The 56,079-nt window shown below is 63.7% G+C and carries 55 protein-coding genes, 1 tRNA gene and 1 pseudogene (2 of these 57 running past the window's edge); 35 read left to right on the top strand and 22 right to left on the bottom strand.

Annotated features, from left to right (window positions below):
- A protein-coding gene (locus tag IF809_RS17035) for an ABC transporter substrate-binding protein (protein WP_128968645.1) crosses the window boundary here: on the top strand, positions 1-673 show its 3' portion. It extends 485 nt beyond the left edge of the window; 673 of the gene's 1,158 nt are visible here — the last part of the coding sequence; its start codon lies beyond the left edge, outside the window; the stop codon is at positions 671-673.
- Between the two features lie 76 nt (positions 674-749).
- Here the strand turns inward: IF809_RS17035 and IF809_RS17030 are convergent, their stop codons facing one another.
- Both IF809_RS17030 and IF809_RS17025 read right to left on the bottom strand, forming a co-directional pair.
- Positions 750-1,478 carry a glutathione S-transferase family protein gene (locus IF809_RS17030; protein WP_128968646.1) on the bottom strand — a complete coding sequence of 243 codons (729 nt, stop codon included), beginning with the start codon at positions 1,476-1,478 and terminating at the stop codon, positions 750-752.
- A gap of 38 nt (positions 1,479-1,516) precedes the next feature.
- The gene (locus IF809_RS17025; RefSeq protein WP_128968647.1) at positions 1,517-1,792 is read right to left on the bottom strand and encodes a hypothetical protein; all 276 of its coding nucleotides are present in this window, start codon (positions 1,790-1,792) and stop codon (positions 1,517-1,519) included.
- A gap of 112 nt (positions 1,793-1,904) precedes the next feature.
- Between IF809_RS17025 and IF809_RS17020 the strand changes: the two genes are divergently transcribed.
- A complete protein-coding gene (locus tag IF809_RS17020) occupies positions 1,905-2,603 on the top strand; it encodes a helix-turn-helix transcriptional regulator (RefSeq protein WP_128968648.1) in 699 nt (232 codons plus the stop codon).
- A complete protein-coding gene (locus IF809_RS17015; RefSeq protein ID WP_373291736.1) occupies positions 2,603-2,920 on the top strand; it encodes a YkgJ family cysteine cluster protein in 318 nt (105 codons plus the stop codon). The genes IF809_RS17020 and IF809_RS17015 overlap by 1 nt, the downstream gene beginning before the upstream one ends.
- Here the strand turns inward: IF809_RS17015 and IF809_RS17010 are convergent.
- Together IF809_RS17010 and IF809_RS17005 are read right to left on the bottom strand one after the other, a co-directional pair.
- Positions 2,917-3,315, bottom strand: a complete 399-nt coding sequence (locus IF809_RS17010; RefSeq protein ID WP_164938914.1) for a hypothetical protein — start codon at positions 3,313-3,315, stop codon at positions 2,917-2,919. The genes IF809_RS17015 and IF809_RS17010 overlap by 4 nt on opposite strands.
- 185 nt (positions 3,316-3,500) lie before the next feature.
- Positions 3,501-3,848 carry a DUF3307 domain-containing protein gene (locus tag IF809_RS17005; protein ID WP_453983743.1) on the bottom strand — a complete coding sequence of 116 codons (348 nt, stop codon included), beginning with the start codon at positions 3,846-3,848 and terminating at the stop codon, positions 3,501-3,503.
- A gap of 397 nt (positions 3,849-4,245) precedes the next feature.
- Here IF809_RS17005 and IF809_RS17000 point away from each other — a divergent pair, with 397 nt between their 5' ends.
- The 4 genes from IF809_RS17000 (at position 4,246) to IF809_RS16985 (ending at position 8,107) form a co-directional block, all read left to right on the top strand.
- Positions 4,246-5,694, top strand: coding sequence for a TAXI family TRAP transporter solute-binding subunit (locus IF809_RS17000; RefSeq protein WP_128968652.1), 1,449 nt, complete (start codon positions 4,246-4,248; stop codon positions 5,692-5,694).
- Positions 5,695-5,810: 116 nt separating this feature from the next.
- On the top strand, positions 5,811-6,029 hold the full coding sequence (locus IF809_RS16995; RefSeq protein ID WP_128968653.1) for a hypothetical protein: 219 nt from the start codon (positions 5,811-5,813) through the stop codon (positions 6,027-6,029).
- A gap of 170 nt (positions 6,030-6,199) precedes the next feature.
- Complete coding sequence (locus IF809_RS16990; RefSeq protein WP_128968654.1) at positions 6,200-7,309, top strand: cyclic nucleotide-gated ion channel; 1,110 nt, start codon at positions 6,200-6,202, stop codon at positions 7,307-7,309.
- A 12-nt stretch (positions 7,310-7,321) separates the two neighbouring features.
- Complete coding sequence (locus IF809_RS16985; RefSeq protein WP_128968655.1) at positions 7,322-8,107, top strand: enoyl-CoA hydratase/isomerase family protein; 786 nt, start codon at positions 7,322-7,324, stop codon at positions 8,105-8,107.
- A gap of 3 nt (positions 8,108-8,110) precedes the next feature.
- Here IF809_RS16985 and IF809_RS16980 read toward each other — a convergent pair whose 3' ends face one another.
- Complete coding sequence (locus IF809_RS16980; protein ID WP_128968656.1) at positions 8,111-8,545, bottom strand: DUF6157 family protein; 435 nt, start codon at positions 8,543-8,545, stop codon at positions 8,111-8,113.
- A 15-nt stretch (positions 8,546-8,560) separates the two neighbouring features.
- Positions 8,561-9,205 (bottom strand): glutathione S-transferase family protein, encoded by a 645-nt coding sequence (locus tag IF809_RS16975; RefSeq protein WP_128968657.1) that lies wholly within the window; start codon positions 9,203-9,205, stop codon positions 8,561-8,563.
- Between the two features lie 86 nt (positions 9,206-9,291).
- On the opposite strand from IF809_RS16975, the gene IF809_RS16970 reads away from it, so the two are divergent.
- Positions 9,292-10,272, top strand: a complete 981-nt coding sequence (locus tag IF809_RS16970) for a helix-turn-helix transcriptional regulator (RefSeq protein ID WP_128968658.1) — start codon at positions 9,292-9,294, stop codon at positions 10,270-10,272.
- Between the two features lie 137 nt (positions 10,273-10,409).
- Positions 10,410-10,643 carry a hypothetical protein gene (locus tag IF809_RS16965; protein WP_128968659.1) on the top strand — a complete coding sequence of 78 codons (234 nt, stop codon included), beginning with the start codon at positions 10,410-10,412 and terminating at the stop codon, positions 10,641-10,643.
- Between the two features lie 54 nt (positions 10,644-10,697).
- Here IF809_RS16965 and IF809_RS16960 read toward each other — a convergent pair whose 3' ends face one another.
- From IF809_RS16960 to IF809_RS16945, 4 genes are all read right to left on the bottom strand, one after another.
- Positions 10,698-11,930, bottom strand: coding sequence for an EAL domain-containing response regulator (locus IF809_RS16960; protein WP_128968660.1), 1,233 nt, complete (start codon positions 11,928-11,930; stop codon positions 10,698-10,700).
- A gap of 273 nt (positions 11,931-12,203) precedes the next feature.
- Positions 12,204-13,169, bottom strand: a complete 966-nt coding sequence (locus IF809_RS16955; RefSeq protein ID WP_128968661.1) for a fatty acid desaturase — start codon at positions 13,167-13,169, stop codon at positions 12,204-12,206.
- Positions 13,170-13,184: 15 nt separating this feature from the next.
- Positions 13,185-14,204: an alpha/beta fold hydrolase gene (locus tag IF809_RS16950; RefSeq protein ID WP_128968662.1), complete on the bottom strand. Its 1,020-nt coding sequence runs from the start codon at positions 14,202-14,204 to the stop codon at positions 13,185-13,187.
- Between the two features lie 147 nt (positions 14,205-14,351).
- Positions 14,352-15,155 carry an MBL fold metallo-hydrolase gene (locus tag IF809_RS16945; RefSeq protein WP_462838049.1) on the bottom strand — a complete coding sequence of 268 codons (804 nt, stop codon included), beginning with the start codon at positions 15,153-15,155 and terminating at the stop codon, positions 14,352-14,354.
- A 185-nt stretch (positions 15,156-15,340) separates the two neighbouring features.
- Between IF809_RS16945 and IF809_RS16940 the strand changes: the two genes are divergently transcribed.
- Positions 15,341-16,534, top strand: coding sequence for an MFS transporter (locus IF809_RS16940; protein WP_128968664.1), 1,194 nt, complete (start codon positions 15,341-15,343; stop codon positions 16,532-16,534).
- A 19-nt stretch (positions 16,535-16,553) separates the two neighbouring features.
- Here the strand turns inward: IF809_RS16940 and IF809_RS16935 are convergent, their stop codons facing one another.
- Positions 16,554-18,167 (bottom strand): acyl-CoA synthetase, encoded by a 1,614-nt coding sequence (locus tag IF809_RS16935; RefSeq protein ID WP_128968665.1) that lies wholly within the window; start codon positions 18,165-18,167, stop codon positions 16,554-16,556.
- Positions 18,168-18,881: 714 nt separating this feature from the next.
- Between IF809_RS16935 and IF809_RS16930 the strand changes: the two genes are divergently transcribed.
- The 8 genes from IF809_RS16930 to IF809_RS16895 all read left to right on the top strand — a co-directional run bounded on the left by IF809_RS16930 (position 18,882) and on the right by IF809_RS16895 (position 30,848).
- Positions 18,882-19,853: an ABC transporter permease gene (locus IF809_RS16930; RefSeq protein WP_462838048.1), complete on the top strand. Its 972-nt coding sequence runs from the start codon at positions 18,882-18,884 to the stop codon at positions 19,851-19,853.
- Between the two features lie 39 nt (positions 19,854-19,892).
- On the top strand, positions 19,893-20,909 hold the full coding sequence (locus IF809_RS16925; RefSeq protein WP_128968667.1) for a sugar ABC transporter substrate-binding protein: 1,017 nt from the start codon (positions 19,893-19,895) through the stop codon (positions 20,907-20,909).
- A gap of 75 nt (positions 20,910-20,984) precedes the next feature.
- Positions 20,985-23,108, top strand: a complete 2,124-nt coding sequence (locus IF809_RS16920) for an ABC transporter permease (RefSeq protein ID WP_128968668.1) — start codon at positions 20,985-20,987, stop codon at positions 23,106-23,108.
- A complete protein-coding gene (locus tag IF809_RS16915; RefSeq protein ID WP_462838047.1) occupies positions 23,105-24,202 on the top strand; it encodes a hypothetical protein in 1,098 nt (365 codons plus the stop codon). Before IF809_RS16920 ends, IF809_RS16915 begins: the two co-directional genes overlap by 4 nt.
- Entirely contained in the window at positions 24,199-25,695 is a 1,497-nt protein-coding gene (locus IF809_RS16910; RefSeq protein WP_462838046.1) for a sugar ABC transporter ATP-binding protein, read from the top strand. Before IF809_RS16915 ends, IF809_RS16910 begins: the two co-directional genes overlap by 4 nt.
- Positions 25,696-25,894: 199 nt before the next feature.
- Complete coding sequence (locus IF809_RS16905; protein WP_462838045.1) at positions 25,895-26,962, top strand: HlyD family secretion protein; 1,068 nt, start codon at positions 25,895-25,897, stop codon at positions 26,960-26,962.
- Entirely contained in the window at positions 26,959-29,733 is a 2,775-nt protein-coding gene (gene rbbA / locus IF809_RS16900) for a ribosome-associated ATPase/putative transporter RbbA (protein ID WP_462838044.1), read from the top strand. Before IF809_RS16905 ends, rbbA begins: the two co-directional genes overlap by 4 nt.
- Before the next feature lie 2 nt (positions 29,734-29,735).
- A complete protein-coding gene (locus IF809_RS16895; protein ID WP_462838043.1) occupies positions 29,736-30,848 on the top strand; it encodes an ABC transporter permease in 1,113 nt (370 codons plus the stop codon).
- Between the two features lie 204 nt (positions 30,849-31,052).
- Here the strand turns inward: IF809_RS16895 and IF809_RS16890 are convergent.
- Positions 31,053-32,522, bottom strand: a pseudogene (locus IF809_RS16890) (ATPase); the annotation flags it as partial.
- A 29-nt stretch (positions 32,523-32,551) separates the two neighbouring features.
- Here IF809_RS16890 and IF809_RS16885 point away from each other — a divergent pair.
- Complete coding sequence (locus IF809_RS16885; RefSeq protein ID WP_244659462.1) at positions 32,552-32,746, top strand: hypothetical protein; 195 nt, start codon at positions 32,552-32,554, stop codon at positions 32,744-32,746.
- A gap of 136 nt (positions 32,747-32,882) precedes the next feature.
- Here the strand turns inward: IF809_RS16885 and IF809_RS16880 are convergent, their stop codons facing one another.
- The 6 genes from IF809_RS16880 to IF809_RS16855 all read right to left on the bottom strand — a co-directional run bounded on the left by IF809_RS16880 (position 32,883) and on the right by IF809_RS16855 (position 35,364).
- Positions 32,883-33,110, bottom strand: a complete 228-nt coding sequence (locus tag IF809_RS16880; protein WP_128968675.1) for a hypothetical protein — start codon at positions 33,108-33,110, stop codon at positions 32,883-32,885.
- Positions 33,111-33,142: 32 nt separating this feature from the next.
- Complete coding sequence (locus tag IF809_RS16875) at positions 33,143-33,352, bottom strand: hypothetical protein (protein ID WP_128968676.1); 210 nt, start codon at positions 33,350-33,352, stop codon at positions 33,143-33,145.
- A 215-nt stretch (positions 33,353-33,567) separates the two neighbouring features.
- Positions 33,568-34,344 carry a cyclase family protein gene (locus IF809_RS16870; protein WP_128968677.1) on the bottom strand — a complete coding sequence of 259 codons (777 nt, stop codon included), beginning with the start codon at positions 34,342-34,344 and terminating at the stop codon, positions 33,568-33,570.
- Between the two features lie 93 nt (positions 34,345-34,437).
- On the bottom strand, positions 34,438-34,794 hold the full coding sequence (locus IF809_RS16865) for a HepT-like ribonuclease domain-containing protein (protein WP_128968678.1): 357 nt from the start codon (positions 34,792-34,794) through the stop codon (positions 34,438-34,440).
- The gene (locus tag IF809_RS16860; RefSeq protein ID WP_128968679.1) at positions 34,784-35,095 is read right to left on the bottom strand and encodes a nucleotidyltransferase family protein; all 312 of its coding nucleotides are present in this window, start codon (positions 35,093-35,095) and stop codon (positions 34,784-34,786) included. Before IF809_RS16860 ends, IF809_RS16865 begins: the two co-directional genes overlap by 11 nt.
- Before the next feature lie 192 nt (positions 35,096-35,287).
- Positions 35,288-35,364: transfer RNA gene (locus tag IF809_RS16855), tRNA-Met, on the bottom strand.
- A 378-nt stretch (positions 35,365-35,742) separates the two neighbouring features.
- Between IF809_RS16855 and IF809_RS16850 the strand changes: the two genes are divergently transcribed.
- The 5 genes from IF809_RS16850 (at position 35,743) to IF809_RS16830 (ending at position 41,460) form a co-directional block, all read left to right on the top strand.
- Positions 35,743-37,119 carry a coniferyl aldehyde dehydrogenase gene (locus tag IF809_RS16850; RefSeq protein ID WP_244659464.1) on the top strand — a complete coding sequence of 459 codons (1,377 nt, stop codon included), beginning with the start codon at positions 35,743-35,745 and terminating at the stop codon, positions 37,117-37,119.
- A 137-nt stretch (positions 37,120-37,256) separates the two neighbouring features.
- The gene (locus IF809_RS16845; RefSeq protein ID WP_164938917.1) at positions 37,257-38,855 is read left to right on the top strand and encodes a GMC family oxidoreductase; all 1,599 of its coding nucleotides are present in this window, start codon (positions 37,257-37,259) and stop codon (positions 38,853-38,855) included.
- Between the two features lie 205 nt (positions 38,856-39,060).
- Positions 39,061-39,573, top strand: coding sequence for a CvpA family protein (locus IF809_RS16840; protein ID WP_462838042.1), 513 nt, complete (start codon positions 39,061-39,063; stop codon positions 39,571-39,573).
- Between the two features lie 118 nt (positions 39,574-39,691).
- On the top strand, positions 39,692-40,474 hold the full coding sequence (locus IF809_RS16835; protein ID WP_128968682.1) for an SDR family oxidoreductase: 783 nt from the start codon (positions 39,692-39,694) through the stop codon (positions 40,472-40,474).
- Complete coding sequence (locus tag IF809_RS16830) at positions 40,471-41,460, top strand: NADPH:quinone reductase (RefSeq protein WP_462838041.1); 990 nt, start codon at positions 40,471-40,473, stop codon at positions 41,458-41,460. Before IF809_RS16835 ends, IF809_RS16830 begins: the two co-directional genes overlap by 4 nt.
- 19 nt (positions 41,461-41,479) lie before the next feature.
- Here IF809_RS16830 and IF809_RS16825 read toward each other — a convergent pair whose 3' ends face one another.
- A complete protein-coding gene (locus IF809_RS16825; RefSeq protein WP_462838056.1) occupies positions 41,480-41,956 on the bottom strand; it encodes a DUF3775 domain-containing protein in 477 nt (158 codons plus the stop codon).
- Positions 41,957-42,092: 136 nt separating this feature from the next.
- Here IF809_RS16825 and IF809_RS16820 point away from each other — a divergent pair, with 136 nt between their 5' ends.
- The 6 genes from IF809_RS16820 (at position 42,093) to IF809_RS16795 (ending at position 47,373) form a co-directional block, all read left to right on the top strand.
- The gene (locus tag IF809_RS16820; protein ID WP_462838040.1) at positions 42,093-42,944 is read left to right on the top strand and encodes an MBL fold metallo-hydrolase; all 852 of its coding nucleotides are present in this window, start codon (positions 42,093-42,095) and stop codon (positions 42,942-42,944) included.
- A gap of 198 nt (positions 42,945-43,142) precedes the next feature.
- Positions 43,143-43,985 carry a fumarylacetoacetate hydrolase family protein gene (locus IF809_RS16815; protein ID WP_462838039.1) on the top strand — a complete coding sequence of 281 codons (843 nt, stop codon included), beginning with the start codon at positions 43,143-43,145 and terminating at the stop codon, positions 43,983-43,985.
- A 130-nt stretch (positions 43,986-44,115) separates the two neighbouring features.
- A complete protein-coding gene (locus IF809_RS16810) occupies positions 44,116-44,727 on the top strand; it encodes a glutathione S-transferase family protein (RefSeq protein ID WP_128968687.1) in 612 nt (203 codons plus the stop codon).
- A 14-nt stretch (positions 44,728-44,741) separates the two neighbouring features.
- Complete coding sequence (locus IF809_RS16805; RefSeq protein ID WP_462838038.1) at positions 44,742-45,611, top strand: MBL fold metallo-hydrolase; 870 nt, start codon at positions 44,742-44,744, stop codon at positions 45,609-45,611.
- A gap of 121 nt (positions 45,612-45,732) precedes the next feature.
- Entirely contained in the window at positions 45,733-46,881 is a 1,149-nt protein-coding gene (locus IF809_RS16800) for an alpha/beta hydrolase (RefSeq protein ID WP_462838037.1), read from the top strand.
- A gap of 111 nt (positions 46,882-46,992) precedes the next feature.
- Complete coding sequence (locus tag IF809_RS16795) at positions 46,993-47,373, top strand: hypothetical protein (protein ID WP_462838036.1); 381 nt, start codon at positions 46,993-46,995, stop codon at positions 47,371-47,373.
- 146 nt (positions 47,374-47,519) lie between these two features.
- Here the strand turns inward: IF809_RS16795 and IF809_RS16790 are convergent, their stop codons facing one another.
- Positions 47,520-48,242: a hypothetical protein gene (locus tag IF809_RS16790; RefSeq protein WP_128968691.1), complete on the bottom strand. Its 723-nt coding sequence runs from the start codon at positions 48,240-48,242 to the stop codon at positions 47,520-47,522.
- Positions 48,243-48,428: 186 nt separating this feature from the next.
- Between IF809_RS16790 and mbfA the strand changes: the two genes are divergently transcribed.
- The 4 genes from mbfA to IF809_RS16770 all read left to right on the top strand — a co-directional run bounded on the left by mbfA (position 48,429) and on the right by IF809_RS16770 (position 52,390).
- Positions 48,429-49,400, top strand: a complete 972-nt coding sequence (mbfA, locus tag IF809_RS16785; protein ID WP_128968692.1) for an iron exporter MbfA — start codon at positions 48,429-48,431, stop codon at positions 49,398-49,400.
- A gap of 9 nt (positions 49,401-49,409) precedes the next feature.
- On the top strand, positions 49,410-50,267 hold the full coding sequence (locus IF809_RS16780) for a hypothetical protein (protein WP_462838035.1): 858 nt from the start codon (positions 49,410-49,412) through the stop codon (positions 50,265-50,267).
- 31 nt (positions 50,268-50,298) lie between these two features.
- Entirely contained in the window at positions 50,299-50,826 is a 528-nt protein-coding gene (locus IF809_RS16775; protein WP_128968694.1) for a cytochrome b, read from the top strand.
- 91 nt (positions 50,827-50,917) lie between these two features.
- A complete protein-coding gene (locus IF809_RS16770; RefSeq protein WP_462838034.1) occupies positions 50,918-52,390 on the top strand; it encodes an amidase in 1,473 nt (490 codons plus the stop codon).
- Between the two features lie 178 nt (positions 52,391-52,568).
- On the opposite strand, the gene IF809_RS16765 is transcribed toward IF809_RS16770, so the two are convergent.
- On the bottom strand, positions 52,569-53,657 hold the full coding sequence (locus tag IF809_RS16765) for a Zn-dependent alcohol dehydrogenase (protein ID WP_462838033.1): 1,089 nt from the start codon (positions 53,655-53,657) through the stop codon (positions 52,569-52,571).
- A 76-nt stretch (positions 53,658-53,733) separates the two neighbouring features.
- Positions 53,734-55,518 (bottom strand): acyl-CoA dehydrogenase family protein, encoded by a 1,785-nt coding sequence (locus IF809_RS16760; RefSeq protein ID WP_128968698.1) that lies wholly within the window; start codon positions 55,516-55,518, stop codon positions 53,734-53,736.
- 220 nt (positions 55,519-55,738) lie between these two features.
- On the opposite strand from IF809_RS16760, the gene IF809_RS16755 reads away from it, so the two are divergent.
- On the top strand, positions 55,739-56,079 hold the 5' end (the start) of the coding sequence (locus IF809_RS16755; protein ID WP_462838032.1) for an SDR family NAD(P)-dependent oxidoreductase. Its footprint extends 361 nt past the window's final position; 341 of the gene's 702 nt are visible here — the first part of the coding sequence; it begins with the start codon at positions 55,739-55,741; its stop codon lies off the right edge, out of view.

Here is a 56,079-nt window from a genome sequence, read left to right as displayed (position 1 = left end):
CGGCTATTCCGATTCCTATGGCGACCTGTGGTTCAACGACCTGAAGGCGCAGGGCGTGCCGATGGGCCTCACCATCGTCGACGAGGAGCGCTTCGCGCGTCCCGACACCTCGGTCACCGGCCAGGTGCTGAAGCTCGTTGCCGCCAACCCCGACGCCATTCTCGTCGGCGCCTCCGGCACCGCAGCCGCGCTGCCGCAGACCGAACTGCGCGAGCGTGGCTATCAGGGCCTGATTTACCAGACCCACGGCGCAGCCAGCATGGACTTCATCCGCATCGCCGGCAAAGCCGCCGAGGGTGTGCTGATGGCCTCCGGCCCTGTAATGGACCCCGAGGACCAGCCGGACAGCGCGCTGACCAAGAAGCCGGGACTTGCGCTCAATGCGGCCTATGAAGCCAAGTACGGCCCGCACAGCCGCAGCCAGTTCGCGGGCCATTCCTACGATGCCTTCGAGATCCTGAAGCGGGTTGTCCCGGTGGCGCTGAAGACAGCCAAGCCCGGCACTCCGGAATTCCGCGAAGCCATCCGTCAGGCGCTGCTGTCGGAAAAGGACCTCGCGGCGAGCCAGGGCGTCTACAACTTCACCGAAAAGGACCGCTACGGCGTCGACGACCGCGCCCGCATCCTGCTCACCGTCAAGGACGGCAAGTACCAGATGGTGAAGGAGCCCTAAGAGGGCGACAACGCCAAGGACGATTCGAGCCGGCCCTCGTGGCCGGCTCTTTCGTCTTGCGAAACGCGCGAGTGCCTCAAGCCGCCTGTTGCAGCGGCGTCCAGGCGAACTCCGGATAGTACGCGTCCATCATCCGGTCGACATAGGCAGTGAGGTTCGGGAATCCTTCCGCGCGCTCGCGCAACTGAGATTCGAAGAACGGCGTCAATATCCCGGCAAGCGCGCCGAACGCGGTCGCATCGACGCCGCACGGCTTGTTGCCCATCAGGTAGGATTTGTCGCCGAGTTGCACCGACAGTGCAAACAGCGAGCGGACCGCGAGATCGACATCGTCATCGGGGGCGTGGCGGCCAAGGCCGGAGAGCAGGTAGTTTTCGGCAACGCGGAACTGCGCATCCTCACGCAGCTTCTCGCGGCTGTGCTCGGGCGCGCCGTCGAAGAAATGCGCAGGTCCCTTGGCGAAATTGGTGGCATCGACCCACCGCGCGCCGACCAGCGCCCAGTAGACATGGTGCTCGATCATGCGTTCGAACGCCCAGGCTTGCGCGCGCTCCTGCAAGGAGAGGCCGGCGTCGAAGTCGAAACCATAGCGGCGCTCGATATGCGCGCGGATGAAGGTGGAATCGGCCACGGCCTCGCCGCCATCGTCGATGAACGGCAATTGTCCCTTCGGCGAAGCCGGTGGCATCGCGCGCTCCTTCCTGTAGGGCAGCCCCGCCATCTTGAGCTGCACCTCGGTCTTGGTGACGAAAGGGCTGATTTCCGGCAGGCCGAAGCCGGTACCAAAGCCGTAAAGCGTGATCATGAGAGCTCTCCTGGACCTACCAAAAAAGTTGACGGAACCTAGCGCCGGGCTGCTGCCACCATGGTGGCAGCAGCCGTGATATCTTCTGCGAAACGGGCCCCCCGAAAGGCGCGGCTCATGACATGGCGGGCCAGCGCATCCGCAGCCTGGATCAGCGAGCGTGTCAGCATGGTCGCAAGCGCAATGCGGAGATCGACGATCGTGAGATCGAGAAATGCGAGACGGCTGAAGGCCCAGGCATACAGCGAGGCATGCAACGGAGTCTGGATCCGCCACCACGGACCGCCCGGACCGAAATGGGTTGGAATGATCATGGACAAATCCTCTTCAGTCGATGTGTTGTCTCGGTATAGAACTCCCCTGCTGCCAACATCCTGTCAGCAGCCACGCGCCATTTTCTGATCTGCCTACGATGAGAGAATTGTCATGAGACGCGCCGACCGGCTGTTTCAGATCATCCAGGTGCTGAGACGCACCCGTAAGCCGCTGACGGCCGACGCGATCGCGGCCGAGCTCGAGACCTCGAAGCGAACGATCTATCGCGACATCGCGACGTTGATTGGCCAGCGCGTGCCGATCCGCGGCGAGGCCGGCATGGGCTACATCCTGGAGAAGGGTTTCGACCTGCCACCCTTGATGCTGACGCCCGACGAGATCGAGGCGGCGGTGCTGGGCGCACAATGGGTCGCTGGACACGCCGATTCGACGCTGGCACGTGCGGCGGAAGATTTGATGGCCAAGATCGCCGACACCGTACCCGAGCGGCTGCGTCCGTTCGTCCTGGAGCCGGCGAGCCGCGCGCGGCCGAGCTGGAACCGGGAGCCGGACCGCCTCGACATGGCGCGCACGCGCGCCCAGATCCACGAAGGCAAGAAGATCATGCTGCGCTATCGCGACGAGCAGGGCCGCCCCAGCGAGCGCATGATCTGGCCGATCTCGGTCGGCTATCTCGAGGCAGTGCGCCTGCTCGCGGCCTGGTGCGAACTGCGCAGCGACTTCCGCAGCTTCCGCACCGATCGCGTCGTGGATGCGACCTATCTCGACGAACGATATCCTGAAAGGCGCGACGTGCTGCGCGCCAAGTGGCGGCAGAGCCTGGTCTGGGGACCGCCGAAAGACACTTGATGATGCAAGAACTCGATCTCTCGAGCCTTTGCCAGAGCTGCGGCGCCTGCTGCGGCTATTCGCAGAACTGGCCGCGCTTCTCGGTCGAGAGCGACGAGGAGCTGGCGTTGATCCCTTCGGGCTTCGTCAACGCGCGCCAATCCGGCATGCGCTGCGAGGGTGATCGTTGTTCGGCGTTGCAGGGAGAGATCGGCAAGGCAACGGCGTGCGGCGTCTATGCGGTGCGGCCGGAGGTGTGCCGCACCTGCATGCCGGGCGATGCCGAATGCGCAATGGCGCGGCGGAAGTTTGGACTGCCGACGATAGAAACCGCTTAGGCGAGGACGGCTTCGCCGATCTCGTCGTCGATCTCGTCGTCCAGCGGTGCGAGCACCGAGAGCGGCTTGGTCGACAGCGTGATCGGCTTGCGGCCACCCGACAGAGACGGGGACGATTTGGCCGAACCCTCGCGCGAGAGCGCATAGAGCGTCGAGCCGACACGGCCGCCATTCTCGATCAGATCGCGCTCGCTGCAGCTGCCCGCGATCGCGACCGCCAGCGAATGAAGGTGGCTGCGGCGATAGCAGAACAGCGCCAGCCTGGCGCGCGCGTCAGGGGAAACACTCTCAACCAGCCTCGGCAGGCCACTCTCGCTGGCGCGGTACATCTCGCCAAGGAGTTCGTCGCGAACCGGGCAGAAATCGCTTTCATAAGCGTCGCGGCTTGAAAACATTGCAGTTCTCCCTCGTATCGGGAAGATGCCGCGTAATTCTCTAATGAAAGGTTAACCACCCTGGGCGGTAGTCACCCGGTGTCCTTGCCTTATGCCGCGAATCGGAACGGCCCCTAGCCGGGTTGAATACGGGAGCGGTGGCCGCCCTGCGGCCATGTTTCCGGACGCGCGCCTCTGGCAGGGTCTCAGTTCGCCGCCATGAAGATGGAGAGGCCGAAGCCCGTCAGGTGATGCAGCGCCTGGTCGACGCCGATCAGGGTCCAGAACCAGGGGTGCTCCTGGTTGACGCCGAAGTTGGCAGAGACCAGCCCCTTGGCGCGATCGACCGTGATGTGAATGACGAAATCGATCAGTGCCACGAACCAGAATTTCGGCGCAACGATCAGGATCAGCGGCAGCGCAACCGCAAGGTGTATCAGGCAATGCACCAGAAGCGGCAACGCCCAGCCGTGCTTCTGGTCCTTGCCATGCGCCATCCAGGCGGTCTGCAGCACGAAATCTGCAATGATGTGCTTGAAGGTGAGCAGCAACATCCAGCCAATGAGCGCTTCGACCGGAACCGCTGATGACAGGGGTGGAAACGACAAAGCCGACGCCCTCGTTGAATCGAAAAGGAAAAATGGAGCGTTCAGCGCAACTTCTTCTTGGTCCGACAGATCATCGGGACTGCTGATTTATGACATTTCCCGCGACGGAATGCAGCCGGGGGGAACTGGAAAATCGCCAAGTGTGGCTAAACGGTGATAGCATTATCCAACGCCAAGCATCTGAGTAGTTACCTTCAGCGCCGAATTTGCCTTCTCTTGCTGGAGAGCTATCATCCCCAGGTAGAGGATTATCGTTCTTTTTTCAGAAGCTTACGAATTTTAGCGCGCCGCGGGCGATCGCCGTGGCAGCCCGCAATTCCAGGAATAAGGCCGGAGTGCTGCCATGGGTTCTGAAGGCCCAACCTCGTCGACCGAGCTCCCGCCACCCAGGCGTCCCAAGGTGATCAAGACCAACCAGCAGCAGGTCCTGCTCTATGTCGTGCTGACCCTGCTGCTGTCGCTGGCGACCGTCTGGGCCGGCCGCGCTTGGCTGCACAATTCGGAGACGCTGACCTTTGCCGTCGGCGTGCCCAGCAGCGACGAAGCGCTGTTCGCCAACAAGCTCGCCACGCTGCTGAAGAACAATGCCTCACGCTTCCGGATCAAAATCGTCAACAATCCCGACAGCGCCAAGGCGCTCGCACAGTTCGATCGCAGGCAGGCCGACCTTGCCGTCCTGCGCACCGACGCCAAGGTGCCGCTGCGGGCGCGCACATTGGCGATCCTCGAGCACGATCTCGTGCTGCTGCTCGGCCCCGGCAACAGGAAGATCAAATCGCTCGCGGAGCTCAAGAAGAAGAAGGTCGCGGTTCTCGCCGAGAACGATGCCTCGCTCGCCTTCGTCCGCAGCATCCTCGACATCCCCGCCGATAGTCCTGACGCGGCGAAGATCCAGATGGCTCCGCAGGGCGCGACGCTGGACAAGCTATTCGCGCCAACCAACGGCTTCAGCGCAGTGATCGCCATCGTTCACGCCTCCAAAGCCGTGCGCGACAAGGCCTACGAGCAGGTCGCCAAGCGGGGCGGCTTCACGCTGAATGCGATCGACGAAGCCAAGGCGTTGACGCGCAAATTCCCCGGCATATCCGACGAGACCCTGACGGCAGGCACACTGTCCGCATCGCCCGAGATTCCCGACGACGATCTCGACACGATCGGGCTCGAATGGCTGCTGGTTGCGCAATCCAGGATGTCGGCCACCACCGCCGGCGATATCGCGCGTATCGTCTACGAGAACAAGTCCGCGCTCGGGCTCGACAATGGTTTTGCGACCCACATCGAGCCGGCCTCCGTCGAGAAGGACGCTTACGTGATGGCGCATCAGGGCGCAGCCGACTACATCAACGACGACACCAAGTCGTTCATGGATAAGTACAGCGACTTGATGTATCTGGGCGCCGCGGCGCTTAGCGTCATCGGCTCGATCTTCGCTGCGATCTACGCCAAGATCACCCGCATCGCGCCGGAGAAGGCGAGCGAACTCTCCACCGCCATCCTCGACATCGGCGAACGCATCGAGCATGCCCATTCGCTGGATCAGCTCGAATGCCTTCAGGACGAGCTCGAAAGCATTCTGCGGGGCGCTGTGATCGGCTTGCGCGACGGCACGATCAGTAGCGACGGGCTCGATACCTTCAAGCTGGGCTACGAGTTCGTCCGTGACGAAATCGGCATGCGCCGCGACTATCTGAAGCGTCACGCCGGCGAGATCGAGAGGGCGGCGGGCGAGGCCGCCGCGCCCCCGCACGACGACAGCAATGTCGTGGTGGTGAAGACGGTTCAGAGTGCCTGACGTATCGATCGTGCCCGGGCCACCCGAGGCATCTCCCTGGCGCCTCGCCGCTTCCCGGTCATGGAACAGTTTGCCCTCTGCAACCGTTGGTTACGGTCACAACCGGTGAACGCACCATGCGTATGCTCCTTCTCATCATCTTGCTGGGAATGCTGGTTGCGGTCGGCTACTTCGCCTATTCGGCCATGACCGTCGAAGGCGATCCGATCCCGACAGAAGGTTATGTGGCACTGGCGCTCGGGGCGGGGTTCTCCGTGGTCGTCGGCGTCGGTCTGATGACGCTGCTGTTCCTCAGCAGCCGCCGAGGCTATGACGAACCTCCACATTTCAAGTAGCGGCCAGGCCGGCACCAGCCGGCCCCGCCGCAGCGGGCATCTGCGCCCCGTCCCTGGGGCGAATGGTGCGGCTGCAAGCCCCGTCGTTGACGGCTCCGGTGCGGGCGGGCACTTTGGCGCCGAAGTCCCAGCCCGGGACCGCAGGCATCAAGACCGAGCCACCATCCCGCATGTCCAAGCCGATGTTCCCCGCTCTGGCCCAGTTCGTGGCCGCGACCGCCGGCCGCAACATGACCAAGGCGGCCTATGTGGCGGTGACCGTCGGTGTCCTCAGCATGGTGTTGTTGACGGTCGATCAGGCCTACCAGACGGCTCACCGCTGGGTGGATGTCCTGCTTTGGATCTGCCTGGGCTATTTCATATTCGAATGGCTGGTCCGGCTCCGGCACATGACGCGGCAGAGGCGGCTGGCGCTCTACATGTCCTCCTCGGCCGGGCTGGTCGACGCATTGGGGGCGCTGGCCGTGCCGGTCGCGCTGATCCTCGGCGCCGAGCCCGGAACGGCCTGGCTGCTGAGCGTGCTGTGGGTCTTGAAGGTGGTGCCGGGCATTCCCGGCCTGCGCCAACTCCGCCGGGTGCTCGTGCTAGAATCAGGCCCGCTGGTCAGCGTGCTCGTGATCTTCCTGATGGTGGTCTTCCTCGCCTCCGTCGCCGAGTATTTCCTGGAGCGGGACGTGCAACCTCAGACATTCGGCAGCGTCCCGGCCGCGCTGTGGTGGGCGGTCGTTACGCTGACCACCACAGGTTATGGCGACGTCGTGCCGATCACGCCGTTTGGGCGCATGGTGGCGGCTTTGGTGATGATCTCCGGCCTCGGCGTGTTCGGTCTCTGGACCGGTATTCTGGCAACCGGGTTCGCGGCGGAAACGCGGCGCGACAATTTCCTCAAGACCTGGGAGGCCGTCAGCAAGGTCCCGTTCTTCGCTGCGCTAGGACCGGCGGCCATTGCCGATGTCACCCACATGCTGCGCACGATGGACCTGCCGGCGCGCACCATGATCATCCGCAAGGGTACGCAGGGCGACTGCATGTATTTCATCGCTGCCGGCGCGGTCGAGGTCGACCTGCCCGGCAAGAAGGTCCAGCTCGGCGAAGGCGCCTTCTTCGGCGAGATGGCACTGCTCGGCAACAACATGAGGGGGGCCAATGTTTCGACCACGAAGGTGTCGCGGCTGCTGGTCCTCGACCTCGTCGATTTCCGCGTGCTGATGGCGCGGCACCCTGATTTGGCCCAGACCATCGACGCCGAGGCGAAACGTCGCGCGCTCGAGAACAAGTAAGTGGAGACAAGAATGTCGGACACAGCCGACGCGGCAAGCCCCCCAGTACTGGAAATCAATGGCGCCCGCGCGACCATCCGCCTGAACCGGCCAAAGCATCTCAACCGCCTTCAGGCGGAAGATCTCGGCGAGCTGGTCAAGCTGTTCGACCGGGTCGAGGCTGATCCCGACATCCGCGCGCTGGTGCTGACCGGAACGGGGCGCGCATTCTCGGCGGGCTATGACCTCAACTCCGTCGCCGAGCGGGCGGTGAGCGCCACCGAGCAGCAGAGCGCAGGCTCGGCCTTCGAGATCGTCGTCAACCGTCTGGAGGATCTCGGCGTGCCGACGATCTGCCGGCTCAATGGCGGCGTCTATGGCGGCTCGACCGACCTCGCGCTCGCTTGCGATTTCCGCATCGGCGTCGACACCGCCGAGATGTTCATGCCGGCGGCGCGGCTCGGGCTGCATTATTACAGGAGCGGCATCCAACGCTATGTGACGCGGCTCGGCGTGGATAACGCAAAAAGGCTGTTTCTCACCGCGCAGAAGATCAGCGCCCCGGAGATGCTGCGGATCGGCTATCTGACCGCCATGGTGCCGGAGGAGACACTCGATGAGGAGGTCGACAGGCTCGCCAGCATCCTCGCCGGCAATGCGCCCATCGCGATGCGCGGCATGAAACGCGCGATCAACGAGTTCGCCCGCGGCGAGCTGGATGCGCGAGCTGCCGACCAACGCCACCGCGACAGCATGCGCGGCGACGAGATCAAGGAAGGCATCAAGGCGTTTGCCGAGAAGCGGGCACCGCGGTTTTGAAGCTCACTTCCGCTTCGACCGCATCGCGCGCGTTTGCGTGAGCTTTGAATCCTGCGACAGGACCTGATAGCGATCGCTGTCGACTGCGTAGATCGCGATACGGCCTTCGCCGTCAGCGTGCACACCCCAACCGTAGCGCTTGCCGAGGCCTGAGGCACGCATGCAGGCCTGTCCGCGCGAGAAGAAGGCAGCGCGTGCCGCGTTCTTTTCCGAACTGGTCGCCTTGGCTCCAAGTTCACGCCCTTGCGCTGAGGTCGCGAAGACGACGTCGTCGGACGTGTACCTGTAAGGTGCATTCGCGATCATCGCATATTGCAATCCGGCCACCGTCGGCCGCCCTGCCCGCGGCGGAGGCTCCTCGCCGGAGCGAGCCGGACAGTCCTCGGCAATCTGGATGAACGTATCGAAACAATTGGTCGTATGGATCGGCTTGATCATGTGAGGTTCGGCCCTTCATCCTCCCGCGGCCGCGGCATGCTGCGTCGCCATCTCCTCGTCCGCCGCAGTGATGCGCTGGAACGCCGGCCGCGAGGTGATGCGCTCGGCGTAGCGAACGAAGACGTCCTTTTTAGGCACGATGCCGAACATCATGGTCCAACTGAACGCAACCCCCCACAGGATATCGGCAGCGGTCATGCGCTCGCCGAGCAGATACGGTCCCTTCGACAGCTGCGCCTCGAGCGCGCCCAGCATGGTGTCGTAATCCGCATAAGGCGACTGCGTGATCGGTGCCGGCTCGCGCTGCATGAACTTGTCGATCAGGGCCGGCTCGAAGGAGGAGCCATAATAGGCGATCCAGCGCAGGTATGGACCGCGCAGTGGGTCGTCGAGCGCCGGGGTGAGCCCGGCCCGCGGAAACAGATCGGCCAGATAGATGAAGATGGCCACCTGCTCGGTCACCAGCGCCTCGCCGTGCCTGACGGCCGGTACCTTGCCAAGCGGATTGATGGAGAGATAGGCCGGCTGCCGCTGCTCGCCGGCCTTCATGTTGAGGACGTGGAGATCATAGGGCGCGCCCAGCTCCTCCAGCAGCACCCGCGTGCCGGTGGCCCGGCTCTGCGGCGAGTAATACAAGGTGATGCGGTTCGGATCGGTCATGGCGGGTCTCCCTCGGGCCGGCTGCGATGGCCCATGTTGTAGCCGACAATACCTGACATCCTGTGTCAGGTATGATCTAAGAAGTCATGCGCGCGAGCCGGATGCTGTCGATCCTCACCACCCTCCAGGCCAGGGGGCAGGTCACTGCGCCCGAGCTTGCAGAGGCCTGCGAGGTTTCGGTGCGCACGATCTATCGCGACATCGATGCACTCGCGGCCTCCGGCGTTCCAGTTTACGCCGACCGCGGTGCGGAGGGTGGCTATCGCCTGCTCGATGGCTATCGCGTGCGCTTGAACGGACTGTCTCCGAGCGAGGCGGGTGCGCTATTTCTCGCAGGGCTCCCCGGCCCCGCGGCGGCGCTGGGGCTTGATGCGGCGATGATCGCCGCGCAGAACAAGCTGATGGCGGCGCTGCCTGCGAATCTGCGCGAAGACGCCGGACGCATGCAGGAGCGCTTCCATCTGGATGCGCCGGGCTGGTTCGGCGAGGCGGAGCAACCGAAACATCTGCGCACGATTGCCGGCGCGACTCTGCGCGAGACGTTCATCAGGATCCGCTACCAGAGCTGGCGGGCCGAGAAGCGGCGCCGTGTCGCCCCGCTCGGCCTCGTGCTGAAGGGCGGCGGCTGGTACCTCGCAGGGCAAGTCGACGGCAACGTGCGCACTTATCGCGTCGCGCGCGTGCTGGACTGCACGGCGCTCGACGAGCGCTTCGATCGTCCCACCGGTTTCGATCTCGCCGCTTATTGGCAGGATGCGACATTGCGGCTGGAGGCCGAGATGCATCCTGACGTCGCGGTCGTGCGGCTATCGCCGCTGGGCGTGAAGTTGCTCGACGCATTGAGCCAGCCGTATGTCAGGACACGCACGCAGATCGAAGAGGCCAAAGACGCAGACGGCTGGCGCATCGCCAGAGTGCCGACCGGCAAGACCTCATGGCACGCCGCCGCCGAGTTGCTACGGCTTGGAGCCGAAGCCGAAGTGCTCGAACCCGCACACCTCCGCGAGAAAATGGCCGAGATGACGCAGGCGATGGCCCTGCGCTATCGCGCGGCGCGAAAAGCCTGACGGCGGCGCATTTCGCCCTCGCTCACGAAACAATCCTGAAACACGATTCTCCCTCTGGCGCATGAACGCATTCACGCGTCGGTTCGACCGAGGAGCAGGGACACAACAACGGCTTTGTGCCACACTGGAGAATGAAGATGCTTTGTAAGCTTGCTCTTGGTCTGATCGCCGCCGGTTCGCTCGGCGCTGCTGCTCTCGCGCCCACCGCCGCTTCGGCTCACGGCTTCCACCACTATTGGGGTCCCGGCTGGGGCTTTGGCGGGGTGTACGTCAACACCGGCATCAACAATTGCTACCAGGAGCGCGTCGTCCAGACCCGCCACGGCCTGCGTGTGCGCGTCGTGAACGTCTGCGGTTACGGGATCTACTGAATCCGCGCGTTGCTCGACCTGATCCCGACCGCTCCGCGGTCGGGATTCGTCGTCTCAGCTCGCGAGGGCTGTCGGCGTTGTGGACGCTAACCCTTCGTCCGCACTTGAATTGCGCTGCGATATCCATCGCTCGGCGCGCGAACGCCGCAGCGAAGGTGCAAAGAAGAAGCCCTGGGCGACGTCGCAGCCGATCCGACGTATGATCTCGAGCGCCTCAGGACTTTCGACACCTTCTGCCACGACCTTCATGTTGAACGCCTTCGCCAGTGCGACGGAAGCGTCGACGATCTTCATCATGTCCTCGTCGGATTCACAGCCCTTGACGAAGGACTGATCGATCTTCAGCTCGCTGAACGGCAGCCGCGCCAATGCCGTAAGAGACGAATAGCCGGTACCGAAATCATCTATTGCCGTGCCGATCTTCTTGATCCGCAGCCGCACCAGAATGTCGTTGGCACGATCGACATCCGCCATCGCAGTCGTCTCGGTAATCTCCACCATCAGCGCTGACGGGGGGACGTTCTCGCAGCGCAGGATCTCCTCGATCCGCTCGGGCAAAGTCAGGTCCGACAAGAGGGAGCCGGAGATGTTGACCGCGATGGTGAAGCCCGGATTGCGCTCGATCAGCTTGCGGCCCTGTGACATCGCCGACGACAGGATACAGTCGGTCACCTCGCGCATCAGGTCTGCTTGCTCCGCGATCGGGATGAAGATTGACGGCGGCACCATGCCGTACTCTGCGGTACGCCAGCGCGCGAGCGCCTCGGCGCCGACGACCTTTCCGGTCTGGAGCGCGATCTTCGGCTGAAATTCGACGAAGAACTCGTTCTTGGCGAGGCCAAGCACAATCCTCTCCGGCGTGATCTGGTGTGAAGGCGAAGCGGATTTCGCAGCCGGCGGCAACTGCTGCGGTAATTCCAGAGCGCTGCGCAGGCGATTGAGGTCCAGCGGCTTGGTCAGGCAGCCGCCGATCGACAGCTTGAGGCCATTTGCGACCCGGCGCGTCGCCTTCATGATGCTATCGTCGCAGCCGCTGATGACCACGATCGACATCGCCTGGAGATTTTTCTCGGCGACGAAGCGCAGCAGCTCAACCCCATCCCGCTCGCCAAGCGACAAGTCGAGCGCCATGATCTGGAAGGTTTCGCGCAGCAGAAGGTCGGTTGCTGCGTCAAAGGACGGGGCAACCACCGTGTCGTAGCCGAGCTTCGCACCGATCTTGCTAATCAAGACCCGTTGCACCAGATCGTCGTCGACCACCAGAAGACGTCTTCTTGTCGCGCTCATTGCCAATCTCTCCTGACGTCCGCGGCCTTGATGCGCGGAGAGTTAGAATGACCGGCTCACCTCGTCGTGAATACAAGACTGCTAAAACTTTCTCGATCCGCAAGAATTCGTTAATTACGTTTCGGCTGCGAACAACACGTTGACTTCAATAGAGATTTTTGCGCGGCCGGGGCGTGCGGCGATTGAGCGATCCGGCGATCGTCGCGCGCGATGAACAGATCGTAAAGCTTGCTGTCGGAAGCCGGCAAACGCATGACAGGCTTCAAGAAGCCGCTACCCTGGCAACGGTCGCGAGCCACTCTTCCAATGCCGGCGAAACCAGGCCCAGGTCTCGCGCGTCGTCCTGAGATAGCCGCGGCCGCGATAGACGATCTCGCCATCGACGATCTCGTTCAGTTTGGGCAATGCGTGAAACGGGATCGAAGGATAGGCGTGGTGCTCGACGTGGTAGGGCATGTTCCACGCAATCCATTTGACGAGCGCGCCGGTATAGGTGGTGCGGGTGTTCTGGAAGGCGCTGCGGGTGCGCTCGCATCCGGTATGCTCGGCATAGAGATAGGGCCGCAGGAAGAATTGTCCTGTTAGCAGCGGCACGATCCAGATCCACAGCAGCAGCGCCGACGAAAGCCACAACGAGAGCGCGAACAGCAGCGTATAGAGCGCGACATAGGCTCGCGCCTCGGCAACGGTGGTGGCGCGCTTGTTATTAGGGATCCAGGGCACGACGACCTTGCCGGTGACGGCGTGACCGAGCATCAGCCACAGCCGGCCGGCAACCTGGACCAATCCGCTATAGGCGAGCGCGAGCTGCGCGTCGGATGCAGGCTTCACGCCGACGATCAGTTCCGGGTCCTTCTCCGGGTCCTGGGTGTAACGGTGATGGTCCCAGTGAAACAGGCAGTAATATTCGTAAGGCAACCCAATGATGAAGGCCGAGAGATAGCCGACCGTGAGGTTGAGGCTGCGGCTCCTGAAGGCGGTCTTGTGCGCGGTCTCATGCACCGCCATGAACAGGAAGGCGACGAGATAGCCTTGCACTGCCATCAGCGGCAGCGCCCAGATGATTCCGTAACGCGAAGACACCGTCCAGATCGACGCGCCGACCAGCGCGATCATTCCGTAGTGAGCAAGGCTCTGCGCCGCGCCCCTGAGATTGGAGCGCACTGAGAGCTCGCGCAGCATGGCCGGGCTCAGCGGCTTCAGGCGATGGCCGGGCTCCGAAATAGTCGCATCTGTCATCAGCGGATACCTGTCTTACTTGGCGAGAAGCGCTGCGATCTCAGCCTTGAGAAAGGCCTTGTCACGCGGATTGCTGATGGGGTTGCCTGCGCGATGGCCGTGCGGCGACGGGATCGGGTGCAGCACAGCCGATTTCGCGTTGACGAGTCTTGCAAGCTCATCCTCATTGTCGCGAACGTCGAAATAGCGATCGGTCGCGCCCGGCATCAGCAGCATGTGAGCCTTGATCGCTCCCAGCGCCCGGTCGAGATTGCCGCCGAAGGTCGTGCAGCGGCTGATGTCGCCGCGCTGCCAGATTCCGACCTGCGCCAGCAGATCATTGCCGTCGCGCCGGGCAAAGGTCGTGTCCCAGTTGCGGACGAGATAATCCTCCAGCGAAGTGAAGCCCGCCTCGCGCCAGAGCTCGTCGCGATAGAAGCCATGAGACATCGCCCAGCCGGCATAGACGCGGCCCATGGCGCGATAGCCGGCGACGGGCTTTTCGACGAAGCGGCCGTCGCGGAAGGCGGGATCGCCTGTCAGCGCAGCCTTCACACCCTCCAGAAAGACGTGATTGTAGGGCGCACAACGCGCACTGCCGCAGACCACCGCCGCACGCGCGACCATCTCTGGATGCAGCGCAGCCCAGTGATAGGCCTGCATGCCGCCCATCGACCAGCCATAGACCAGCGCGAGTTTTGTAACGCCGAAGCGCTCGGCCAGCAGCCGCTGCTGGACCGCAATCGCGTCGTGGTAGGTGAGCTCCGGAAACGGTGCCCCGCCGGAATTTGACGGTGAGGACGACAGGCCGTTGCCGAACAGGTTCGGGATGATGATGAAATAGTTGGTGGGGTCGAGCACGCCCTCGGGGCCGATCAGCCACTCAGTGTCGAAGTGCTGCGCGCTGAACGAGGTGGGATAGAGGATGACGTTGTCCTTGGCCGCATTCAGCGAGCCGTAGGTCTTGTAGGCGAGGTTCATCGCAGGGAAGACAGCGCCCGATTGCAGCGTGACGTCACCGGCTTCAAATATCTCGTAGTCGCGCTGCCCGGTCATGCGTCCAACTCCCGTTCACGGGCCCACCGCAACAGCAATGCATTGATCGTGCCGGACCGAAAAACGCATCGTTGCGCCGCGCCTCAATAACTGTACTTATAGTACAATAATAGATCAAGGCAAACAGAATTCTGGCTGCCGCCCGGCTCAAGCGATGGCGGCGATGTATCGCTCCACTGATGAAGCGAAGGCCGCCTTGGCGCCTGAAGCAATGTTGCGCCCCCACCAGGCGCCGTAGATGCGGTCGAAGGCCAGCGGCTCGACGGCCGCAGCGATGCGCCGTACCGCGGCGGCATTGAGCGGCATGTAATTCGGATAAGAATACATGAAGCTGACGAACCTGCGGTCCATCGTCACCTGCGCGATGTCGCCGGTCAGCAGCGCGCCTTTGCCGTCGGCGCCGCGCGCATGGTGCAGCATGGTCGCGCCCGCGAAATGGCCGCCGGTATGCAGCAGCATGACATCGTCCGAGATGCGATGCTGATCGCCGCTCCAGTGCACGATCGAGGGATGCGGACGCGTCACCCATCGGCGGTCATCGGCATGAAGATACACCGGGACGCCGCCAAAGGCCTCACTCCAGTCCGCAAGCGCGCCATAATAATGCGGGTGCGAGATTGCGATCGCCGTCAACCCGCCGAGCGATCTGACATGCGCGACCGCCTCCGATGTCGCCAGCGGAATGCAATCCCACATCACCCATCCCGCGCCATCGCCAACCAGCAGCGCGCGCTGGCCGATGGCAAAGCTCGGCTCGAGCGCGATGCCCTTGAGGCCGAGATCGTCGCGCCAGACGAGGCGGTGACGCTCGGCGAGCGTCTCGCGCGCGAGGAAGGTCTGCCCTTTCCAATTCACGTATTGCCGCTCGTCCTCGCAGATCGGACAGGATGTGGGCGGCTTTCCGCTATCCGGGAATTGGGCGCCGCAGGTTTCGCAGGTCCAGAGAGGCATCGCTGTGATCCGAAAGATGGAGCTTGGTGTAAGAGGTGACATCCCAATCATCGAGCCGCAAGGGCCAAGGAACCATCGCGATTAACGCAGGTTACTTTCGGGTCCGCCCCGGCGCAAATCGCCGGTCCCGTCAGGCAGCTCGCATGAGATCACATGCGAACTGAAGCATCACATTTAGCGTATCGATGACATCGCGCCCCTCCCGCATCTGGCCTCTGTTCGCCGTCAACTTCTTCATGGCGGACATGCAGTCCGGTATCGGGCCGTTTGTCGGCGTGTTCCTCCAGGAGCGCGGATGGGCCACCGGTCTGATCGGCACCGCGCTGACGATCGGCAATGTCGCGGGCATGCTGGTCACGACGCCGATCGGAGGGTTCATCGATTCCAGCCGCAACAAGCGGCTGTGGGTCGTCATCCCCGGCATCTGCGTCGTGCTGGCATCCGCGATCATCCTGATCTCGCAGAATTTCTGGGCGGTGACGGTCTCCCAGATCGCGCAGTCGCTGGCGAGCGCGGCGATCGTTCCGGCGGTCACCGGCATCACACTGGGTATCGCCAAGCAAAAGGGCTTCAACGCGCTGAACGGGCGCAACCAGGCTTTCAACCACGCCGGCAACATGGTCGGCGCGGCACTGTCGGGCTATCTCGGCTATAAATTCGGCTATGTCGCCGTCTTCGTTCTGGCGGCCGTGTTCGGCGCCATCGCGATCGCTTGCGTATTGATGATACCAGCGAAAGCCATCGACGATCGCCAGGCTCGCGGCAGCAAGGAGGATGAGAGCAAGAACCCGCCGGATGCCATGTCCGTCCTTCTCAAGCACAAGCCTCTCCTGGTGCTGGCGCTTGCGCTCGCCCTTTTCCATCTCGGCAACGCAGCGATCGTCCCGCTTTATGGCCTTGCGGCGGTTGCGCAGGGCCAGGCGAATGGTCCGAGCTTCGTCGCGACCACCGTCGTCATTGCGCAAGGCGTCATGGTCGTGACCTCGTTGATCGCGATGAAGGCCGCAAGCAAGCGCAATTACTGGCCGGTGATCCTGGTGTCCTTCATGTTTCTGCCGATCCGAGGCGTGCTGGCGTTTTTCGTCACGGGATGGTGGGGCGTGGTGCCGATGCAGGTGCTCGACGGAATCGGCACCGGACTGCAGACGGTCGCCGTCCCCGGCATGGTCGCGCGGTCGCTCGACGGCACCGGCCGCATCAATCTCGGCCAGGGCGCTGTGATCACGGTGCAAGGTGTCGGCGCGAGCCTCAGTCCCGCACTCGGAGGCTGGATCGCGCAATGGATCGGCTACGGCCCGACTTTTTTGCTGCTCGGCGGCTTTGGCCTTGCGTCAACGGCGCTGTGGCTGGTCTTTGGGGCCCACGTGAAGAAGTACTGAGCGCGAGGAGAAAGACCCTTCACGTCTCAAAATTCTTCTGGATCGCCTTGTCGAGCGTCTCACCGCCGACGAAGCGCTGGCGCAGCTCGCGCTTGAGCAGCTTGCCGCTCGGGTTCTTCGGCAAGGCGTCGACGAAGATGACCCGTTTCGGCACCTTGAAATGTGCCATCTGACCGGCGCAATGCTTGATGACTGTATCTTCGTCGAGCGTTTCGCCGGCCTTGACCACGACGATCGCGGTGACCGCCTCGATCCAGCGCGGATCAGGCAAGCCGACGACGGCGACTTCCGAAACCCCGGGGATGCGATAGACCATCTCCTCGACCTCGCGGCTGGCGACATTCTCGCCGCCGGTCTTGATCATGTCCTTGACGCGATCGACCACCGTGATGTGACCCTCGTCATCGACGGTGGCGAGATCGCCGGAGTGAAACCAGCCGCCGGAAAACGCCGCCGCGGTTTTGACCGGATCATTGTAATAGCCGGAGAGCAGATGCGGCGAGCGGTGCACGATCTCGCCGACCTCACCGACCTTCACGTCTTCCATCGACGCGTTAACCACCCGCGTCTCCACGTTGAGCACGGGCTTGCCGGCCGAGCCGGCCTTGCGAAGCTGGTCCTCAGGCCGCAACACGGTCGCAAGCGGCGCGATCTCGGTCTGGCCGTAGAAGTTCCAGAATTTCACGGCGGGCAGGCGTCGCTGCAATTCAAGCAAGACTTCCACCGGCATGATCGAGGCGCCGTAATAGCCCTTCTGCAGGCTCGAGAGATCGGTCTTGTCGAAGTCAGGCGAACGCAGCATCGCGATCCAGATCGTCGGGGGCGCGAAGAAGGAGGTGATCTTGTGCGTCTGGATCAGGGCGAGGATGTTGTCGGCGGTCGGCTTGCCGGTGATGACGCCGGAGGCGCCGAGATAGATTTGCGGCCCCAAGAAGACATCGAGCTGGGCGCAATGATAGAGCGGCAGCGCGTGCAGGAATTTGTCGTCCACGCTCATGCCGCCGTCGACGATGCAGCTCACATATTGCCACATCACGGCTTCATGGGTCAGCATCGCCCCCTTGGGAAGGGATTCCGTGCCGCTGGTGTAGACGATCTGCGCAAGATCCCGGCTGTCGACCGACGCCTCCAGGTACGAGCTGTCAGAATGAAGCAGATCTTCGAAGGTGGAGAGACCGGCCGGCGCCGCCGCCGGATCCTCGCCCGGCAGCCAGATCATCTTCTCGACCGCGCAGTCCTTGGCGCTCGCCGCCTTCGCCGGCTCGACGAAATCGGGGCCGGTCGCGAGCAGCTTTGCCCCGGAGCTCTTCAGGATGAAGTTGATCTCGTCCGGATTGAGCATGAAGTTGATCGGCACCAGCACCGCGCCGATCCGCGCCACGGCGAAACGCAGCGCCGCGAAAGCATGTGAATTGCGCGACAGCACCGCGAGGCGGTCGCCCTTCTTGACGCCGAGCCCCAGCAGGCCGCGGCCGAGCCGGTTGCAGATCGCGTCCATTTCGGCAAAGCTCCAGCTCACGCTGCCGCAGCTCACCGCGAGCTTGTCAGGGTCGCGGCCAGCGGAGCGGCGCAGCAGATCGCCGATCGAATGCTCGCGCGCTTTTGCGATGGTGGCCGTGGTATCGCTCGACATTTCCATTCCCCCAAGGAATTTGACGCCGCGCGGCGTTCGACTTCCGCGCACTTTTCATGTTTGCGCAAACCGTAGTCGGCGCTGCGAGCCTCGTCAAATCGCAGCCACGTTGGCGTCATGACGCAAGAATTGTCGGCTCGACAAGGCACATTCGCGCGGGCGCAGCACCAGCCGACGAAGCCTTGGGCGCCGGATGATAACCTTCGCACCGGCCGAGGGACCTGCTTGCATTCGAGGCACGCGAGCTCATGACATTGCGCGGCACGGGAAAATGCACGCGTGCCTCCCGGAAAATTCTGCTTCGTTCTCTTTGCGGATGGCCGCTCTCTGCGCTAGGAATGGCGACAAGGGTGTAAAGCCCACGCCTGGATCAACAACAACGCCACAAGGTCCGGGAAGAAATCGGGGAGGCAGCGTGACTTTCGCGCGCCGACGGCCTTGGACCAACGCGTTCTCGACAGAAGCGCCGTGCACGCGCCTTCTGGAACGTCGCCGCGACTCCATTTGCGTGGAGAAGCTGCCGCTCGCGGCTGCAGGTCTCCGACCTGTTGTCGGCGCCGACCCTATGATCTCCAGCAAGCATAACCTGTCGGGCTTCGGCCGCTTCGCGAGCACCGCATTATCGCGCAGCCCGCGCATCAACAGACGCATGACCGTCGCACGCTCGCGGCCAAGGCGATTGGCGCCCCCATCGAACGCGGGAAGGACCAGACGATGAAGCGCTTTCGATTCAATCAGCAAGAGATCGTGTTCGCCGTCTTTGCGTTACTCTTTCTCGTCTTCTCGATCTTCCTGAATGGCTTCCTGACAGCGGAGAATATGCTGACGCTGCTTCAGAACGTGGCAGTGCTCGGCATCCTCGGCCTTGCCATGGCCATCGTCGTGATCGGCCGCGGTATCGATATCTCGCTGATCGCAGCGCTTGCCGTGCCGCCGGGGCTGGTGCTCCAGATGGTGCAGAACGGCCATTCGCTGCCATTTTCGCTGCTGATCGCCGTATTGCTCACGATTGCCTTCGGCCTCGTCAATGGCTGGCTGATCGCCTATGCCGAGGTCCCCTCGCTGTTTGCGACGCTGGCGACAGGCTTGCTGCTCGCCGGGCTGGGACAGGCAGCGCTGTTCCAGCTCGACGTGGTGCAATGGAGCGCGGGCATGAATGGCTTCGAGCGGCTCGGACAGGGCACTATTCTCGGCATTCCCACATCTATCGTGATGTTCGCGATTGCATGCATCGTGGTCGCCTTTCTGCTGCGCCAAACCCGCTGGGGCGCCTACATCTATGCGATCGGCGATAATCCTTACGCCGCGCGCGTCACCGGCATGCCCTCGCGCCCCATCATTGTGTTGCAATATGTGATTGCTGCATTGATCGGCTGCTTCGCGGGCCTCGTGATGGCCGCATCGGTCAATTCGATGCCGACCCGCGTCTTCAACTCGACGCTGATCTACGACGTGATCCTGGTGGTCGTGCTCGGCGGCATCGGCCTGTCAGGCGGCCGCGGCGGCGTGCTGAACGTCATCATCGGCACGCTGCTGATCGGCACCATGCTCAACGGCATGACCATCATGGACATTTCCTACGCCGGGCAAAATCTTATCAAAGGCGTGGTCCTGCTGCTCGCCGTCATCACGGACTCTTTCCTGAATCCGCGCAACGAAGAAACGGCACAGCAGGGCGATATCTGAATAACCACAACAACGACAATGACAACCAAGGAGGAAGCAATGAAGAATTCTGGCAAGCCGACCAGGGCGATCCTGGCCGCCCTGACAGTCACAGCGTTGACCGGACCGGCGCTGGCCCAGCAGGGCCTGGACGAGCCGTTCCAGAAACCCTTCAAGGAGGCGCTCGCCGGCAAGACCGTGGCCTATGTGCCCGTTGCCATGAACTTCGACCTGACCGAGGGCTGGTACGCCGGCTTGAAGAAGGAGCTCGAGCCGTTCGGCGTCAAGTTCGTGATCCGCGACGCCAACTGGAACACCAACGCCGGCGCCCAGGCCGTCACCTCGCTGATTTCCGAGAAACCGGCAGTGATGGTGGTCCATAATCCCGACGTGCAGACCTACGCGAAGCTGCTCCAGCGCGCCGAGAACGAAGGCATCTACGTCATCCAGATCAACATGGGCTCGGCCTATCGCAGTTCCGCCTTCGTCGGCGCCAATTGGATCGAGATCGGCGAGCGGGACACCGAAGCTGTGGTCAAAGCCTGCGAGGGCAAGTCGAACAAGATCGCGATCGTGCAAGGCGCGCTGTCGGCGGCGGCGAGCGCTTATACGCTGAAGGGCGTCGAGAACGTGCTCGCCAAGCATCCCGAGATCAAGGTGGTGTCGAGCCAGGCGGCCGATTGGGACGCGGCCAAAGCGAAAGCGATCACGCAGACCGTGCTGAAGCAGAACCCCGATCTCTGCGGCATCGTCGGTTTCTGGGACGGCATGGACATCGGCACCGCTGCCGCGGTGAAAGAAGCCGGCCTGACCGGAAAGGTGTTCCTTGCGACATCGGGCGGCGGCGAGCGTAAAGGCGCTTGCGAGCTGGTGAAGTCAGGCGCGTTCGACCTCAACATGAGCTACGACGTGCCGACCCAGGCCGCCCAGATGGCGGGTACGATCAAATGGCTGCTGTCCTCGGGCGCCAAGCCCGGCTCGATCAAGGGCTCGGAATACACCACGCTGATCCCGATCACCAAGGAGAACGCCGACAGCCAGATGTCATGCTGGAACCTGAGCGACCTCAAGAAATAGTCCGCGCTGACGCTCGTGGTCCCGGGATCAACACCCGGGACCACACACTCTCAGTCGTTTCCATGCCCTATTGGAATGCCGATGCGCGACACCATCACACGCCTGCGCTACCGCTACTGGCCCGATCATCTCCTCGGTGAAATCCTGTCCAAGCGATGGACCGAGACAGCCATCCCGGTCATCCTTCTCCTGATCGTCGGCTTCGCCTTCAGCCGGTCCATCGACAATTTCCTGTCGCCGGCGAGCCTTGCGGACACCGCGCGCCAGGCCGGAGAGATCGGCTTCATTGCGCTCGGGCTCGCGTTGGTGGTCATCGTCGGCGGCATCGATCTCTCTGTCGGGTCGATCTTTGCATTGACCGACTTCTGCGCCCTCTATTTGCTTGACGTCGCCGGCTGGCCGGTCCTGGCGGTGGTGGTCGCCACGCTGCTCTGCGGTGCCCTGCTCGGCGCCGTCAACGGCATCCTGGTAGGATATCTGCGACTGCGCGCCTTCATCACCACGCTGATCACCCTGATCATCTATCGCTCGGCTTACGACCTGCTGATCCAGCGCTACTCCAACGCGATCGCCTCGGCCTTTCCCGATATTCCATCCTGGGATTTCATCGGCGCCGGTTCTGTGCTCGGCATTCCCACCGTAGCGCTCGCCTATATCGTCATCGCCATCTTCGGTCATATCTTTATGACGCGGCTGCGGCCGGGCTGGCACATCACCGCGATCGGCGGCTCGCGCCGCTCGGCCTATAATTCGGGCATCCCCGTTCGCCGCACGATCGCGCTCTGCTACGTCGCGAGCGGCGCACTGACCAGCATCGGCGCGTTGTTCTTCGCCTCCCGGCTCGGCACCGTCGGCGGCGATATTGGCGTTGGGCTCGAGGTGATCGTGCTGACTGCGACCGTGCTCGGCGGCATCACGCTCGGTGGCGGCAAAGGTTCGGTTGCCAAATCGGCGGTCGGCGTGCTGATCGTGCTCCTGATCACGAACGGTCTGACGACGATGAACGCCCGCGGCGGCGTCAACCGCATGGCGCTCGCCGGCATCCTCCTCGTCGCCGCGATGGTCGACATCCGTTGGCAGAAGAACCGCACGCGTATCATCAGCAAGGTCTACGTCGCGCCGACCTATCACGAGCTGCCGCCACCGCCATCGACCGAGATCGGACAAGGCGGCCCGTTCGAGCAGAATGACAAGCTGCGTGACGTCGAGGCAATCGGTCTCGGCCGTATCGAGGCGCCGGAGGATGTCATCCTAGACCGCCACGACAATCTCTATGCCGGCTCACGCCACGGCGACATCATGCGCTTCCTGGCACCCGATTACAAAGAAATGGAGGTGTTCGCCCATATCGGCGGCCAGCCGCTCGGCATGGCTTTCGACCGCGACGACAATCTCTACGTCTGCATCGGCGGCATGGGGCTCTATCGCATCACGCCCGACGGCACGGTGGAAAAGGCGACCGACGAAACCAACCGCAGCATGCGTTCGGTCAACGACGACAGCCGGCTGCGGCTCGCCGACGACCTCGACATCACCGATGACGGACTGATCTTCTTCTCCGAGGCAACGGTCCGCTACGAGATGGACGAATGGCCGATCGACGGCTTGGAGGCGCGCGGCAACGGCCGCATCATCTGCTACGATACCAAGACCGGCACGACGCGCACCGAGCTGCGCGGCCTCAAATTTCCCAACGGGATCTGCGTGGCCAGCGACGGCCAGTCGATCCTGTTCGCCGAAACCTTCGGCTGCTCGATCAAGCGCTATTGGTTCGCGGGGCCGAAGAAGGGCCAAGTCGAAGTCGTGATGGACAATCTGCCTGGATACCCCGACAACATCAACCTCGCCTCAGACGGCAATTACTGGCTCGCGCTGGTCGGCATGCGTAGCCCCTCGCTCGATCTCGCCTGGAAGATGCCGGGCTTTCGCCGCCGCATGGCTAAGCGCGTGCCGGTCGACGAATGGCTGTTCCCCAACATCAACACCGGCTGCGTGGTCAAGTTCAACGAGCAGGGCAAGATCGTCGAGTCGTTCTGGGACCTGCACGGCGAAAATCATCCGATGATCACCTCGATGCGCGAGCATCGCGGCTACCTCTATCTCGGCGGCATCCTCAATAACCGCATCGGTCGCTACAAGCTCGAAAATGCCGATCCGAACTTCGTCCAATATGACAAAAGGTGGGGGAAGCAGTCGTGATCGCCGCCGTCAGGGACTTCGCCAACCGTTTTCTCGGGCGCGGCGAGGCCACCATTACCGTGCCGTCCTTCGACGGCGCATTGAAGCCCAACCAGAAACTGGAAGCGGCCGAGACCTTGCTGACATGCGAGGCTCCCGAAGACCTCGCCACCGATGGAAGCAGCCTCTTCATCGCCGACGGGCGGCGGTTGATGTGCCTGACAGGCGGCACCGCATCGGAGGTGCGCAGCTTCGAGCAACCGATCTCGGCACTCTGTAGCCTTCCCGGCGGCGGCCTTGCCGTCGCTCTCGGAGGGCGCGAGGTCCGCCTTTACGCCAGCCCCTCGACAGACCAGCCAAGCGCGACGTTCGCCGACGCCGCGTTCAACGCGATCAATGCGTTGGCGCTGGCGGACGACAAGACGCTGATCGCGACGGACGGCTCGATGACATCAGGTGTCGAGGATTGGGCGCGCGACCTGCTCGAGCTCAACCGGACCGGCCGCGTGTTCAAGCTTGATCCCCGCAACAAGACCGTGACGTGCCTGGCCCAGGGGCTCGGCTATGCCTTCGGCGCTTGCGCACACGGCAATTCCGTGCTGGTCAGCGAGAGCTGGCGTCATCGCCTCGTTCTCGTCGCGCCCGGCGCATCGCCAAAAACCGTGCTTGCTCACCTCCCTGTCTATCCGTCGCGGCTGTCGAAGGCTTCCGGTGGAGGCTACTGGCTCACCGCCTTCACCGCACGGACCCAACTCGTCGAGTTCGTGTTGCGCGAGCCGGGCTATAGGCGCCGCATGATGGCGGAGATCGATCCGGCGTATTGGGTTGCGCCGCGCCTGCGTTCCGGGCGTTCGTTCAAGGAGCCGATGCAGGGCGCGCACATCAAGACCATGGGCGTGATCAAACCGTGGGCGCCGCCGCGCTCCTACGGCCTCGTCATCCGTCTCGATACCGACGGCCAGCCGCTCTATTCGCTGCACAGCAGGGTCGACGGCATCAATCATGGCGTCGTCGCCGCCATGGAGCTCGGCGACGATCTCGTCCTGATCGCCAAAGGACCGGGCCGTGTCCTGCGATTGCCCCTTGCCGGCCTTGCCGAGGAGATCAGGACATGAGCGACATCGCACTCTCGCTGCGCAAGGCGACAAAGCTCTACGCCGGCGTGCCCGCCATCGACGGAGTCGACTTCGACCTCCGCCGCGGCGAGATCCATGCACTCGTCGGCGAGAACGGTGCCGGCAAGTCGACCCTCACCAAGGTCATGGCCGGCGTGGTGACGCTGACCTCGGGGAGCATGACGATCGACGGCGCCGAGGTCGCACCGAAGACGCCGCTGGAGGCGCGCAATCTCGGCATCGCCATGGTGTTCCAGGAGAACAGCCTGGTACCGACCATGACGGTCGCGCAAAACCTGTTTCTCGGACAGGAGAAGTTCTACAACCGCCTGCGCGGCATCTACATCGCCGCACAGCAATTCCTGCAATCGCTCAATTTCGACGTCACGCCGACCGCCACCGTCAGCGGCCTCGGTGCGGCCAAGAAGCAGATGGTGGAGATCGCGCGCGCGGTCCTGCACCGCGCCAAGGTCATCATCTTCGACGAGCCGACAGCGTCGCTGACGCCGGAAGAGAAGAGATACTTCTTCGACCTGGTCCGCGACCTCAAAAAGCGCGGCGTCTCGATCGTCTTCATCTCGCATGCCCTGGAAGAGGCTCTGCTGCTCGCCGACCGCATCACCGTGCTGCGGGACGGCAAACATGTCGTGACCGACGATGTCGGCAGGTTCGACCGCGCGGCGATCGTGCAGGCCATGGTCGGACGCGATCTCTCCAACACGCTCTATGGTGCACGAAAGAGCAGCGTGCGGCCGGCCGGCGCACGGGTGCTCACCGTGCAAAATTTGAAGATGGCGCCGATGGTGAAGAATAATTCGCTGTCGGTGTTCGCGGGGCAGATCACGGGTGTATTTGGCCTCGTCGGTGCGGGCCGTACGGAGACGTTCAAGATTGTTGCCGGCGTGCTCAAGCGCGACTTCTTCCATGGCGGCGAGATCCTGCTGCACGACCAGCCGGTGCGCTATCGGGTGCCGGCGCCTGCCGTCAAAGCCGGCATCGCCTATGTCACGGAGGATCGCAAGATCGAGGGGTTCTTCGAGACGGCCTCGATCGCGCGCAACATTTATCTTGGACTTCTGTCGAAGTTCCCGAGAGGCCGCGCGCTGCTATCGCGGCGGGAAGCGGATGCCGTCGGCAAGACCTGGATCGAGCGGCTCAAGGTTCGGGCCATCGGCGATCATGGCAAGGTCGTCGAGCTTTCCGGCGGCAATCAGCAGAAAGTGGTGATCGCGAAATCGCTGGTGCAGGAGCCTGATTTGATCATCTTCGACGAGCCGACCCGCGGCGTCGACGTCGGCGCCATCGTCGAGATCCACGAGTTGATCAATCGACTCGCTGACGAGGGCAAGGCGGTCGTGGTCATCTCGTCCTATCTGCCCGAGATCATGGCGCTCTCCGACCGCATCCTGGTCTCCCGCCAGGGCAAGGTCGTGGAGGAGTTCTCCGCGCTGGAGGCCACGGAGGAGAAGATCATGTATGCGGCAATTCACTAGATCTTGAATTCATACGGCATTACCGGTGCGCTCCAGGTCGATGAATTGCCTGAGCCTTGGGCAGCGGCGATAGCCGCTATCTGATCTGCATCAAGTTGCGCTGCAAAAATCGCTGCATGTTACGCAAGCCCTTCCGCACAGTCAGCGGTCAGGCGTCGTTTCGTAACATGTGGGCGCCGCCGCGCGGCGTTATGAACAAATGAACTTTGCACCGGGTCGCGTCCTCGCCGCGATCGCCATCGTCCTCGCGGGCGGCGGCTACTACTATTGGCAGCATCGCGATTCCAACCCACTGCCGCCGGGCTTCGCCCGCGGCAACGGCCGCATCGAGGCAGTCGAGATCGACATCGCCACCAAGACGCCGGGCCGGATCCGCGAGATCCTGGTCAACGAAGGGGATTTCGTCAGTGCGGGCCAGGTTCTGGCGCTCATGGACACCGAGCAGTTGCAGGCCCAGCGCCGGCAGGCCGAAGCGCAGCTCCAGCGCGCTACGATCAACGTCGAGACCGCAAAGAGCCTCGTCAACCAGCGCGAGGCCGAGCGCAAGGCTGCCGAGGCCGTGGTCGACCAGCGCGTCGCGCAGCTCGACACCACGAGCCGCAAGCTCGATCGCTCCGAGCAATTGATCAAGACGAGCGCGGTATCGCAGCAGGTGCTGGATGATGATCGCTCCGCCAATGCCACTGCGAAGGCCGCACTCGCCGCGGCTCAGGCCCAGGTGGCGGCATCGGAAGCCGCAATCAGCTCCTCGCGCGCCATGGTAATCGATGCCGGCGCCGCCGTCGACGCAGCGAAGGCTGCCATCGAAAGCATTAACGCTGACCTCAATGACAGCGTCTTGAAGGCGCCGCGCGAGGGCCGCGTGCAATATCGCGTGTCGCAGCCGGGCGAGGTGCTCGCGGCCGGCGGACGCGTCCTCAACATGGTCGATCTCGGCGACGTCTACATGACGTTCTTTCTGCCGACGGCCGATGCCGGACGGGTCGCCATTGGTACCGAGGTCCGCCTCGTGCTCGATGCCATCCCGCAATACGTGATTCCAGCCAAGGCCACCTTCGTCGCCGACGTCGCGCAATTCACGCCCAAGACGGTCGAGACCGAGGAGGAGCGCCAGAAGCTGATGTTCCGGATCAAGGCGCATATCGCGCCCGACCTTCTGCGTCAGCACATCGAACACGTGAAGACCGGCCTGCCCGGTATGGCCTATGTGCAGCTCGATCCAGCCGCGCAATGGCCCGACACCCTCAAGATCAAGCTGACCCGATGAATGCGACTGCCACAGCCGACGTCACGGCCGCCGCTGGCAGCGTCGTGCGCCTGGACGGTGTGGGCCTGAGCTACGGCAAAATCCGGGCACTCGACGCCATCACGCTCGACCTGCCATCCGGCTGCATGGTCGGCCTGATCGGCCCCGACGGCGTCGGCAAGTCGAGCCTGTTCGCGCTGATCGCCGGCGCACGTGAAATTCAGGAGGGGAGCATCCATGTGCTCGGCGGCGACATGGCGAGTTCGCGCCATCGCCGCAACGTATGCCCCGACATCGCCTACATGCCACAGGGACTCGGCAAGAACCTGTATCCGACGCTGTCCGTGTTCGAGAATATCGACTTCTTTGGCCGTCTTTTCGGACACGACAAGGCGGAGCGGAACAGGCGCATCGCTGGTCTTTTGCGCGACACGGGTCTCACGCCCTTCGCCGACCGGCCGGCGACGAAACTTTCCGGCGGAATGAAACAGAAGGTCGGCCTCTGCTGCGCCCTGATCCACGATCCGGAGTTGCTGATCCTGGACGAACCCACCACCGGCGTTGATCCCTTGTCGCGGCGCCAGTTTTGGGAATTGATCGCCTCGATCCGCAACGGCCGCCCCGGCATGAGCGTGATCGTCTCGACCGCCTATATGGAAGAGGCCGCGCAATTCGACTTCCTGATTGCGATGAACGCCGGCCGCGTGCTGGCGACGGGAACGCCCGCCGAACTCAAGGCGCAGACCGGCGCCGAGACACTAGATGAGGCGTTCATCCGCCTTCTGCCCGAGGCAGACCGCGGCAACCACACCAGCGTCGTTATCCCGCCCCGCTGCGAAGATCATGACGAGATCGCGATCGAGGCCGACCACCTGACCCGGCGGTTCAATGACTTCGTTGCCGTGGAGGACGTCAGCTTCCGCATCAGGAAAGGCGAGATCTTCGGTTTCCTCGGCTCGAACGGCTGCGGCAAGACCACGACCATGAAAATGCTCACCGGCCTATTGCCGGTGAGTGAGGGCAACGCACGACTTTTCGGTAAGCCAATCGATGCCGGCGACATGTCGATACGGCGGCGCATCGGCTACATGTCGCAGGGCTTTTCGCTCTATTCGGAGCTGACGGTCACGCAAAACCTCGATCTGCATGCGCGGCTGTTCGAGCTGCCGGAGGACGCCATTGCCGCACGCATCGACGAGATGATCGCAAGATTCGATCTTGCAGACGTCGCGGAATCCCTCCCCGACGCGCTGCCGCTCGGGCTGCGGCAACGTTTGTCGCTGGCGGTCGCCATGATCCATGCGCCCGACATCCTCATCCTCGACGAGCCCACTTCCGGGGTTGATCCCGTGGCCCGCGATCGCTTCTGGCAAATCCTCGCCGAGCTCTCGCGCAAGGACAACGTCACCATCTTCGTCTCCACGCATTTCATGAACGAGGCGGAGCGCTGCGACCGTATCTCGCTGATGCATGCGGGCCGGGTTCTGACATCGGACACGCCGGCGGCGATCGTCGCCGCACGCGGCGCTGCCACACTGGAGCAGGCCTTCATCGCCTGCCTCGAGGAGGCGATCGCCGACGATAGCGAGACGACTCGCCAGCCCGCCACCGTATCAGCCGAGACCAGGGCAACGACGGCGACCACGCCACGCAAACGCGGCGCGAGGTTCAACCTGACCCGCATGCTGGCCTATTCCCGGCGCGAGGCGCTCGAACTGCGGCGCGATCCGATCCGCGCCACGCTCGCGATTCTCGGCAGCGTGCTGCTGCTGTTCGTGCTCGGCTACGGCATCAGCATGGACGTCGAGAACCTGACCTTCGCCGTGCTTGACCGCGACGACAGTGCGATCAGCCGCGACTACAGCCTTCAGATCGCAGGCTCGCGCTACTTTACCGAGAAATCCGCGATCACCGACTACGCCGATCTCGACCGCCGCATGCGCGCAGGCCAGATCGGCCTTGCCATCGAACTGCCGCCCGGGTTCGGCCGCGACGTCAGCCGAGGCCGGCATGTCGAGATCGGCGCCTGGGTCGACGGCGCCAATCCCACCCGCGCCGAAACGCTGCGCTCCTATGCCCAGGCGATCCATGCGACCTGGCTGGCCCAGAAGGGCCGGGAGCTCTATGGCGAAGCCGCAATCGCCGGGTCCTACCAGCTCCAGCTGCGCTACCGCTACAATCCCGACGTCAGGAGCGTTGTCGCCATGGCGCCCGGAATCATCCCGTTGCTCCTGATCATGATTCCGGCAGTGCTCGCTGCGCTCGCGGTGGTGCGCGAGAAGGAGCTCGGCTCGATCGTCAATTTCTACGTGACGCCGGTGACGCGGCTGGAATTCCTGCTCGGCACGCAACTGCCCTACGTCGTGCTGGCGTTCGGAAACTTCCTTCTCCTGGTCGGGTTCGCGCTGACCGTCTTCGGCGTGCCTTTCACCGGCAGCTTTGCCACCTACGCGCTCGCCGCGCTGCTCTACGTCACAGCCACGACCGGCATGGGGCTGGTGATCTCGGCCTTCATGAAGAGCCAGATCGCGGCCCTGTTCGGCACGGTGCTGATCACACTGATTCCTGCGATCCAGTATTCCGGACTGATCGATCCGGTGTCGTCGCTCCAGGGACTCGGTGCGCTGATCGGACGAATCTATCCCACCACCTATTTCGTCACGATCTCGCGCGGCACCTTCTCCAAGGGCCTGTCGTTCGAAACGCTGCACAACGACCTGCTGGCGCTTGCCATCATGGTCCCGGTGCTGGTGACGGCCGGCGCAATGCTGCTGAAGAAACAGGCCCGCTGATCATGCGCATCGATAACGTGCTTCAACTCGGCATCAAGGAGCTGCGCGGCCTCGTCCGTGATCCGATGCTGCTCGTGCTCATCGTCTATTCCTTTACGCTGGCGGTCTACGCCGGCGCGAAGGCGTTGCCGGAAACCCTCAACCGCGCCGCGATCGCCATCGTCGACGAGGATCATTCGCCGGTCTCGACCCGCATCGGGATGGCATTCACCGCGCCGTATTTCTCCGAGCCGCGTCTGATCTCGCAATACGAAATGGACCGCAGGATGGATGCGGGGCTCGACACGTTCGCGCTCGACGTTCCGCCGGACTTCCAGCGCGACCTGCTGGCGCGAAAGTCGCCGGCGATCCAGCTCAATATCGATGCGACGCGCATCTCGCAGGCCTTCAACGGCGGCGGCTATGTCGAGCAGATCGTCGGCGCGGAAATCGCCGAATTCCTGGCCCGTACGCGCGATGCGCAGGCGCCGCCGATCGAGCTGGCACTGCGGGCACGCTTCAACCCGGAACTGACGAAGTCCTGGTTCGGCGCCATCGACCACGTGATCACCTCGATCACCATGCTCTCGATCATCCTGACCGGTGCGGCGCTGATCCGCGAGCGCGAGCACGGCACGATCGAGCATCTCCTGGTGATGCCGGTCACGCCGCTGGAGATCATGGTGAGCAAGGTCTGGTCGATGGGAGCGGTGGTGCTGGTCGCCTCCGCTTTGTCGATCGTGTTCGTGGTGAAGGGATGGCTGGCTGTGACCATCGACGGCTCGGTGGCGCTGTTCCTGCTCGGCGCGGCGCTGCAACTCTTCGCTACCACCAGCATGGGCATCTTTCTCGCAACCGTTGCCGGGTCGATGCCGCAGTTCGGGCTGCTGCTGATCATGATCCTGCTGCCGTTGCAGACCCTGTCCGGCAGCATGACGCCGCGGGAGAGCATGCCGCAATTCGTCCAGGACATCATGCTGGCGGCACCGAACACGCATTTCGTGATGCTCGCCCAGGCCATCCTGTTCCGCGGCGCCGGCCTCGAAGCCGTCTGGCCGCAGCTTCTCGCGCTCGGGCTGATCGGCGTCGTCTTCTTCCTGATCGCGCTACGGCGTTTCCGGGCCTTCCTGGCCTAGCCATAGCGGCGTTCAATGGTGCTCGTACATCAGATTGTCGAAGCGGCGCGATTGCCTTGCCGCCGGCGCAAGGGACTTGTCGTCACAGCGGCCGCCTCGAGCCAAAAAACCAAAACAACCCCATGCACAGTAGCTAAATCCTTGCAACATTTATGAAATTCACTCCGCCCGCCGGGCAGAAGCACACGCCGCCGCCGAGGGACGTCAGCCCGGCTGACCGCCGCCTGCGAGCAGGCCGTTCAGCATTGCCTCGGCCTTGCCGAGCAACGGACTGGCACCACTCCCGGAGGCGATCGCGATCGCGGCGCGCAGAGCGGCAAGGATGATCGTGCGGTTCTCCTCGCTCGATCGCGGCGTCACCACGGCCTCGCCGAACAGCGCCTCGGCCTCGAGGCCGGAAAAGCCCTGCTGGCGCGCGGTGTTGCGCGCCTCGCGCAGCATGTTCTGCGCCGCCTGGGCGTCGCCGAGCTGGTGGCTCGCCAGAGCCAGGTAGATCGAGGAGCGCAGCACCGCCGAGGTATAGCCGACCGCCCTCGCCTCCTCGCGCGCTTCAGTCAGCATGCGGCGGGCCCGGTCGAACAGCCCCTGCTCGAGATAGGCGATGCCGAGATGGCAGGCGAGGACCGGCACGAACAGCCGGATGCCGTGTTTCTGCGCCAGCACAAACCCCTCTTCGAGGACCGCGGCGGCCGCCGCCGGATCGCCCCGGCCAAGCTTCAGCCAGCCGCCGCTATAGGCGGCGGCAACGCGGTCATAGGGCCGACCGGTTTCCTCAGCGATCGCCGCGGCCTCGCGCTGAAGCTGCTCGGCGATATCGAACTCGCCCATGACGGTGTGGGTGATGCTGCCCATCATGCAGCAGAGAAGCAGGAGATATCTTGGGGTAGAGCCAAGCGGGGCACTGGCCTCCGGATCCATCAACCGGCCGCGGACGGTTTCCAGAATCTCTTCGGCGCTATGGTAGCGGCCGGCAAGGAAATAGGCCTGCCCCAGCCCATATTGGGCCAGATTGCTCCATCCCTGATCACGTTCCCCTCGCGACAGGTTCGCGACAGCCTCGCCGATCGCGACGGCCTCGGCCGGCGTTCCGTAGAAGTTCTGCGCACTCGCCCGGACAGTCATGGCCGCGATCTTGCGACCGAGGTCATCGATGGCATCGGCGCGCCGCTCGGCTTCATTTCCCAGCTCCAGCGCCCGAGCAACGTGACCGGACCACATAAACGCCATGCGCGCCTCCATCCGGAGATCGACGGCATCCGCCTCACGCGACCGGCTCGTCGGCGTCTTATCGAGCGAATTCATCGCGATGTCGAAATAGTCAGCCGCATCGGTATAGGCAGAGCGCACCAGGCATTTCCGTGCAGCACTCCTTCCGTGATCGAACGCTTTTCGCCAATCCTTCGCCTGGGTCGCATGGTAGCAAAGTCGCTCGGGTGTATCGCGCCAGCTTTCTTCGGCCTCGAAAGCTTCGATGATGCGTGCATTCAGGTTTTCACGAACCTTTTCGACCATCGAGTCGTAAGTCACTTGACGAACCATCTCGTGTCGGAATTCGAGAGAATCTTCCAGATCGGTATCGATACTGACCAGCAACTCGGCGCGATCGAGCGCGGAAAGACAATTTTTCAGCACCTCTTCGGGCAGCCCGGCAACCTTTGCCAGCATCGCTTCGGAAATGTTTCAATTCGGAGCCACCGATCCCGATGAAAACCCACATCACGACCCACGAAGAGACCGACCCGGGCGCGGATACGCATGAGATCCGGCTGGAGTGGGAGTACGAGGGAGACAGCAAGACACCCACGCTGCTCTATCTGACGATGGTCTGTCCGTACAAGCCGGCGCGCGATGCTCGCGCTCAGTCCGTAGAAGCCGGCGAGGCGCTGAGCCTGGGTTAGAGAGCGCACCATTTTCCGATCTGAACCGCGCGGGCCGGCGTTTGCTGGCTCGCGCTTTTTTGGCTCGGCGCACAGCGAACCGGTACTATGGCTGTGTGCCGCTCCTTCCACCACGGGCCTTTCCGGCTGGCCGCTCTCACGCGTGCTGAGCTGCATGCCAGCTCAGGCCGGTGTTGCTGGATGCTGTCCATGTGCCCTGCACCCCGCCGACAGCCCCTGGCCAGCTGACGGAGCTCCCGGCCGTTCCGTTCGCGAAGACGATCGCACCTGTGCTGCCCAGAACACCGTCGCCTCCAACAACCATCTCCAGTTGCTCGAGCGACAGGTCCATCGGTTCAGTGGCCTTGGTCATGATCTTCTCCATTGGACTCTTTCCGAAGGGCGCGGCGCGACAGGTCACGCCGGACGCCAACTCAGGCCGGATTTGCTCGATGCGGTCCACGTTCCCTCAACACCCCCGACGGCTCCCGGCCACGACACCGACGCTCCGTGGTTTGCTCCCACACCGAACTGGATGCTTCCGGTTTGCCCCATGACGCCGTCCCCGCCGGCGACGATCTCCAGGTCTTCGAGCGATAACTCGATCGCAGGTCTGCTGGTGCGCATGGTGGCTTCTCCATCCCGAAATCCAGTCGGTCCATCCGAACTGATGTCTTGGAAGATGGAGCAATCATCTGCAGCAGACCGTGACCCGGGTCACATGGAAGCCGGCAAGGACGCAAGCGGATGCTTTCCGCTTCAGAATGCTACGCGCTGCCCCGCGCACCCGCTGACGACGTTGGATGGACCGGACTGCGCGGGATAAAGGCGAGCCCGAGCAATTAGCCCTCCAAAATCGCGACCGCCCGCGTCCATCCGGCCGAGGCGCGCTCGATCTTCACGGGGAAGCATGACACCTTGAAGCCTGACGGCGGCAGCAGCTCGAGATTGTGCAGCTTCTCGAGATGGCAATAGCCGATATGGCGGCCGGCCTTGTGGCCTTCCCAGATCAGGCCGGCGTCCTTCGTCTCGGCATATTTCTTCGCGGTGTGGACGAACGGCGCGTCCCAGCTCCAGCCGTCGGTGCCGGTCAGGCGCACGCCGCGCTCGAGCAGGTACATGGTGGCTTCATAGCCCATGCCGCAGCCCGAGGTGACGTAGTCCTGCCGGCCGTATTTGGCGCCGGCGCTGGTGTTGACCACGACGATCTCGAGCGGCTTCAGCTCGTGGCCGATGCGCTTGAGCTCGGCCTCGACGTCCGCGGCCGTCGCGACATAGCCGTCCGGCAGATGGCGGAAGTCGAGCTTCACGCCTGGCTGAAAGCACCATTCCAGCGGCACCTCGTCGATGGTCCAGGACTGCTCGCCGCGGTTCATGGTCGGGTGGAAATGCCAGGGTGCGTCGAGATGGGTGCCGTTGTGGGTCGAGAGGCTGACCTGCTCCACCGCCCAGCCCTGTCCATCCGGCAGATCCTCGGCCTTCAGCCCGTCGAAGAACTGCAGCATGCGCGGCAGGCCCTGCTGGTGGTCGATATACTGGATGGTCGGATGATTGCCGGGCGGATCGGCCGGCACGTCGTTCTGGAGGGGAACGGAGATGTCGATCAGCTTGCTGGTCATGGCCCTTCCTGGGTGATTGTCTTTCGTTGGCGGCTCAGGCGTTGCTTCAGGCGTCTTTCCGCTCGATTGCGATGACCTGCAATGGACCAACGTTCATGCGTCCGGCGGCCCCAATTCACTCAGGAGAGCCGTTACGGTGGCACGCAGGGTGGGCAGCATTGACGTAACGATCTCCCATACTCGTCCGTCATCGACAACCGCATAGCCGTGGGTCAGGATGTTGCGAAAGCTCACGATCCTCCGCAGGTCGGGTACCCGATCAGCGATATCCGGCGCGTCCTTCGAGAGCCGGTTCAGCGCCTCGCCAATGACCTCGAACTGCCGCTCTACGGCCGATCGGATCAGCGGGCTCGCTCGATAACCTGAGGCATCAAGACCCGCGGTGAATTCGGCGATCGCCTGGCCGGCCTGCTGCACGTCCCATAGAAACGCACGCGGATCACGCGGCATAAATCAATTCTCTCGACCGGTTGATCGTTGCGCGCACATAGGGGTTCTTGAGGGCCGAAGCCTCGACGAGATCGACAGGACGTCCGAGAAGCCGTTCGAGCCCTTCGGCGAGCCCGAGAAACTGGTCGAGCGGCGGCATGCCACTGTTTTTGTCGAACTCGACGAGAAAATCCGCGTCGCTTCTCGCCGAATCGAAGTCGTCGCCGCGCGCTCCAGAGCCAAACAGTTCGAGCCGCACGACGCCATAACGATCACACAGGGCCCTTAGTGCGTCCCGATGCCTTTCGATTTCCGCGTGCATGCCCGTCTCCTGCCGGCCCCGTCAGAATACATGTTACAAATCATCCCACCAAAGCTTCGTTTGGGTGTTCTTCCTCCGTAAGGACATAGGGCTGAAGCCAGGACAGACCGGTTTCCTTCGTGCGGAGACAGAGCCCAAAACAAGAAAGCCGCCCGGAGGGCGGCTTTCTAGGACCTCGTAGACTGGCCTATTTGGTTGCGGGGATAGGATTTGAACCTATGACCTTCAGGTTATGAGCCTGACGAGCTACCGGGCTGCTCCACCCCGCGTTAAACCGTTGCGCGCCTTCGAGAAAATGCCGGGGACGATGGATTGAGGGCCGACGCTGTGCGCGTGGCTTTCTTCTCCCGTCCCGAAGGCTTCCCTGGAAGGCAACCCCGGGCCAAGGCCCTTGGGTGCGGGGGGTATGTATCAAGGCGGGCTGGCTTTGGAAAGGGCCGCGGGGACGTTTTTTTCGACTTTGTGACAGGGAGCGGGCGCAGATTCCGGCCGGTTTGCCCGGCACTTGCCAGAAGTTCCACAAACCGCCAGCTTGCGGCAACAAAACAGCGGCGAAACGCCTGACGGGGAGAACCGCCTTGAACAGCACTCTGGACCGCGCGCCGGCGAGCGCGCCGCTGGCCGCACTCACCGACAGCTTCCAGGCGATGCTCGCGCGCTCGCGGGCCGAGCCGGCGCCGGACTGTGCCGCGCGGCTCGACCGGCTGGCGCGGCTGCGCGCGGTCGTCGCCGACAATGAAGAGCGTTTCAGGCAGGCGATCTCGGCCGATTTCGGCCACCGCTCGGCAATCGAGACCACCATCGCCGAGGCCATGATGGTGTTCTCCGAGATCCGGCATGCCACGAAACACCTGAAGAGCTGGATGGCGCCGCAGCGCGTGGCGACGGCGCTGCAATTCCTCCCCGCCCGCAACCGGCTGATGCCGCAGCCGCTCGGCGTGGTCGGCATCATCGCGCCCTGGAATTATCCGCTGCAACTGACGCTCGCGCCCGCGATCGGCGCCATCGCCGCCGGCAACCTCGTCATCATCAAGCCGAGCGAGCTCGTCCCGCACTTTTCCGCGCTGCTCAAGCAGACGATCGCCGAGACGTTCGACGCCACGGAGCTGCTCGTCACCGGGGTCGAGGACGAGGTCGCAAAGGGTTTTGCCCATCTGCCGTTCGATCACCTCGTCTTCACGGGCTCGACCCGGGTCGGGCGGCTGGTCGCGGAAGCGGCGGGGCGCAATCTCACCCCCGTCACGCTCGAGCTCGGCGGCAAGTCGCCTGCGATCGTCGATGCCTCCGCCGATCTCGACGAGGCGGCCGAGCGCATCGCCTACGGAAAGCTGCTCAATGCCGGACAGACCTGCATTGCCCCTGACTATGTGCTGGTGCCGGAGCGATCGCTGCAGGCCCTTGCCGAAAAAGTCAGCGCGCAGATGCGGCGCATGTTCGGCACCGATCCCGCCAACAAGGACTACACCTCCATCATTTCCGACCGGCATTATGCCCGGCTCGAAGGGCTGGTCACTGACGCCGCCGAGCGCGGCGCCAAGATCCTGCAACCGGCCAGGGCTGACGATCCCAACTGGAAGGCGCATCGCAAATTCCCGCCGACGCTGATCCTCGGTGCGACCGAAGCGATGGCCGCGATGCAGGAGGAGATCTTCGGGCCGGTGCTGCCGGTGCTCCCCTATCGCGAACGCGCCGATGCCATCGCCTTCATCGTCAGGCGCGACCGGCCGCTCGCGCTGTACTGGTTCGGCACGGACAGCAACGCGCGAGACGAGATGCTGGCACGCACGGTCAGCGGCGGCGTCACCATCAACGACTGCCTGTTTCACTTCGCGCAAATCAACCAGCCGATGGGCGGTGTCGGCGCCTCCGGCACCGGCGCCTATCACGGCGAATGGGGTTTTCGGACCTTCAGCAAGCTGAAGCCGGTGTTCTATCGCTCCAGGTTCAACCGCCTCGCCGACCTCTATCCGCCCTATGGCGGCAAGATCGCGCGGCTGGAGAAGATGATGCGGTTCATGTCGTAGCTGCCCGTCATTCCGGGGCGATGCGCAGCATCGAGCCCGGAATCCATTTCGCCATGTGCCAAGCGGATGAATGAATTCCGGGCTCGCGCTTCGCGCGCCCCGGAATGACGAGAAAAATGCAAATGGGGGAGACATCAATGACAGATACATTCGATTTCATCGTCGTGGGCGCGGGCTCCGGCGGGTGCGCGGTGGCGGGGCGGCTGTCGGAGGATGCGGCGACATCGGTGGCGCTGCTCGATGCCGGCGGCACGAACGACAGCTGGCGGATCACGACGCCATTCGGGCTCGCGCTGCCCTACAGCGCGGCGAACTGGGCCTTCGAGACCGTGCCGCAAAAGGGGTTGAACGGACGTGTCGGTTATCAACCGCGCGGCAAGGGCCTCGGCGGCTCCTCGGCAATCAACGCCATGGTCTATATCCGCGGCCACAAATGGGACTACGACCACTGGGCCTCGCTCGGCAATCAAGGCTGGTCGTATGCGGACGTGCTGCCCTATTTCAAGCGTTCGGAGAACAATGCCGATTTCGACGGCGATTATCACGGCAAGGGCGGGCCGCTGCACGTCAACCGGCTGCGCTCGGACAATCCTGTTCACGACATCTTCCACCAGGCCGCGCGCGAGGCGCAGTTCCGCATCCGCGACGACTTCAATGGCGAAGACCACGAAGGGCTCGGCAGCTATCAGGTGACGCAGCACAAAGGCGAGCGCTGGAGCGCGGCGCGGGCCTATCTGCAGCCGCACATGGGCAAGCGCGCGAATTTGCGCGTCGAGACCGGCGCGCATGCCACCAGGATCCTGTTCGAGGGCGGACGTGCGGTCGGCGTCGAATATGTGCAGGGCAGGCAGACGAAACAGCTGCGCGCGCAGCGGGAGGTGATCCTGGCTGGCGGCGCCTTCCAGTCACCGCAGCTCTTGATGCTGTCGGGCGTCGGCGACGGCGAGGCGCTTCGCAGGCACGGCATCGGCGTCGTGCATCATCTGCCGGGCGTCGGGAAAAATCTGCAGGACCATCCGGATTTCGTCTTCGTCTATGCTTCCGACTATCCGCACTTCGTTCACTCGTCGCTCGGCCGGCTGCCATCGCTGCTCCGCGCCATTCAGCGCTATCGCCGCGAGCGGCGCGGCCTGATGACCACCAATTTCGCCGAGTGCGGCGGCTTCCTGAAAACCCGCCCGGATCTCGATGTGCCTGACATCCAGCTGCACTTCGTCATCGCGATGCTCGACGACCACGGCCGCAAGAAACACAAGGAGGCAGGCTTCTCATGTCACGTCTGCCTGCTCAGGCCGAAGAGCCGCGGCAGCGTGTGGCTGAAAAGCGCCGATCCGCTTGCCGCACCGATGATCGACCCCAACTTCCTCGGTGAAGACGATGATCTCGAAGCGATGGTCGCGGGCTTCAAGACCACGCGGCGGCTGATGGAGACGCCTGCGCTGCGTGCCTTGCAGAAGAAGGACATGTTCACGGCCGATGTGCGAACGGACGACGACATCCGCGCCGTCCTGCGGGGTCGCGTCGACACGGTCTATCATCCCGTCGGCACCTGCAAGATGGGCACGGACGCCATGGCGGTGGTGGATCCGAAGCTGAAGGTGCGTGGGCTGGAGGGCCTTCGCGTCGTCGACGCCTCGATCATGCCGACGCTGATCGGCGGCAATACCAATGCGCCTGCCATCATGATCGGGGAGAAGGCGGCGGATATGATCAAGGCCGGGATGCGGCCGAGTTAGGCGACGCGGACCGTTCCTCACCTCGCGCGCAATTGCGCGTGCGGGGCCGGGACGGCAGCCAAAGAGATAGTTTCTTTACTGACGTCGAATAGTCATGAACGAATGCAATCCTGAGCTGTAGGGAGCCAATTACAGACGATTTTAGCGAGCTGAAACCGGAACGATCGGTTCGACGTTCATACGTTCCGTTGGCAGGGTTTTGCTCATGAACAGCTTTGATCTCGCGATCTACGTCGCACTCGCCATTGCGATCGGTTTCGGTTTCAGGACCGGCCTGCTCGGCAGCGCCGTGACCATCCTCGCCTATCTCCTCGCCGCTCCCATCGCGGTCGCGCTGATGCCGCTGATCGTGCCGCAGGTCGCCGGCAACCCGAACGCGTCGCTGTTTCAGAACTGGATCTGGTTCTTCGCCATCTTCGTGGTGGTCGGCATGCTGTTCGGCTATCTCGGCCGGCTCGCGCTGAGCGATACGATCCGCGATGCCGGCATCGGCGACCGGATCGGCGGCGCCGCGCTCGGTGCCATCAGGGTCGGGCTCGTCGCCACCACGCTGGTGCTGGTGTTCGACCAGATCGTGCCGCCGAGCCGCCAGCCGCCCTTCCTCGCCGGCTCGCATCTGCGCCCGTTGTTCTCGGCGGTCGGGCAGATGGGTTTCAAATCGCTGCCGCCGGAGGCTGCCGAGGCAATCGACCGCCTGAAGCAGGAACGGCGCATCTAAAGCATGGGCGCGGGCGCGCCATGCATTTTGACGCGGACCCGTCCCTTATCAGGGCCGCCGATGTTGGCTAGAGTGCGCCCCGTTCAAAAACCTGCGTGCTATTTTCGGGAGTGAAACAGTGGATCTTGGGATCAAAGGTCGCCGCGCCATCGTCTGCGCATCCAGCAAGGGCCTGGGGCGCGCTTGCGCCATGGCGCTGGCCGAAGCCGGCGTCGACGTCGTGCTGACCGCGCGGGGCGCGGAAGCCCTGAAGAAGACAGCCGACGAAATCCGCAAAGCCTATCCGAACGTGAAGGTCACCGAAATCGTCGGCGACATCACGACGCCGGCGGGCCGCGAAGCCGTGCTGAAGGCCTGCCCCGAGCCGGACATTCTCATCAACAATGCCGGCGGCCCGCCGCCCGGCGACTTCCGCAACTGGACCCGCGACGACTGGATCAAGGCGATCGACGCCAACATGCTGACGCCGATCGAGCTGATCAAGGCAACCGTCGACGGCATGATGGCGCGCAAGTTCGGCCGCATCGTCAACATCACCTCGGCCGCGGTGAAGGCGCCGATCGACATCCTCGGCCTCTCCAACGGCGCGCGCGCCGGCCTCACCGGCTTCATCGCGGGCCTGTCGCGCAAGACCGTGATCAACAACGTCACCATCAACGGCCTGCTGCCGGGTCCGTTCGAGACCGACCGCCTGACCAGCACCGCGAAGGGCGAAGCCGACAAGCGCGGCGTTTCGCCGGAGCAGATTCTGGCGGAGCGCGCCAAACTGAACCCCGCCGGCCGCTTCGGCCAGCCCGACGAGTTCGGCTACGCCTGCGCCTTTCTGTGCGGGGCCAAGGCCGGCTTCATCACCGGCCAGAACATCCTGCTCGACGGCGGCGCGTTCCCGGGAACGCTGTGAGAGCGGTCTGGTACGAGCAGACAGGGCCGGCGGCGGACGTTCTCACCTATGGTGAGATGGCGACGCCGGTCGCGGGCCCCGGCGAAGTTCGCATTCGCCTGCAAGCCTCCGGCGTCAATCCAGCCGATGTCGGCCGGCGCGGCGGCTCTTATCGCGCGATGGAGTTTTCGCGCGTGATCCCGAACAGCGATGGCGCGGGTTTCGTCGACCAGATCGGCGATGGGGTGACGCGCTTCAAGCTCGGCGATCGGGTCTGGCTGTTCAACGGCCAGCGCAACGGCCGCGCCTTTGGCACCGCGGCGGAATATATCGCGCTGGCCGAGCAGCTGGTGACGCCGCTGCCGGGCCATCTCTCGTTTGCGGAAGGCGCAACGCTCGGCATCCCCGCGATGACCGCGTGGTGCAGCCTGTTTGCGGACGGGGCAATCGTCGGCAAGACCGTGCTCGTCACCGGCGGCGCCGGCGCGGTCGGCCATTATGCCGTGCAACTCGCCAAATGGGGCGGCGCGCAGGTGATCGCGACAGTCAGCTCGGCCATGAAGGGCGAGCTGGCACGGCAGGCGGGCGCCGATCTCGTGGTCAATTACAAGGACGAGGATGTCGTCGCGAAGGCGATGGCCTTCACCGGCGGACGCGGTGTCGATCGCGTCGTCGACGTCGATTTCGGCGGCAACATCGGAACGACGCTGAAGCTGATGGCCGTCAATTCCACCATCGCGGTCTACGCCACCAACGGCAACCGCACGCCTGTCGTCCCCATGCGCGAGCTGATGGAGAAATGCATCACGTTGCGCACGCTGGTGCTGTTCGCACTACCGCCGGCGCTGCTCGCGGCGGCGCAGGCCGACATTTCGAAATGGCTGGCGGCGGGACCACGAATTCACAATGTCGCGGCAGAGTTCGCCCTGTCGGACACGGCGCAGGCGCATCTCGCCGTCGAGAAGGGCGACAAGCTCGGTACCGTGGTCGTCAACTGCGCCAAGTGAAGCGCCGAAGCCGGCGGCATCAGCGTTGTTTGGTGGGCTCGTCTTCGTCCTGCTGACTGGGCGCGGACGAATCGGCCGTCGTGCGTTCATCCGTCCAGTCGATGCCGAAGGCGTCGAGCCCGTCGGCAAGCAGATCACCCAGCATGGGATCGCCGAGCAGGTAGCGGGCCGTTTCGCGCCGGGGAGCGCGATAAGTCGCCCGCGCCTCGACGGCGCGCGAACGGAGATCGTCCCAATCATCGATCGTGCCCTCGCCGCGCCCCAGCCATGTCAGCGCCACGAGGTCCAGCTGCTCGTCCTCGTTGAGGGCGGTGATGAAGCTGCCAAGCTCGAGACCGGCGGGATCGGAGCCATCGTCCTCCAATACGTCGATCATATCGTCGTCGGCTGCGTTGGAGCCGGAATCCGGATCGGAGTCCCCCTCCTTGACGTCGAATTCGCGCGCCTTCTCGATGATGAAGGCGACCTTGTCGGCGGAAATCGCAAGCTCTGGCATGGGCTCCCCCTGCTCGTCCTTTGGGTTGGGTCCAGGTTCCCTCGATAACGCAATGTCGCGACAGATGATCCATTGCGCTTCATGGCGGAAAATGCGCATCTTTCGCCGCCAAATGAAGAAAATAGGGGGGCGCCCGATGCAGTGGAAGGTCGGCAAGGTCAAAATCACCAAGGTGGTCGAACTGGAAACGGTCGGCTCGACCCGCTTCATCCTGCCTCTGGCCAGCAATGACGAGATCAGGAAGTTGCCCTGGCTGATTCCGCATTTCGCGACCGAAGAGGGCCGGCTGAAAATGTCGATCCACTCGCTGGTGGTGGAGACGCCGTCGCGCCGGATCGTGGTCGACACCGGCCTCGGCAACGACAAGCAGGGCCGCAACGTTCCGACCTGGAATAACCGCAACACGCCGTTTCTGAACATGATGGCGGCCGCGGGCTTTCCGCCTGACAGCATCGACACCGTGCTGTGCACGCATCTTCACGTCGATCATGTCGGCTGGAATACGAAGCTGGTCGGCGGCAAATGGGTGCCCGCCTTCCCCAAAGCGCGCTACGTGTTCGGACGCGCCGAATACGAGCATTGGCTGAAACACTCGACCGAGCCGGACAAGCAGGCCGTCTTTGACGATTCCGTGAAGCCGATCGTCGATGCCGGCCGTGCCGATCTGATCCCGAGCGATCACAGGCTCTCGGACGAGATCAGCATTATCCCGACGCCCGGCCACAGTCCGGGCCATATGAGCGTCCTGATCCAGTCGGACGGCGAACAGGGGCTCTTGACCGGCGACGTCGCTCATCATCCATGCCAGATGGCGCATCTTGGCTGGTCCTCCACCGCGGATTCCGACCAGACGCAATCCGCTGTGACGCGGCGTGAGCTGTTCGGCCGGTTTGCCGATACGCCGACGCTCGTGATCGGCGGGCATTTCTCGGCCGGCCACATCCGCGGGGAGGGCGATGCGTTCAGGTTTGTGGCGCAGCAATCCTAGCAAATCGTGGGGTGGGCAAAGCGCAGCGTGCCCACCAACGCCGGCTATTGAAAGAAGGTGGTGGGCATGGCGCTCCGCGCCTTTGCCCACCCTACAAGGAAGGGCTGCAATGCACCCGGTTCTGGGCGGTTGAATTTCCCGCCGCCCTGTTCCATGAAGCTATTTAACCGATCAGTCCATCCCAAGGGAGAAACGAGAATGAAGCTTGTTCGTTACGGCGAAAAGGGTGCGGAAAAGCCCGGCCTGATCGACAAATCCGGCCAGTTGCGCGATCTGTCGGTGCATCTGAAGGACCTCACCGGCGAGGCCTATTCGCCTGAATCCCTGAAGAAGCTGGCAGCGATCGACCCCGCTTCTCTGCCCGCCGTCTCCGGCAAGCCGCGCTTCGGCGCGCCCGTCACCGGCATCTCGAAATTCGTCGCGATCGGCCTCAACTACAGCGACCACGCCAAGGAGACCGGCGCAGCCATTCCGACCGAGCCGATCATCTTCATGAAGGCGAACACCTCGCTGTCCGGCCCCAACGACGCCGTCGAGAAGCCGCGCGGCTCGACCAAGCTCGACTGGGAGGTCGAGATCGCCTGCATCATCGGCACCCGCGCCAAGTACGTTTCTGAAGCCGATGCGCTGAACTACGTCGCCGGCTATTGCGTCTGCAACGACGTCTCCGAGCGCAACTTCCAGACCGAGCGCCTGGGCCAGTGGACCAAGGGCAAGTCGCATGACACGTTCGGCCCGGTCGGCCCGTGGCTCGCCACCAAGGACGAGATCAAGGACGTACAGAACCTGTCGATGTGGCTCGACGTCAACGGCCAGCGCCGTCAGACCGGCTCGACCAAGACCATGATCTTCTCGATGGCCAAGTGCGTCTCCTATGTCTCGCAGTTCATGACCCTGCTGCCGGGTGACATCATCACCACGGGCACCCCGCCCGGCGTCGGCCTCGGCATGAAGCCGCCGACCTTCCTCAATGTCGGCGACGTCGTCACGCTCGGCATCGAAGGCCTCGGCGAGCAGCGCCAGGAGATCGTTGCGGCGTAAAGCTGCGATCACCGCCCTCTCTCCCGTCATTGCGAGCGAGCGAAGCAATCCAGACTATTTCCACGGAGACAGCCTGGATTGCTTCGCTCGCAATGACGAAAACAACTGCCGTCACCCGGAGGACATCCTCATGAAACTCTCCTTCTCCGCCGCCTCGCCCTTCGCCCGCAAGGTGCGCATCGCCGCGATCGAGCTCGGGCTGATCGACAGGATCGAATTCATGCCGGCAACCGTCGCGCCGGGCACGGTCAACGAGGACTATTCGAAGATCACGCCGCTGAAGAAGCTGCCGGTGCTGATCACCGATGAGGGCGACGTCATCCTGGATTCCTACGTCATCGTCGAATACCTCAACGAGATGGCCGGCGGCAGCCTGATCCCGGCTTACGGTCCGGGGCGCTGGAAGGCCAAGACCAATCACTCGCTGATCAACGGCATGCTCGATTCCATGCTGCTGTGCCGCTACGAGAAGATGGTGCGACCGCAGGGGCTGCAATGGCAGGCCTGGATGGACGATCATTGGAATCGGGCCTGGACCGGCATGGCGCGCTTCGAGAATATGCCCGAGGTGCTCGACGGCCCGTTCGACATCTCGCAGATCGGCCTTGTTTGCGTGCTCGGCTACGCCGACTTCCGCTTCGCCGATTGCGGCTGGCGCAAGGCCTATCCGAAACTCGACGCCTTCCACCAGAAGATGCTGGAGCGGCCCTCGGTCAAGATCTCGGTGCCGCCGGCAGCATGAGCCGAGGAGCTCTCATGAGCCTGAAGTTTTCGGTCGGCGACCTCACCATCCATCGCATCATCGAGCAGGAAACCTCGTTCGTGCCGGCGCTGGAGATGCTGCCGGGACTGACGCCCGAGGTGCTGGCCGAGAACCGGGGCTGGATGCGGCAGGCACGCGCGCTGGACGAGCAGGACGTGCTGCTGCTGTGCTTTCAGTCGTATGTGGTGACGACGCCGCATCACACCATTCTGGTCGACAGCTGCATCGGCAACGACAAGCCGCGACTCAACCGTCCGAAATGGAACATGAAGACGGACGACACCTATCTGCGCGGCCTCAACGCTGCCGGATTTGCCGTCGAGGACATCGATTTCGTGATGTGCACGCACCTGCATGTCGATCATGTGGGCTGGAACACGCGGCTCGAGAACGGCCGCTGGATGCCGACCTTCCCCAGAGCGCGTTACGTCTTCGCCAAGCAGGAATACGACCACTGGTTCGAGCAGAATGCGAAGGCGGAGGTCCCGCCCTTTGCCGACAGCGTGCTGCCGGTCGTCGAAGCCAAACGACATGAGCTCGTCGGCAACGATCACCAGATCGGCGACCACGTCCACATCCTGCCGACGCCGGGCCATACGCCCGGCCATGTCGCGATCACCATGGGCCGCGGCAAGGACGATGCTGTGTTCTCCGGTGACCTCATGCATTCGCCCTTGCAGACGCTATACCCGGAGCTGTCGATCAAGTTCGACGTCGATCCGGCCAAGGCGGCCACGACGCGTCGCAGCTTTCTCGAGCGCTATTGCGACACCGACACGCTGTGCTGTACCGCGCATTTCCCCTCGCCGTCGGTCGGGAGGATCAAACGCAAGGGCAATGCGTTCGTCTGCGCGGCGGTGTGATCTAGCGGCTCACTGTATCTTCCGTCATGCCCGGGCTTGTCCCGGGCATCCACGTACTTACAATCAACGGCAACAAGAACGTGGATGGCCGGGACAAGCCCGGCCATGACGAGGAAACACCATGGCCGGTCTCCCAGATATCCCTCTCCCCGCCGGCATCCGCTCGCGTTATGTCGACGGCATCAACGGTCTGCGCATGCATGTGCTCGAGGCCGGGTTCGAGACCAAGGGCCGTCGCTGCATCCTGTTGCTGCACGGCTTTCCCGAGCTTGCCTTCTCCTGGCGCAAGGTGATGCCGGCGCTGGCGGCGGCCGGTTATCACGTGATCGCACCCGACCAGCGCGGCTATGGCCGTACCACGGGCTGGACCGCGGATTACGACGGCGATCTCGCGCCGTTCTCACTGCTCAACCTCGTGCGCGATGCGCTCGCGCTGGTGTCGGCGTTCGGCTACACGCAGGTCGACCTGGCGGGTCATGATTTCGGCAGCCCGGTCGCGGCCTGGTGTGCGCTGATCCGCCCGGACGTGTTTCGCACGGTGACGCTGATGAGTGCGCCGTTCGGCGGCGCGCCGGCGTTGCCGTTCAACACGGCCGATAAGCCGGCACAGCCTGCGGCCGAAGATCCCGTGCATCGCGAGCTCGCCGCGCTGCCGCGGCCGCGCATCCACTATCAATGGTACTATTCGACACGCGGAGCGAACGCAGACATGCAGCACGCGCCGCAGGGCGTGCATGATTTCCTGCGCGCCTATTATCACCACAAAAGCGCCGACTGGATCGACAACAAGCCTCATCCGATGAAGTCGTGGTCGGCGGACGAACTCGCAAAGCTGCCGACGTATTACGTGATGGATCTCGGTGAGACCATGGCCGAGACGGTCGCGAAGGAGATGCCATCGCCGGCCGCGATCGCTGCCAACACCTGGCTGCCGGACAGCGACCTCGCTTATTACAGCGCCGAATATCGCCGCACCGGATTCCAGGGCGGGTTGCAATGGTATCGCTACGTCACGTCTGGCATGTTCAACAGCGAGATGCAGCTGTTCTCGGGCCGCAGCATCGACGTGCCCTCCTGCTTCATCTCGGGCAGGCAGGATTGGGGCACTTATCAACGTCCGGGTGTGTTCGAGGCGATGCAGGGGCGCGGCTGCACGAAGCTGCTCGGCTGCCATCTCGTCGATGGTGCCGGCCATTGGGTGCAGCAGGAGCAGCCCGCCGAAGTCAGCCGGCTCCTGCTGAAGTTCCTCCGCGACGCCGCAACGGCCTGACGCGACGCCACCGTCTCGTCACAAGGCATTAATCCGGGGTTCAGGGAACATTCGGCAATATCTGACGTTGCGGGATACCGGAACTATGTCCGGCGACCATGGGAGATGAAAATGGACAAGAAAATCGCCGGATTATTGGGCGCGGTGGCTGCGCTCGGGACGCTTGGCGCGGTCGAAGCCGCACCGGCACCGGCACCGGCAGATGTTCTGCAGGCGAATTCATATGCCGACCTGCTGGAGCCGATTGCGAACGCCAGTGCCCTGCTGCAAGCCATCGATGAAGCGCCACCGGCAAGGACGAGCGAGAATGTGCAGCTCGCCCAGTTTTATCACCACCACCACCATCATCATCACCATCACAGCTTCTATCGGCGCTACCGCTATTATGACGACGCGCCAGTCGTGGTGGTGCCGCGGTATCGGCGGTATTACCACCATCACCACCATCATCATCACCACCATCACAGCTTCTACCGCCGCGATTATTATTGAGATCGCCGGCCGCATGAATGCGATGAACAGGACCTTCGGGTCCTGTTTGTTTTGCCGAGGCCGTCGCCGCCGGCAGCACCAGATGGAAGTACCCGCGGCTGGTACCGCACGCAGTATAGAGGAGGCGCAAGCCCGCCAGCGGTCGCCTATTCGTTGCGCGCCTTCTCCTTGGCCGCGCGATGGAGATGCCGGTAAGTGCCGTCGAACACCGTATCGGATGACGACGTCCATTCGGTGCCGGCAGCCAGCTTGGGGCGACTGTTGTAGATCCGGCGAGCCTGGAGCTCGCGCTCCGCGGCTTCCTCCTCCCCCATGGGCTCGAGCTCGAAGTTCGCCTCCTCGGGAATGACGATGATTTGAGCGAAGGGTTCGTTAGGCCGGAAGATGTGAGTTCGGCCTTCGGCCGGCGCCTTGAAGACGCAAAAGAACATCATCGGCCACCAATTGCGGATCAGCGCAGGGACCGCGATCGGCACGGTGTCGGTCCGATCGGCATAGAAGCGCGGATGCGGCTCGGTCCGAATCGCCATGCCTTTCTCGACCTTGAGATCGAGCAGGATCTGATAGGTATAGAATGCGTCGCCAAACCTGCGAAACGGCGGCCATTCCGCGCCACCTTCCGGCGGTTCGCCCCAATCGGCCTCGAGGACCAAACGGCCATCCCTGGTCGTGACACGAAGCTCGAAGTCATAGGGATAGAACAGCTCGATGCCGTATTGCGCGCCCTCGGAAAACGGCACGCAATGCCAGACCTGCTCACGCGAACCGTTCGCACGCGGCTCGCGCGTGCCGGACCATCCCGGGATTTCCATCTTGGTGCGGCGGGGCGCCAGCCGCGGATCGTTCAGACGAAACTTGACCTTGGCCATTATTCACCCGTCCATTCAAACTCTAGAATTTAAACCTGTACGTCGGGGCAGGTTTCCATGCACTCAAGCGCCATCCGTGGCGGCACGTGGATTGTCAGGATTCGCGCGGCGCGCGTGAATTGACCCTGAACGAATTGCAGCCTATATCGATTTAGAACCATTCTAAACTGATAACAGGTCCAATTCGTGAAGAACTTTGCCGATCTAACCGAGCGCGAGGTGCTTGCGGTCGCGATCTCCTCCGAGGAGGAAGACAGCCGCATTTACATGAGCTTCGCCGAAGATCTGAAGGAACGCTATCCCGACTCGGCCAAGCTGTTCGAGCAGATGGCCGAGGAAGAGCGCGGCCACCGGCACATGCTGCTGGAAATGTACGAGCAACGCTTCGGCCAGCATTTGCCACCGATCCGTCGGGAGGACGTCAAGGGATTCCTGAAGCGCCGCCCGGTCTGGCTCACCAAGAACCTGCCACTCGACACCATCCGCAGGGAGGTCGAGACCATGGAATTGCAGGCCGAGCGCTTTTACGTGAAGGCAGCCGAACAGGCCCAGGATGTCGGCGTGCGCCGCTTGCTCGGCGATCTCGCGGAAGCCGAGAAAGGCCACGAGGAGACCGCTGCGAAACTGACAGACCAGATCCTGAGCTCCGACGTGCGCGCGGAAGAAGATCGCACCCATCGCCGCATGTTCGTGCTGCAATATGTGCAGCCGGGCCTCGCCGGCCTGATGGACGGCTCGGTTTCGACACTGGCGCCGCTGTTCGCCGCGGCCTTTGCCACGCATCACAACTGGCAGACCTTTCTGGTCGGCCTCGCCGCCTCGATCGGCGCCGGCATCAGCATGGGGTTTGCGGAAGCGCTGTCCGACGACGGCTCGCTGACGGGCCGCGGCTCGCCCTGGCTGCGCGGCGTCACCTGCGGCGCAATGACGACGCTCGGCGGGCTCGGCCACACCGCGCCCTATCTCGTGCCCGACAGCTGGGCCAATGCGTTCTGGATCGCGACCGCGATCGCCTGCGTCGTCGTGTTCTTCGAACTATGGGCGATCGCGTTCATCCGCTCGCGCTACATGGACACGCCTTTCCTTCAGGCCGTGTTCCAGATCGTGCTCGGCGGCGCCATCGTGCTGGCGGTGGGCATCTTGATCGGGGCGGCGTAGGCGACGGCGATGAAGGGACATCGTTCATTCAACGCAGCAGGCCTTGCGGCGGTATTGACCCTCCCAGCCCTGGGCGGAGCCGCGCACGCGACCGATGAAATTCAAGTCTACAACGCCGGGATCGCCGCGGTCGGCCAGTTCACGATCCAGCAGCATCTGAACTACATCGCGCTCGGTCAGAAGAATCCGCCCTTTCCCGGCGGGCTCGCCTCAAATCACAGCCTGAACGGCACCCCGGAATTCGCCTACGGCGTGACCGACTGGTGGGAGGTCGGACTCTACCTGCCGTTCTCGATCCAGGACGAGCGCTTCTATTCGGACGCATTCAAGCTGCGCACGCTGTTCGTTTCGCCGCACGCCGAACAGCGCAATTTCTTCTACGGCGTGAACTTCGAATTCAGCAACGAGACGCCGCCATTCTCCCAGTCCCGGTTCTCGATGGAGATTCGTCCCATCATCGGGGTGCGAAACAGCGAGTACGAGTTCATCGTCAATCCGATCGTCGACGTCCATTTCGGCAAGTTCGCCGAACAGCATTTCACGCCGGCGGCGCGTATCGCACGCAAATTCGGGGACGATCTGTACGCAGGCTTCGAGTACTATAGCGACCTCGGCCAGATCGGAAACTTCGACAAGCTTGCGGACCAGCAGCACACGTTGTTCGCGGTCACCGACTTCAAGGCCGGCGACTTCGACGTGAACTTCGGCGTCGGCTACGGGTTGACGCGGGGGTCCGACCGCCTCGTGGTCAAGACCATCATCGGCTATGCCTTTCCGGCGCCGGGCCAGAAACCGGACGGTGGCGATCGCGTGAGCGGACCAGTCAATCCTTTCACCCATGCTGCCGTGCACGGCTTCCAGCCCTGACCGGCGCGACCTTTCAATGCCAGGGATCCTCATGACCCGTCTTCAATACGGCACGCCCGCCAAGATCTTCCACTGGGTCATCGTCGCCCTGCTGGCCGTGCAATATCCGATCGGCTGGCTGATGCCGGATATCCATCGGGGCATGAGCCCGGGCGCCGGCATGACCTTCCACCTGTCCATTGGCCTGACGATCCTGCTGCTGACGGCGCTCCGGTTCGTCTGGCGCCTCACCCATCCGGTCGCGCCTGAAAGCTCCCTCCCCCCCTGGCAGCGCTTGTCTTCGGAGGCCGTCCACTGGCTGCTCTACGCGCTGGTACTGGCGACGACGATCTCCGGCTGGCTGTTTGCGTCCTTCCGCGGCTGGTCCGTCTCGTACTTCTATCTCGTGCCGCTGCCGATGCTCGCGTCCGACAACGCGGCCGCCGGGAAGGCGATCGACGGCCTCCACCAGGCGATGGAATGGGCGCTGCTCATCACCATCTGCATTCACGTCGCAGCCGCGCTGGCGCATGTCTTCATCTATCGCGACCGGGTGATGCAGCGGATGCTGCCCGGGTAGCATTCCGGACAGATCAACCGCGATCAAACGGCGGTTGCGGCATCGGCTAAAACTGCGCATCATCGCAAACAGCGAAGCGCAGGAGCATGTCGTGGCGAAATCGGAATGGAGTTTCAAGAGCGCGGTCGAACTGTCGGCCGCATTGGCGGCGAAGAAGGTGTCGGCCGTCGAGCTCACGCAGGATGCGATCGACCGCATCGAACGTCACGACGGCAAGATCAACGCGATCTGCGTCCGGGATTTCGATCGCGCGCTGGACGCCGCGCGCGAAGCGGATGCGGCGCTGGCCCGCGGCGAGCGAAAGCCGCTGCTCGGCCTGCCGATGACGGTGAAGGAATCCTACAACATTGCCGGCCTGCCTACGACCTGGGGCAATCCCGCCCACAAGGACTTCATCGCGAGGGAAGATGCCCTGCCTGTCACGCGGGTGAAGGATGCCGGCACGATCGTGCTCGGCAAGACCAACGTGCCGCTCGCCCTCGCCGACTGGCAGAGCTACAACGACATCTACGGCACTACCAACAACCCCTACGATCTCGGCCGCACGCCGGGCGGCTCCTCCGGTGGCTCCTCGGCGGCACTGGCGGCGGGTTACGGCCCGCTCTCGATCGGCTCGGACATCGGCGGCTCGCTGCGCGTGCCGGCGTTCCATTGCGGCGTCTACGCCCACAAGCCGACCTTCGATCTATTGCCGTCTCGTGGTCATACGCCGCCGCCGGCTCCCGCGTTAGCTTATGAGCGCGATCTCGCCGTGATCGGACCGATGGCGCGAAGTGCCGGCGATCTATCCCTGCTGCTCGATGTCATGGCCGGTCCCGACCCGCTCGACAACGGCAAGGCTTACAGGCTCGAGCTGCCGGCCGCGCGTCACGGCTCGCTGAAAGAATTCCGAGTTCTCGTGATCGATTCCGATCCGGTGCTGCCGACCGACACCGCGGTACGCGGCAGCATCAACACGCTCGCCGACAATCTCGCCAAAGCCGGCGTCAGGATCGATCGCAGCAGTCCGCTGCTGCCGGATTTCGCGGCGTCCTCGCGCCTCTATATGCGGATGCTGCTGTCGTTCCTCGCAGCCAGCTTCTCGCCCGAGTTCTACGCTGGGGCGGCCGCCGCGGCCGCTACCCTGCCGGCCAGCAACAACAGCCTGCAGGCCGAACGCCTGCGCGGCATCGCGCTCAGCCATCGTGACTGGCTGCTGGCGCGCGGCGGCCGGACACGCCTGCGCGCGCAATGGCACGAGCTGTTCAAATCCTTCGATGCGGTGATCTGCCCGGTCATGCCGACGCCGGCCTATCCGCACGATCATTCGCCGGACCAGGAACAGCGCCGCATCCTGATCGACGGCACGGCGCACGTCTATACCGACCAGCTCGTCTGGCCCGGCATCGCCACGCTCCCAGGCCTGCCCGCGACAGCGATCCCGACCGGCTTCGCACCGGATGGGCTGCCGGTCGGCGTGCAGATCGTCGGCCCGTGGCTGGAGGACCGCACGCCGCTCAAGCTCGCCGAATTGATCGAACGCGAGTTCGGCGGGTTCGTGCCGCCGAAGATGTTCGAGGATTGAGGCCTCCTGGTCGGCCCACGTGTCGCGGAGAGTTGAACTAAGCCCCCGCATTCCGCTGTCATGCCCCGGCTTGACCGGGGCATCCAGTACTCCGCGGCGGAAGTTGGTGCGGACAACTGCCGCCGGGGCGTACTGGGTCGCCCGGTCAAGCCGGGCGACGACACCGTCATTGCGGTTACTAGCTTTCAAACACGATCACGCTGCGCAGCGTCTTGCCGGCCTTCATGTTGGCGAAACCCTCGTTGATCTCGCTGAGCTTCAGCTTGGCCGAAATCCAGTCCTCGAGGTGCAGCCGGCCACGCAGGTAGAAATCGACCAGGCGCGGCATATCGACACGGAAGTGGTTCGAACCCATCGAGGAGCCCTGGATCTTGCGCTCGCGCAGGAAATCGAAGCCGTGCAGCTCGATCTTCTGGCCGAACGGGATCATGCCGACGATGGTGGCGGTGCCGCCGGAGGCGAGCATGGCAAACGCCTGCTCCGCGGTCTCCTTGCGGCCGAGCACCTCGAAGGAATGATGCACGCCGCCATTGGTGAGGTCGCGCACCTGCTTCACCACGTCGCCGTCGGCGGGATTGATGATGTCGGTCGCGCCCAGCTTGGTCGCGAGCTGGAGCTTGGCCGGATTGGTGTCGATGGCGATGATGCGGCCGGCGCCTGCGATCTGCGCCCCGTTGATCGCGGCCATGCCGACGCCGCCGCAGCCGATCACGGCCACGGTCTCGCCGGCCGTCACCTTGGCCGTGTTCACGACCGCACCGTAGCCGGTGATGACGCCGCAGCCGATCAGCGCGGCGAGCTCGAGCGGCATGTCCTTCCTGATTTTGACGATCGCATTCTCGTGCACCAGCATCTGCTCGGCGAAGGAGGAGAGATTGAGGAACTGGTGCAGCTTCTCCGGCTTCGACCATTGCATCCGGTTGGAGACGCCGGGCAGCATCTTCACCGTCGTGTCGGTGCAAAGCACGGTGCGTCCGGTGGTGCAGTTGTCGCAGGTGCCGCAGAACACCGACAGGCAGGTGACGACGTGATCGCCCGGCTTCACATAAGTGACGTCGGAGCCGACCTGCTCGACGATGCCGGCCGACTCGTGGCCGAGCACCGCGGGCAGCGGATGCGGATAAAGGCCTTCCATGAAGTGCAAATCGGAGTGGCAGAGCCCGGCGACCGCGGTGCGGATCAGCACCTCGCGCGGGCCCGGCTTCGGCAGGCTGACATCCTCGATGACGAGCGGCTGGTTGACTTCATAGAGGACGGCGGCCTTCATCGGGTTTTCCTCGTTGTTGTTTGTTCGTTGGATCTTCGGCTGTCCACCTCTCCCTATGGGAGAGGTGAGGACCAGCCTACGCCGCCAGAACCAGTTCGCCAACCTCGCTCATTCCGGCTGTGCGATCACCGAGCAGCAGCTCGGCGATCTTCGCCTGCGTCGCATTTTCCGTCAGCCGGAACGGATCACTCGGTGCCACTCGGTGATCGATTACCAGCCGCGACAGCAGCAGGCGGCGCGCATCGCCGCGCATCTCGTGGATGCGGTGCGCCTCCCAGGCCAGCGCCACCGCGCTCGCGACATGATAAAGCACGCTCGTCGCACGCCGCGCATCGGCCTCGTTCTCGGATTTCCCCGCAACCTGGCGGGCAAAGCGCACTGCGCGATCGACCAGACCGCGCAAATTGTCGCGCCAGGCCTGCGGCACGGAGGCGCTGTCGTCGAGCCGCGCATGAAGATCGGCAGCGAGCGCGGATTCCGCGCCGTGGCGTCCGACGGCGCGCCGGAGCGCATCGATGGCGACGATGTTGCCGGTGCCCTCCCAGACCGAACCGAGATGGGCATCGCGCAGCAGGCGCGGCGTTGCGAACTCCTCGATATAGCCGATGCCGCCGCGCATCTCGAGCGCATCGCCGCAGACCTTTCGGGCATCGCGCGTGGCGCGGAATTTCAGCGTCGGCGTCAGGATGCGCAGCAGCGCTGCCGCATCCTGGCTGCCGGCTTCGGCACGATCGAGCGCATCTGCGGTGAGGAAGCTCATCGACAGCGCCTGCTCGACGGGCAGCATGATCTTCAGCATCTGGCGACGGCCGAGCGGCAGGTCGATGATGCGGCTCCCGAACACCACGCGGTTCTTCGCCACCGTCATCGCGTCGTGATAGGCGCGGCGCATCAGCGCGGTGGATTTGACGCCGTTGGACAGCCGCGACGAGTTCACCATCTCGGCCATCTGCACGAAGCCGCGATCGAGCTTGCCGACGGCATAGGCGATGGCGCCTTCGAGCTTGATCTCGCCGGAGGCCATCGAGCGGGTGCCGAGCTTGTCCTTCAGGCGCACGATCCGGTAGTGGTTCTGCGCGCCGTCGTCGAGGAAGCGCGGCATCAGGAACAGGCCGACGCCGCGCGTGCCTGGGCCGGCGCCTTCGGGGCGCGCCAAGAGCATGACGACCTTTGCATCGGCGTTCGAGCAGAACCATTTCTCGCCGTAGAGGCGCCAATGCTCGCCCTCCTGCACCGCACGGGTGGTCAGCGTGCCGACGTCGGAGCCGCCCTCCTTCTCGGTCATGAACTGGCCGCCTTGCGTCAGCTTGCTCATGTCGGTCGAGGTCAGGCCGTCGAGATATTTCGCCTTCAGGGCCTCGCTGCCGAAATTCGCCAGCAGTTTTGCGCAGCCGTCGGTGACGTTGATCGGACAGCCCATGCCGAATTCGGTCTGGTTGAACAGGAAGGTGAAGGCGTGCTTGGCCACGACGGGATATTTGTCCGGCCAGCCCATGATGCCCTTGCGAAGCGAGAGCGCGTGGATGCCGAACTCGCCGAATGCGGCATTCTCCAGCTCGCGATAGGCCGGATGATATTCGATCCATTGCACGTCGCGGCCGAACTTGTCGCGCTGGTGCAGCACCGGCGTGTGCCGGTCGGCAAGCCGCGCACACTCGTCGAGATGGCCGCCGGCGAGCTCGCCAAGACGGTCCAGATGCGGCTCGATGTGGCGAAACAGCGTCTCCGGCAGATGGATGCGCAACAGGTCCGCCAGCGCCGGATCCGCGCGGTAGAAATTCATGCCCGTGGTATCGGGCGCCAGCAGGCCGGATGATGCGGCGGCAGGGCTTTTCGCCTGCGCTGTGAGCGGCTCGTGCATGATCGTCCTCTTCGTTTCCGTCCGGCGGCATTCTTATCGCTTGCCGCTTGGCATGATGTCGATCATGCTCCCGTCGCAAGAAGCGATAAAGCCGCAAATCGTCAGGGCCGCATGATTGCCGTGAAGGAGCAGTTCGCTCTGCGGAATGTGATCGGTCCGGCTGGTTGTCCGCATGGCGGATGCCTAGATCAACGAGGTCCCGTCCCCGGGAGATCACACCATGGAATACCCGACATACAAGATCGCCCTCATCGTCGGCGCCGGCGAAGGCCTGAGCGCCTCGCTGGCGCGCCTGCTGTCCGCGCAAGGCATCCGCGTCGCGCTGGCCGCGCGCAAGATCGAGAAGCTCGGTGCGCTCTGCAACGAGACCGGCGCCAAGGCCTATGCCTGCAATGCGACCGAGCCCGAGGAGGTCGAGCGCCTGTTTGGCCTGGTCGAGCGCGAGATCGGCACGCCCGACCTCGTCGTCTACAACGCCAGCGGCCGCGCGCGCGGGCCGTTCGTCGACCTCGTTCCGGCCGATGTCGCCAACGCGATCGCGGTCAGCGCCTATGGCGGCTT

The sequence above is a fragment of the Bradyrhizobium sp. UFLA06-24 genome, assembly GCF_054967145.1.
Note: the sequence above shows the minus strand (reverse complement) of the source record. Positions and strands in the feature narration are given on the sequence as shown.

What these genes read in the sequence shown, in the direction of transcription:
- IF809_RS17030 (WP_128968646.1), bottom strand. Translation starts at nt 1,478, where the DNA reads ATGATCACGCTTTACGGCTTTGGTACCGGCTTCGGCCTGCCGGAAATC.
- IF809_RS17025 (WP_128968647.1), bottom strand. Translation starts at nt 1,792, where the DNA reads ATGATCATTCCAACCCATTTCGGTCCGGGCGGTCCGTGGTGGCGGATC.
- IF809_RS17020 (WP_128968648.1), top strand. Translation starts at nt 1,905, where the DNA reads ATGAGACGCGCCGACCGGCTGTTTCAGATCATCCAGGTGCTGAGACGC.
- IF809_RS17015 (WP_373291736.1), top strand. Translation starts at nt 2,603, where the DNA reads ATGATGCAAGAACTCGATCTCTCGAGCCTTTGCCAGAGCTGCGGCGCC.
- IF809_RS17010 (WP_164938914.1), bottom strand. Translation starts at nt 3,315, where the DNA reads ATGTTTTCAAGCCGCGACGCTTATGAAAGCGATTTCTGCCCGGTTCGC.
- IF809_RS17005 (WP_453983743.1), bottom strand. Translation starts at nt 3,848, where the DNA reads ATGTTGCTGCTCACCTTCAAGCACATCATTGCAGATTTCGTGCTGCAG.
- IF809_RS17000 (WP_128968652.1), top strand. Translation starts at nt 4,246, where the DNA reads ATGGGTTCTGAAGGCCCAACCTCGTCGACCGAGCTCCCGCCACCCAGG.
- IF809_RS16995 (WP_128968653.1), top strand. Translation starts at nt 5,811, where the DNA reads ATGCGTATGCTCCTTCTCATCATCTTGCTGGGAATGCTGGTTGCGGTC.
- IF809_RS16990 (WP_128968654.1), top strand. Translation starts at nt 6,200, where the DNA reads ATGTCCAAGCCGATGTTCCCCGCTCTGGCCCAGTTCGTGGCCGCGACC.
- IF809_RS16985 (WP_128968655.1), top strand. Translation starts at nt 7,322, where the DNA reads ATGTCGGACACAGCCGACGCGGCAAGCCCCCCAGTACTGGAAATCAAT.
- IF809_RS16980 (WP_128968656.1), bottom strand. Translation starts at nt 8,545, where the DNA reads ATGATCAAGCCGATCCATACGACCAATTGTTTCGATACGTTCATCCAG.
- IF809_RS16975 (WP_128968657.1), bottom strand. Translation starts at nt 9,205, where the DNA reads ATGACCGATCCGAACCGCATCACCTTGTATTACTCGCCGCAGAGCCGG.
- IF809_RS16970 (WP_128968658.1), top strand. Translation starts at nt 9,292, where the DNA reads ATGCGCGCGAGCCGGATGCTGTCGATCCTCACCACCCTCCAGGCCAGG.
- IF809_RS16965 (WP_128968659.1), top strand. Translation starts at nt 10,410, where the DNA reads ATGCTTTGTAAGCTTGCTCTTGGTCTGATCGCCGCCGGTTCGCTCGGC.
- IF809_RS16960 (WP_128968660.1), bottom strand. Translation starts at nt 11,930, where the DNA reads ATGAGCGCGACAAGAAGACGTCTTCTGGTGGTCGACGACGATCTGGTG.
- IF809_RS16955 (WP_128968661.1), bottom strand. Translation starts at nt 13,169, where the DNA reads ATGACAGATGCGACTATTTCGGAGCCCGGCCATCGCCTGAAGCCGCTG.
- IF809_RS16950 (WP_128968662.1), bottom strand. Translation starts at nt 14,204, where the DNA reads ATGACCGGGCAGCGCGACTACGAGATATTTGAAGCCGGTGACGTCACG.
- IF809_RS16945 (WP_462838049.1), bottom strand. Translation starts at nt 15,155, where the DNA reads ATGCCTCTCTGGACCTGCGAAACCTGCGGCGCCCAATTCCCGGATAGC.
- IF809_RS16940 (WP_128968664.1), top strand. Translation starts at nt 15,341, where the DNA reads ATGACATCGCGCCCCTCCCGCATCTGGCCTCTGTTCGCCGTCAACTTC.
- IF809_RS16935 (WP_128968665.1), bottom strand. Translation starts at nt 18,167, where the DNA reads ATGTCGAGCGATACCACGGCCACCATCGCAAAAGCGCGCGAGCATTCG.
- IF809_RS16930 (WP_462838048.1), top strand. Translation starts at nt 18,882, where the DNA reads ATGAAGCGCTTTCGATTCAATCAGCAAGAGATCGTGTTCGCCGTCTTT.
- IF809_RS16925 (WP_128968667.1), top strand. Translation starts at nt 19,893, where the DNA reads ATGAAGAATTCTGGCAAGCCGACCAGGGCGATCCTGGCCGCCCTGACA.
- IF809_RS16920 (WP_128968668.1), top strand. Translation starts at nt 20,985, where the DNA reads ATGCCGATGCGCGACACCATCACACGCCTGCGCTACCGCTACTGGCCC.
- IF809_RS16910 (WP_462838046.1), top strand. Translation starts at nt 24,199, where the DNA reads ATGAGCGACATCGCACTCTCGCTGCGCAAGGCGACAAAGCTCTACGCC.
- IF809_RS16905 (WP_462838045.1), top strand. Translation starts at nt 25,895, where the DNA reads ATGAACTTTGCACCGGGTCGCGTCCTCGCCGCGATCGCCATCGTCCTC.
- rbbA (WP_462838044.1), top strand. Translation starts at nt 26,959, where the DNA reads ATGAATGCGACTGCCACAGCCGACGTCACGGCCGCCGCTGGCAGCGTC.
- IF809_RS16895 (WP_462838043.1), top strand. Translation starts at nt 29,736, where the DNA reads ATGCGCATCGATAACGTGCTTCAACTCGGCATCAAGGAGCTGCGCGGC.
- IF809_RS16885 (WP_244659462.1), top strand. Translation starts at nt 32,552, where the DNA reads ATGAAAACCCACATCACGACCCACGAAGAGACCGACCCGGGCGCGGAT.
- IF809_RS16880 (WP_128968675.1), bottom strand. Translation starts at nt 33,110, where the DNA reads ATGGAGAAGATCATGACCAAGGCCACTGAACCGATGGACCTGTCGCTC.
- IF809_RS16875 (WP_128968676.1), bottom strand. Translation starts at nt 33,352, where the DNA reads ATGCGCACCAGCAGACCTGCGATCGAGTTATCGCTCGAAGACCTGGAG.
- IF809_RS16870 (WP_128968677.1), bottom strand. Translation starts at nt 34,344, where the DNA reads ATGACCAGCAAGCTGATCGACATCTCCGTTCCCCTCCAGAACGACGTG.
- IF809_RS16865 (WP_128968678.1), bottom strand. Translation starts at nt 34,794, where the DNA reads ATGCCGCGTGATCCGCGTGCGTTTCTATGGGACGTGCAGCAGGCCGGC.
- IF809_RS16860 (WP_128968679.1), bottom strand. Translation starts at nt 35,095, where the DNA reads ATGCACGCGGAAATCGAAAGGCATCGGGACGCACTAAGGGCCCTGTGT.
- IF809_RS16850 (WP_244659464.1), top strand. Translation starts at nt 35,743, where the DNA reads ATGCTCGCGCGCTCGCGGGCCGAGCCGGCGCCGGACTGTGCCGCGCGG.
- IF809_RS16845 (WP_164938917.1), top strand. Translation starts at nt 37,257, where the DNA reads ATGACAGATACATTCGATTTCATCGTCGTGGGCGCGGGCTCCGGCGGG.
- IF809_RS16840 (WP_462838042.1), top strand. Translation starts at nt 39,061, where the DNA reads ATGAACAGCTTTGATCTCGCGATCTACGTCGCACTCGCCATTGCGATC.
- IF809_RS16825 (WP_462838056.1), bottom strand. Translation starts at nt 41,956, where the DNA reads ATGCCAGAGCTTGCGATTTCCGCCGACAAGGTCGCCTTCATCATCGAG.
- IF809_RS16820 (WP_462838040.1), top strand. Translation starts at nt 42,093, where the DNA reads ATGCAGTGGAAGGTCGGCAAGGTCAAAATCACCAAGGTGGTCGAACTG.
- IF809_RS16815 (WP_462838039.1), top strand. Translation starts at nt 43,143, where the DNA reads ATGAAGCTTGTTCGTTACGGCGAAAAGGGTGCGGAAAAGCCCGGCCTG.
- IF809_RS16810 (WP_128968687.1), top strand. Translation starts at nt 44,116, where the DNA reads ATGAAACTCTCCTTCTCCGCCGCCTCGCCCTTCGCCCGCAAGGTGCGC.
- IF809_RS16805 (WP_462838038.1), top strand. Translation starts at nt 44,742, where the DNA reads ATGAGCCTGAAGTTTTCGGTCGGCGACCTCACCATCCATCGCATCATC.
- IF809_RS16800 (WP_462838037.1), top strand. Translation starts at nt 45,733, where the DNA reads ATGGCCGGTCTCCCAGATATCCCTCTCCCCGCCGGCATCCGCTCGCGT.
- IF809_RS16795 (WP_462838036.1), top strand. Translation starts at nt 46,993, where the DNA reads ATGGACAAGAAAATCGCCGGATTATTGGGCGCGGTGGCTGCGCTCGGG.
- IF809_RS16790 (WP_128968691.1), bottom strand. Translation starts at nt 48,242, where the DNA reads ATGGCCAAGGTCAAGTTTCGTCTGAACGATCCGCGGCTGGCGCCCCGC.
- IF809_RS16780 (WP_462838035.1), top strand. Translation starts at nt 49,410, where the DNA reads ATGAAGGGACATCGTTCATTCAACGCAGCAGGCCTTGCGGCGGTATTG.
- IF809_RS16775 (WP_128968694.1), top strand. Translation starts at nt 50,299, where the DNA reads ATGACCCGTCTTCAATACGGCACGCCCGCCAAGATCTTCCACTGGGTC.
- IF809_RS16765 (WP_462838033.1), bottom strand. Translation starts at nt 53,657, where the DNA reads ATGAAGGCCGCCGTCCTCTATGAAGTCAACCAGCCGCTCGTCATCGAG.
- IF809_RS16760 (WP_128968698.1), bottom strand. Translation starts at nt 55,518, where the DNA reads ATGCACGAGCCGCTCACAGCGCAGGCGAAAAGCCCTGCCGCCGCATCA.